At 44.7% G+C, this 57,671-nt stretch carries 54 protein-coding genes, 1 other RNA gene and 2 other annotated features (1 of these 57 running past the window's edge); of the genes, 10 read left to right on the forward strand and 45 right to left on the reverse strand.

Annotated features, from left to right (window positions below; genetic code table 11):
• Positions 1-128: 128 nt before the first annotated feature.
• From CES81_RS07320 to ezrA, 26 genes are all read right to left on the reverse strand, one after another.
• Positions 129-2,186, reverse strand: a complete 2,058-nt coding sequence (locus CES81_RS07320; protein WP_089089309.1) for an LTA synthase family protein — start codon at positions 2,184-2,186, stop codon at positions 129-131.
• Positions 2,187-2,489: 303 nt separating this feature from the next.
• Positions 2,490-2,726: a YkuJ family protein gene (locus tag CES81_RS07325; protein WP_089089308.1), complete on the reverse strand. Its 237-nt coding sequence runs from the start codon at positions 2,724-2,726 to the stop codon at positions 2,490-2,492.
• A gap of 160 nt (positions 2,727-2,886) precedes the next feature.
• A complete protein-coding gene (mutL, locus tag CES81_RS07330; protein ID WP_089121266.1) occupies positions 2,887-4,884 on the reverse strand; it encodes a DNA mismatch repair endonuclease MutL in 1,998 nt (665 codons plus the stop codon).
• A gap of 12 nt (positions 4,885-4,896) precedes the next feature.
• A complete protein-coding gene (gene mutS, locus CES81_RS07335; RefSeq protein WP_089121302.1) occupies positions 4,897-7,518 on the reverse strand; it encodes a DNA mismatch repair protein MutS in 2,622 nt (873 codons plus the stop codon).
• Positions 7,519-7,572: 54 nt separating this feature from the next.
• Positions 7,573-8,376: a TIGR00282 family metallophosphoesterase gene (locus CES81_RS07340; RefSeq protein WP_089121267.1), complete on the reverse strand. Its 804-nt coding sequence runs from the start codon at positions 8,374-8,376 to the stop codon at positions 7,573-7,575.
• Between the two features lie 125 nt (positions 8,377-8,501).
• Positions 8,502-10,061, reverse strand: a complete 1,560-nt coding sequence (rny, locus tag CES81_RS07345) for a ribonuclease Y (protein ID WP_089121268.1) — start codon at positions 10,059-10,061, stop codon at positions 8,502-8,504.
• Positions 10,062-10,317: 256 nt separating this feature from the next.
• A complete protein-coding gene (recA, locus tag CES81_RS07350; protein ID WP_089121269.1) occupies positions 10,318-11,433 on the reverse strand; it encodes a recombinase RecA in 1,116 nt (371 codons plus the stop codon).
• Positions 11,434-11,521: 88 nt separating this feature from the next.
• On the reverse strand, positions 11,522-12,754 hold the full coding sequence (locus CES81_RS07355; protein WP_089121270.1) for a competence/damage-inducible protein A: 1,233 nt from the start codon (positions 12,752-12,754) through the stop codon (positions 11,522-11,524).
• 76 nt (positions 12,755-12,830) lie between these two features.
• Positions 12,831-13,412: a CDP-diacylglycerol--glycerol-3-phosphate 3-phosphatidyltransferase gene (gene pgsA, locus CES81_RS07360; protein ID WP_089089302.1), complete on the reverse strand. Its 582-nt coding sequence runs from the start codon at positions 13,410-13,412 to the stop codon at positions 12,831-12,833.
• Between the two features lie 63 nt (positions 13,413-13,475).
• Positions 13,476-14,432, reverse strand: a complete 957-nt coding sequence (locus CES81_RS07365) for a helix-turn-helix domain-containing protein (RefSeq protein WP_089121271.1) — start codon at positions 14,430-14,432, stop codon at positions 13,476-13,478.
• Between the two features lie 113 nt (positions 14,433-14,545).
• Positions 14,546-15,832 (reverse strand): EF-P 5-aminopentanol modification-associated protein YfmH, encoded by a 1,287-nt coding sequence (gene yfmH, locus CES81_RS07370; protein ID WP_089121272.1) that lies wholly within the window; start codon positions 15,830-15,832, stop codon positions 14,546-14,548.
• A complete protein-coding gene (gene yfmF, locus CES81_RS07375) occupies positions 15,829-17,088 on the reverse strand; it encodes an EF-P 5-aminopentanol modification-associated protein YfmF (RefSeq protein WP_180949756.1) in 1,260 nt (419 codons plus the stop codon). Before yfmF ends, yfmH begins: the two co-directional genes overlap by 4 nt.
• Positions 17,089-17,351: 263 nt before the next feature.
• A complete protein-coding gene (locus CES81_RS07380; RefSeq protein ID WP_089089298.1) occupies positions 17,352-18,212 on the reverse strand; it encodes an amino acid ABC transporter substrate-binding protein in 861 nt (286 codons plus the stop codon).
• Positions 18,213-18,228: 16 nt separating this feature from the next.
• A complete protein-coding gene (locus tag CES81_RS07385; protein ID WP_089089297.1) occupies positions 18,229-18,867 on the reverse strand; it encodes an amino acid ABC transporter ATP-binding protein in 639 nt (212 codons plus the stop codon).
• 20 nt (positions 18,868-18,887) lie between these two features.
• Positions 18,888-19,532, reverse strand: a complete 645-nt coding sequence (locus CES81_RS07390; protein ID WP_089121274.1) for an amino acid ABC transporter permease — start codon at positions 19,530-19,532, stop codon at positions 18,888-18,890.
• Positions 19,533-19,690: 158 nt separating this feature from the next.
• Positions 19,691-19,921 (reverse strand) — a binding site (T-box leader).
• 64 nt (positions 19,922-19,985) lie between these two features.
• Positions 19,986-20,789 carry a septum site-determining protein MinD gene (gene minD, locus CES81_RS07395; RefSeq protein ID WP_089121275.1) on the reverse strand — a complete coding sequence of 268 codons (804 nt, stop codon included), beginning with the start codon at positions 20,787-20,789 and terminating at the stop codon, positions 19,986-19,988.
• Positions 20,790-20,794: 5 nt separating this feature from the next.
• Positions 20,795-21,457: a septum site-determining protein MinC gene (locus CES81_RS07400; protein ID WP_089121276.1), complete on the reverse strand. Its 663-nt coding sequence runs from the start codon at positions 21,455-21,457 to the stop codon at positions 20,795-20,797.
• Positions 21,458-21,472: 15 nt separating this feature from the next.
• Positions 21,473-21,997 carry a rod shape-determining protein MreD gene (mreD, locus tag CES81_RS07405; RefSeq protein ID WP_089089293.1) on the reverse strand — a complete coding sequence of 175 codons (525 nt, stop codon included), beginning with the start codon at positions 21,995-21,997 and terminating at the stop codon, positions 21,473-21,475.
• 10 nt (positions 21,998-22,007) lie between these two features.
• Positions 22,008-22,871, reverse strand: a complete 864-nt coding sequence (gene mreC, locus CES81_RS07410; protein ID WP_089089292.1) for a rod shape-determining protein MreC — start codon at positions 22,869-22,871, stop codon at positions 22,008-22,010.
• 238 nt (positions 22,872-23,109) lie between these two features.
• Positions 23,110-24,114 carry a rod shape-determining protein gene (locus CES81_RS07415; RefSeq protein WP_089089291.1) on the reverse strand — a complete coding sequence of 335 codons (1,005 nt, stop codon included), beginning with the start codon at positions 24,112-24,114 and terminating at the stop codon, positions 23,110-23,112.
• A 192-nt stretch (positions 24,115-24,306) separates the two neighbouring features.
• Complete coding sequence (locus CES81_RS07420) at positions 24,307-25,617, reverse strand: bifunctional folylpolyglutamate synthase/dihydrofolate synthase (protein WP_089121277.1); 1,311 nt, start codon at positions 25,615-25,617, stop codon at positions 24,307-24,309.
• A gap of 96 nt (positions 25,618-25,713) precedes the next feature.
• Positions 25,714-28,380 carry a valine--tRNA ligase gene (locus CES81_RS07425; protein WP_089121278.1) on the reverse strand — a complete coding sequence of 889 codons (2,667 nt, stop codon included), beginning with the start codon at positions 28,378-28,380 and terminating at the stop codon, positions 25,714-25,716.
• 59 nt (positions 28,381-28,439) lie between these two features.
• Positions 28,440-28,656 (reverse strand) — a binding site (T-box leader).
• A gap of 23 nt (positions 28,657-28,679) precedes the next feature.
• Positions 28,680-29,189: a thiol peroxidase gene (gene tpx, locus CES81_RS07430; protein ID WP_089089288.1), complete on the reverse strand. Its 510-nt coding sequence runs from the start codon at positions 29,187-29,189 to the stop codon at positions 28,680-28,682.
• A 192-nt stretch (positions 29,190-29,381) separates the two neighbouring features.
• A complete protein-coding gene (thiI, locus tag CES81_RS07435; RefSeq protein WP_089121279.1) occupies positions 29,382-30,599 on the reverse strand; it encodes a tRNA uracil 4-sulfurtransferase ThiI in 1,218 nt (405 codons plus the stop codon).
• Positions 30,600-30,623: 24 nt separating this feature from the next.
• On the reverse strand, positions 30,624-31,772 hold the full coding sequence (locus CES81_RS07440) for a cysteine desulfurase family protein (protein ID WP_089121280.1): 1,149 nt from the start codon (positions 31,770-31,772) through the stop codon (positions 30,624-30,626).
• A 225-nt stretch (positions 31,773-31,997) separates the two neighbouring features.
• Positions 31,998-33,737 carry a septation ring formation regulator EzrA gene (gene ezrA / locus CES81_RS07450; protein ID WP_089121282.1) on the reverse strand — a complete coding sequence of 580 codons (1,740 nt, stop codon included), beginning with the start codon at positions 33,735-33,737 and terminating at the stop codon, positions 31,998-32,000.
• A gap of 174 nt (positions 33,738-33,911) precedes the next feature.
• Here ezrA and msrC point away from each other — a divergent pair, with 174 nt between their 5' ends.
• Together msrC and rpsD are read left to right on the forward strand one after the other, a co-directional pair.
• On the forward strand, positions 33,912-34,385 hold the full coding sequence (msrC, locus tag CES81_RS07455) for a free L-methionine (R)-S-oxide reductase MsrC (protein WP_089121283.1): 474 nt from the start codon (positions 33,912-33,914) through the stop codon (positions 34,383-34,385).
• Positions 34,386-34,579: 194 nt separating this feature from the next.
• Complete coding sequence (gene rpsD / locus CES81_RS07460) at positions 34,580-35,185, forward strand: 30S ribosomal protein S4 (RefSeq protein ID WP_089089282.1); 606 nt, start codon at positions 34,580-34,582, stop codon at positions 35,183-35,185.
• Between the two features lie 87 nt (positions 35,186-35,272).
• On the opposite strand, the gene CES81_RS07465 is transcribed toward rpsD, so the two are convergent.
• The gene (locus CES81_RS07465; RefSeq protein ID WP_180949757.1) at positions 35,273-35,869 is read right to left on the reverse strand and encodes a DUF1054 family protein; all 597 of its coding nucleotides are present in this window, start codon (positions 35,867-35,869) and stop codon (positions 35,273-35,275) included.
• 85 nt (positions 35,870-35,954) lie between these two features.
• Between CES81_RS07465 and CES81_RS07470 the strand changes: the two genes are divergently transcribed.
• The 5 genes from CES81_RS07470 to CES81_RS07490 all read left to right on the forward strand — a co-directional run bounded on the left by CES81_RS07470 (position 35,955) and on the right by CES81_RS07490 (position 38,918).
• The gene (locus CES81_RS07470) at positions 35,955-36,422 is read left to right on the forward strand and encodes a YueI family protein (protein WP_089121285.1); all 468 of its coding nucleotides are present in this window, start codon (positions 35,955-35,957) and stop codon (positions 36,420-36,422) included.
• Between the two features lie 23 nt (positions 36,423-36,445).
• Positions 36,446-37,723 (forward strand): replication-associated recombination protein A, encoded by a 1,278-nt coding sequence (locus CES81_RS07475; protein WP_089121286.1) that lies wholly within the window; start codon positions 36,446-36,448, stop codon positions 37,721-37,723.
• Between the two features lie 53 nt (positions 37,724-37,776).
• Positions 37,777-37,966, forward strand: a non-coding RNA gene (ssrS, locus tag CES81_RS07480) — 6S RNA.
• Between the two features lie 91 nt (positions 37,967-38,057).
• Positions 38,058-38,348 (forward strand): hypothetical protein, encoded by a 291-nt coding sequence (locus CES81_RS07485; RefSeq protein WP_089121287.1) that lies wholly within the window; start codon positions 38,058-38,060, stop codon positions 38,346-38,348.
• 78 nt (positions 38,349-38,426) lie between these two features.
• Positions 38,427-38,918 carry a universal stress protein gene (locus CES81_RS07490; RefSeq protein WP_089089277.1) on the forward strand — a complete coding sequence of 164 codons (492 nt, stop codon included), beginning with the start codon at positions 38,427-38,429 and terminating at the stop codon, positions 38,916-38,918.
• A gap of 184 nt (positions 38,919-39,102) precedes the next feature.
• Here the strand turns inward: CES81_RS07490 and CES81_RS07495 are convergent, their stop codons facing one another.
• The 13 genes from CES81_RS07495 to CES81_RS07555 form a co-directional block, all read right to left on the reverse strand.
• Positions 39,103-39,675, reverse strand: coding sequence for a DNA-3-methyladenine glycosylase I (locus CES81_RS07495; protein WP_089089276.1), 573 nt, complete (start codon positions 39,673-39,675; stop codon positions 39,103-39,105).
• A 34-nt stretch (positions 39,676-39,709) separates the two neighbouring features.
• Complete coding sequence (locus CES81_RS07500; RefSeq protein WP_089121288.1) at positions 39,710-41,368, reverse strand: glycerophosphodiester phosphodiesterase; 1,659 nt, start codon at positions 41,366-41,368, stop codon at positions 39,710-39,712.
• A gap of 10 nt (positions 41,369-41,378) precedes the next feature.
• Positions 41,379-42,362 carry a DUF2785 domain-containing protein gene (locus CES81_RS07505; protein WP_089089274.1) on the reverse strand — a complete coding sequence of 328 codons (984 nt, stop codon included), beginning with the start codon at positions 42,360-42,362 and terminating at the stop codon, positions 41,379-41,381.
• 221 nt (positions 42,363-42,583) lie between these two features.
• Complete coding sequence (locus CES81_RS07510) at positions 42,584-43,417, reverse strand: MetQ/NlpA family ABC transporter substrate-binding protein (RefSeq protein WP_089089273.1); 834 nt, start codon at positions 43,415-43,417, stop codon at positions 42,584-42,586.
• A 50-nt stretch (positions 43,418-43,467) separates the two neighbouring features.
• A complete protein-coding gene (locus CES81_RS07515; RefSeq protein WP_089089310.1) occupies positions 43,468-44,103 on the reverse strand; it encodes a methionine ABC transporter permease in 636 nt (211 codons plus the stop codon).
• A gap of 40 nt (positions 44,104-44,143) precedes the next feature.
• Positions 44,144-45,178 carry a methionine ABC transporter ATP-binding protein gene (locus tag CES81_RS07520; protein WP_089089272.1) on the reverse strand — a complete coding sequence of 345 codons (1,035 nt, stop codon included), beginning with the start codon at positions 45,176-45,178 and terminating at the stop codon, positions 44,144-44,146.
• Between the two features lie 386 nt (positions 45,179-45,564).
• Positions 45,565-45,867 (reverse strand): glycine cleavage system H family protein, encoded by a 303-nt coding sequence (locus tag CES81_RS07525; protein WP_089089271.1) that lies wholly within the window; start codon positions 45,865-45,867, stop codon positions 45,565-45,567.
• A gap of 29 nt (positions 45,868-45,896) precedes the next feature.
• Positions 45,897-47,093 (reverse strand): FtsW/RodA/SpoVE family cell cycle protein, encoded by a 1,197-nt coding sequence (locus CES81_RS07530; RefSeq protein WP_089089270.1) that lies wholly within the window; start codon positions 47,091-47,093, stop codon positions 45,897-45,899.
• A gap of 115 nt (positions 47,094-47,208) precedes the next feature.
• Positions 47,209-47,430, reverse strand: coding sequence for a DUF2969 domain-containing protein (locus tag CES81_RS07535; RefSeq protein ID WP_089089269.1), 222 nt, complete (start codon positions 47,428-47,430; stop codon positions 47,209-47,211).
• Between the two features lie 20 nt (positions 47,431-47,450).
• Positions 47,451-47,711: a membrane protein insertion efficiency factor YidD gene (yidD, locus tag CES81_RS07540; RefSeq protein WP_439951283.1), complete on the reverse strand. Its 261-nt coding sequence runs from the start codon at positions 47,709-47,711 to the stop codon at positions 47,451-47,453.
• Between the two features lie 23 nt (positions 47,712-47,734).
• Complete coding sequence (locus tag CES81_RS07545; RefSeq protein WP_089089267.1) at positions 47,735-48,742, reverse strand: rod shape-determining protein; 1,008 nt, start codon at positions 48,740-48,742, stop codon at positions 47,735-47,737.
• A gap of 117 nt (positions 48,743-48,859) precedes the next feature.
• The gene (gene murA, locus CES81_RS07550) at positions 48,860-50,164 is read right to left on the reverse strand and encodes a UDP-N-acetylglucosamine 1-carboxyvinyltransferase (RefSeq protein WP_089121289.1); all 1,305 of its coding nucleotides are present in this window, start codon (positions 50,162-50,164) and stop codon (positions 48,860-48,862) included.
• 23 nt (positions 50,165-50,187) lie between these two features.
• A complete protein-coding gene (locus CES81_RS07555; RefSeq protein WP_089089265.1) occupies positions 50,188-50,418 on the reverse strand; it encodes a DUF1146 family protein in 231 nt (76 codons plus the stop codon).
• A gap of 468 nt (positions 50,419-50,886) precedes the next feature.
• Here CES81_RS07555 and CES81_RS07560 point away from each other — a divergent pair, with 468 nt between their 5' ends.
• The 3 genes from CES81_RS07560 to lplA are packed head-to-tail and all read left to right on the forward strand — an operon-like array spanning position 50,887 to position 53,022.
• Entirely contained in the window at positions 50,887-51,123 is a 237-nt protein-coding gene (locus CES81_RS07560) for a lipoyl domain-containing protein (RefSeq protein WP_089089264.1), read from the forward strand.
• A gap of 22 nt (positions 51,124-51,145) precedes the next feature.
• A complete protein-coding gene (gene lipA, locus CES81_RS07565) occupies positions 51,146-52,042 on the forward strand; it encodes a lipoyl synthase (protein WP_089089263.1) in 897 nt (298 codons plus the stop codon).
• On the forward strand, positions 52,039-53,022 hold the full coding sequence (gene lplA, locus CES81_RS07570) for a lipoate--protein ligase (RefSeq protein WP_089121290.1): 984 nt from the start codon (positions 52,039-52,041) through the stop codon (positions 53,020-53,022). The genes lipA and lplA overlap by 4 nt, the downstream gene beginning before the upstream one ends.
• A 270-nt stretch (positions 53,023-53,292) precedes the next feature.
• On the opposite strand, the gene CES81_RS07575 is transcribed toward lplA, so the two are convergent.
• The 5 genes in view from CES81_RS07575 to atpH are tightly spaced (at most 30 nt apart) and all read right to left on the reverse strand, a layout consistent with a single transcriptional unit that may run on beyond the window.
• Entirely contained in the window at positions 53,293-53,721 is a 429-nt protein-coding gene (locus CES81_RS07575) for a F0F1 ATP synthase subunit epsilon (protein ID WP_089121291.1), read from the reverse strand.
• 13 nt (positions 53,722-53,734) lie between these two features.
• Complete coding sequence (gene atpD / locus CES81_RS07580) at positions 53,735-55,147, reverse strand: F0F1 ATP synthase subunit beta (RefSeq protein WP_089121292.1); 1,413 nt, start codon at positions 55,145-55,147, stop codon at positions 53,735-53,737.
• 22 nt (positions 55,148-55,169) lie between these two features.
• Complete coding sequence (locus CES81_RS07585) at positions 55,170-56,063, reverse strand: F0F1 ATP synthase subunit gamma (protein ID WP_089088988.1); 894 nt, start codon at positions 56,061-56,063, stop codon at positions 55,170-55,172.
• A gap of 25 nt (positions 56,064-56,088) precedes the next feature.
• The gene (gene atpA / locus CES81_RS07590; protein WP_089121293.1) at positions 56,089-57,627 is read right to left on the reverse strand and encodes a F0F1 ATP synthase subunit alpha; all 1,539 of its coding nucleotides are present in this window, start codon (positions 57,625-57,627) and stop codon (positions 56,089-56,091) included.
• Between the two features lie 30 nt (positions 57,628-57,657).
• A protein-coding gene (gene atpH / locus CES81_RS07595) for an ATP synthase F1 subunit delta (RefSeq protein WP_089088990.1) crosses the window boundary here: on the reverse strand, positions 57,658-57,671 show its 3' portion. The gene runs 529 nt beyond the window's last position; only the last 14 of its 543 coding nucleotides appear in the window; its start codon lies beyond the right edge, outside the window; the stop codon is at positions 57,658-57,660.

The raw sequence follows: 57,671 nt of genomic DNA on the forward strand, positions 1-57,671 counted from the left end.
TCCCTGTTAAATATGCTTTAATAGCTATAATTTTAGTATCCCAGGAAATTTTAGTCATAGAAATACCCCCAAAGTTGTTTCCAACTTTGGGGGTACACGTCACAAATGCATTGCTCTTTTTATCATTCTTATTTAAGTTCTGGTGCATCCGTTTTGTAGCTAGCAGTCACTTTACCATGGTTTTTCGCCATTAAACTGGTTGGTTCTGATTTCTGTGCATCTTTTAGCTGCTGCATGCCATTAGAATACTTGTAATTATACTTCGTCTTATTGACCGACTTAAAGTTCTTTAACTGATAGAACCTTAGTAGATCCCCTTGAATAACCCGGTCGGAAAGAGAAAGCTCGGACGTCACGTGGTTTTGCTCTCGTGCAAGAATCTTCCTTTGACTGGCGTTGGGTTTAACCTCCGCCCCAGTCTTAGTGTTATAGATAGTACTGCCCATCTTCACGAATTGCGGCGTGACAAAATCACCATCTCTAAAGGCAACGGTCTGACTACGGTTCTTAGCCAGCAGGTCATTGCCAAACTGAATCGTATGATTATCCCTGACACCCAGTAAGTCCATTAGCGTCGGTAAAACATCGATTTCACCACCATACGTATGGTTAATACCGCCCTTCATACCATCCGCATGAATCATCAACGGTACCTTCTGGAACTGTGCTAAGTCATAGCTCGTCACTTTTTTCTTGCCCAGCAATTGGGCAATGGCGGGACGGTGATTATTCGAGATTCCATAATGATCCCCATATAAAACAATCACGCTGTGTTTATACAGACCCGACTGCTTCATATACGTTAAAAACTCACCAAAAGCTTGATCCAAATAATGAGCAGTTTGGACGTATGGATCCACCGTCTTATCCCCCGTCTTAGTTGCGGGGAAGTCGGTGTTTTGCTTGTCCAATTCATATGGATAATGATTGGTCAACGTGATCAATTTAGTGTAGAACGGCTGCGGCAACTGTTGTAAGTACTTCGCCGAATCACGTAGGAAAATCTTATCCTTTAACCCATAACCAACTGAATAGTCAGGCTTTTGCTTATAGTACTGGGAACTAAAGAAATAATCGTATCCCCATGACTTATAAGTATTGTCCCGATTCCAAAAACTTGGCACGTCACCATGAAAGGCAGCCGTGGTATAACCCTTCTGATCAAGCATCGCCGGTGCCGCCTGGAACGTATTTTGAGTCCCATATTCGGTCATTGCTGATCCCTGAGGCAGCCCAAACAATGAATTTTCAAGCATCATCTCGGCATCAGAAGTTTTCCCTTGTGCAACTTGATTATAGAAGTTATCAAAACTCATGGTGTGCTGGTTCTTATAGAACTTATTTAAATTAGGCGTGACCTCTTTACCGTCCACCTTGTAGTTGATCAAAAATTGCTGAAAACTTTCCAAGTGAATGATAATGACGTTTTTACCCTTTTCGGTGCCAAAATAAGCGGGATTATCCCCCACCCGATTGTGCTTCAAATACTTCTCCACACTCTGCAGATCACCGGCGTTGGCATGGGCTCGCGTTGAGCTTTGCTTTTGTGTCTGGTAAACACTGAAAGCAGCATACTCGTTTAAGCCAAGATACTTAACCAAATAATTATTATCAAACGTTCTGGTCAGTAAACCTGAACGGTTAGCGTTAGCCATCCCGTATTCAGCACCCATAAGCGAGAACGCTAAAATCGACATCGTTAAAGCATAGCGCCGCTTAAACGGCCGGCTATCAACGCGAATAATGTGAGTCATCAACAGGATAATCAGTAAAATAACATCCAAATAGACAAGAAAGTCCGTTGGGTGAATAATTTGACCGATACTCTTACCCAGATTGTTTTGAACGTTACCGGATCCTTTGATGACACCAAACGATAGAAAATCAGAAAATTCTCGGTAGTAAAGAATGTTGGCAAAGATCCAAGATGTCTGAATCAGATCTATCAGGATCATTAGCCAGTAGACTAAGCGTCCACGAAAGTATAGTGCAATACCAAACAGCAACAGTGCGGCCGGAATTGGATTAACAGCAAGCAAAAATTGCTGCACACCACCCTTGACCCCTAAACTAAACTCCGTTTGATACGCGATATACGTCTTAATACAAAATAAAACAACTACTAGCATAAAGAAACCGAAAACGGTATTAAACTTAGCAGTCGTCCGTTTTACAAAATCCGACATAACATCGTGCCTCCAGGTTAAACTTAACAAATGCCATTATATCGAATCTCTATAAAATAGCAATCTTATCTAAATTACTTTGAAAAAACTTCAAACTTAAAGTCATATAACCTACCCATTACTCAAGAAGCTTACTTCTTGTATCATCCTTACCTGCCACAGCCCTTTTACTTAGCACACCTATCTCACTGTCCCAAATGTGTTGGCTTATCACGACCTTACAAGACGTGCTTGATTGCCATTAAGGCTGTCAGGCATTAACGATAACTAAAATAAAAACTATGGTTCCCCATAGTTTTTATTTTAGTTATCAGTAAGTAATTCAAACAATTCAATCGCGATCAAATCAATGTTATCAAACTCGAAATGTTCCTTAGCTTGATACTCATCCAAACTATAAGTTTGCGTCTCTGGGTGATAGACAACTTGAGCCAGTTCAACGCCTTCTTTTTCAAAACGACGTGGTTGTGGCTCGTCTCCGGCATCTTCTTGCATTGCTTTAAGTCGGTTAATAATGCCGATTAATTGTGATTCCTCCATGAGAATCCCCTTTCCGAATTCAAATTTAACAGTCTAATTCTACCAAATCCTGTTGCAGTAAGCACTAGTTTTTGTAAATATCCTGCTGAATTTTTAATTCGCCCACCTGAGCGGGCATAAAAGAAGGTTAATACCAGTACCGGCATTAACCTTCTTTTGCTTAAGCCTCTGATCTTAACGAATGGTGGGATTCCTGAATTCGCTTAAACATTTTTTCCATATCCGTATCCGTAAAATGAATCAGTACCGGCCGGCCATGCGGGCAGTTAAACGGGTTTTCCGCCGTTTTCAAGTGTTCGATCAGCGCCTTAGCCTGTTGATCGTCCAGGTGATGATTCGCTTTGATTGCTCGCTTACAGCTCATCATGATCGCCGCTTTTTCGCGGAATTGGGCCACGGTTAACCGACCATCCCGTAATACCCAGTCAACCATTTCTTTGACCGTATCTGCTTCTTGTCCCGCCTTAAACCAGGTGGGATGCTGCCGCAAAATAAAGCTGTTTGGCCCAAATTGTTCTAAGTGCAGACCAACTGCCGCTAACGTATCCAGTTTATCAGTAATTTTTAGCATGTCACTGGTACTGTAATCAAGCACAATAGGCACCAGTAAGCGCTGCTGATCCTCGCTCACTTCACCGATTGCTTGACGGTAATACTCATAATTGACCCGTTCCTGCGCAGCGTGCTGATCAAGGATATATAACCCATCATCCGCTTGCGCTAACAGATACGTGCCGTGAAACTGCCCAATGTAGATCAGGTTAGGAAAACGGTCCTGCTGATCCAGCAGTTCCGTTTCCTGCGGCTTTGGTTTGGCCTTATCTTCCGGGCTAGCAGCCCCTGGCACCGGTTCATTGAACGGCGTTGAAGGCTGCTGATACTTCTCCTCAAAAACTGATACCGCTGCCGAGTTCAAATCATCCTTTGAGCGAATGACAATGGGGTTTTCTGAACCGTCAGAGGGTTTTTGATCAAACAGCGCCCCACTAGTTGGTGCCTGCTCCCGTTGAGTTGACTGTACTGGTTCTGGGTGAACGGTATTCGGCTTGCTAGTAGCCTTTGAACTAATCCCCTGATGAGAACCGCGGGTGGCCGAAACCGCAGCCAGGTCTTGAGCCACTTGCTTAGGATCCACCTGCCCCCTGCGCAAATTAGTCAAACCATCCGGAATTAAATTCTGCTCGCTTAGTTTTGCCCGGATGGTTGCGGTAACGATTTCACTTAATTCGGATTCCTTACTGATCCGTACTTCCTGCTTAGTTGGGTGAACGTTAACGTCCACCAGCAGCGGATCCATCTCAAGGTTGACCACCGCCACCGGGTAACGGCCCACCATCAGTTTTGACCCGTAGCCCTCAATAATTGCTTTGGTCAATTGATAATTCTTGATGTAACGACCGTTTAGCAGGAGCGTCATGTAATTGCGACTGGCACGGGTCAGCTCCGGCAGTGAAACGTAACCGCTGATTTTAAAATCAGCATCTGCATTGTTAATTGGGAGCATTTTTCCCGCTTTATTCATGCCGTAAATACTGCCAATGACCTGCAGTAAGTCACCACGGCCCGCCGTCCGCATCAGTTCACGGTTATTATGCGTTAAAGAGATTTGAATCTGCGGGTGTCCCAGCGCCAGTCGATTGACGATATCCACAATTTTAGACAGTTCAGTGTTCAACGATTTCATATACTTTAAGCGGGCCGGCACGTTATAGAACAAATCTTTCACCGCGATATCCGTTCCTCGTCGCGCCTCCGCTGGTTTTTGCGAGAGCACTTTTCCACCGGCAATATGAATTGCCTGGCCTTCACCCCCCGTTGACGTGACCATGACCACGTCAGCAATTGAAGCAATACTTGGCAGCGCCTCACCACGGAAGCCTAAAGAACGCACTTTAAATAAATCTTTACGATCATCGATCTTACTGGTGGCATGGCGATGAAAGGCCAACTCCAGCTGATCGCCTTCAATACCGCTGCCGTCATCGATCACTTCAATTAACTTCAAACCGGCCTCATCAACAATAATGTCGATTTCGTGGCTGCCGGCATCAATTGCGTTTTCCACCAGTTCTTTAACGACGGAGGCCGGCCGTTCGATCACTTCACCAGCCGCTATTTGATTAGACAACACTGCTGAAAGTTCATGGATTGCTGCCATTATCTCACCCCGTTACCGTTTTTTCTTTAACTGCTCTAACTGCTGCTGCCATTTATAGACTTGATTCATGACGTCCATGGGGGTCATGCCCATTAGGTTCAGTGACTTAACTTCTGACGCAACCTTATCAGCCTTGGTTAACTTCTTTTCCGGTTCGCCAAATAGGGATAACTGCGTATCTTCTTCATCATCGATCACTTCTGGCGATGACGCTGCCGGTTGAGGCTCAGGCTTGACCGTTCGATCTTCAGTCGCCACTTGGACCGTTGCGTGTTGGTCCTGCGTTTTCTCTAAATGCGTTAGGATCGTATCCGCCCGTTTCAATAGTGAATCTGGTAAGCCCGCTAGCTTAGCCACGTGAATCCCATACGACTTATCGGCCGGACCAGCCTGCATTTGATGCAAGAAGACCAGCTCGCCGTTCTTTTCAACGGCCCCGACATGCACGTTTTTCAAATGGGTTAAGCTTTTGTCTAACACCGTCAGCTCATGGTAGTGAGTTGAAAATAACGTTTTAGCGTGCACGCGGTCGTGGACAAACTCAATGATTGCTTGAGCCAAAGCCATGCCATCATAAGTTGCGGTCCCACGGCCAATTTCATCAAATAAAATCAGTGAGTTAGCCGTCGCGTGAGACAGCGCTTCGTTAGCTTCCTTCATTTCCACCATAAACGTACTTTCACCGGAAATTAAATCATCCGCCGCACCGATACGCGTGAAAATTTGGTCAAAGATCGGCATTTTAGCCGACTTCGCCGGTACAAAACAGCCCATTTGTGCCAGTATAACGGTTAATGCCAGCTGCCGCATGTAAGTACTCTTACCAGACATATTTGGCCCGGTAATCAGCAAAATGGAGGTGTCTTCCGGCATTTTAACATCGTTTGGCACGTAGGTCTGGCGTCCCAGTACTTTTTCCACCACTGGGTGACGGCCCTCCACGATCTCCAAATCGTGCCCAGTCTTAGTAAACGTTGGTGCTACAAAGCGGTATTTCTCGCTGACATCCGCAAAGCTCTGCAGAACGTCCAGTTCAGAAACCGCGTGCGCCAGATTTTGAATCCGTTGAATGTTGGCTTTCACCAGTTCCCGGACTTTAACAAATAATTTGTACTCCAAGTCGGTCGACTTTTCTTCCGCCTCCAAGATCAAACGCTCTTTTTCCTTCAGTTCTGGTGTAGTAAACCGCTCTGAGTTAGTTAAAGTCTGTTTCCGTTCGTAACGGCCCTCCGGCAACTTATCCAAGTTGACCTTAGTGACGTCGATGTAGTACCCGAAGACCCGGTTATACCCTATTTTTAAGTTGTTGATGCCGGTAATTTTCCGCTCCGATGCTTCCAGCTCGGCCATCCACTGTTTGCCATTATGCATAGCTTCACGATAGGAATCCAACGTTTTATCATAGCCGTCCTTAATCACCCCGCCATCCGTTACGGATAACGGCGGCTCATCGACGATTGCAGACTCAATTGCCTCGGTGACGTTTTCGATTGGATCCAACCGCTGATAAATATCACTGAAGGCCGTTTCCGGCAGTTCATTAAGAATGTGTTGAAGCTTCGGAATTTGCTGCAGAGAAGTTTTCAACTGGATCAAATCACGCCCGTTGACACTGCCAAAAGCAACTCGTCCCGCTAACCGTTCCAGATCGTACACCCGGGTCAGTTCTTCTTGAAGACTGTTGCGTTCAAAATACTGGTCGACTAACACGCTGACCTTTTTTTGCCGGCTTAAAATATCCTTCCGGTTCACCAACGGCCGGTCCAGCCACTGCTTCAGCAGCCGACCGCCCATAGCCGTTTTAGTTTCGTCTAGAAGCCATAGCAACGTGCCGCTCTTCTTGCCGGTGCGCATATTCTGAGCCAGCTCCAAATTGCGCTGTGAATAGTGGTCCATCTTCAAAAAGTAGGTCGGTTCATAAATCACTGCTCGCTGCAAGTGAGCCAGACTCCGTTTTTGAGTGGTCACAATGTAGGTTAAAAGGTGCTGCAAAACGGTTAATTGTTCCGCTGCTTCTACGTCCTGAGTCAGGTAACTGAGCTCAGACTTCACCGAAGCTTCATCTTGATGGGAAATTAGAATACCCACCGTCTTCAGCTGTTCCAAAACGTCATCAGTTACTGACTGATCAACAACGGTTTCCTTAGTTTGTAAACTCATCACTTCGTTTAACACAGCATCAAAGCTGTCTAAGGAGGTGACTTTCAGTTCACCGGTAGATAAATCAGCATACGCAAAGCCAAATTTATTACCAGCCTGAGTGAGTGCCGTCAAGTAATTGTTTTCTTTAGCATTCCCAGCACCAGTATCCGTTTGCGTTCCGGGTGTCACCAGCTGGATCACCTCGCGCTTAACCATCCCCTTGGCAAGCTTAGGATCTTCCATCTGTTCGCAGATAGCCACCTTATAGCCCTTATCCACTAAGATATCAATGTAGTTTTGAACCGCATGATGGGGTACCCCGCACATGGGGATGGGGTTTTTAGAGCTGTGGTTGCGAGTCGTCAACGTTAATTCCAGCAGTTGCGCACCCTTGATAGCGTCATCGTTAAACATTTCATAGAAGTCACCCAAACGGTAAAACAAAAACGCATCTGGGTACTGATCTTTAATTTTTTGATACTGAACCATCATCGGCGTTTGATTTACCTTCGCCAATCTCTCCACCTCTACTTTACTTCTTGCAATTTATCGATCATATGGATGATCATGATCAATTAAAACTGGTTTAATTTTCGTTGCGTGTCCGGTGTCATCGTTAATATCGATTACACAGCCAGACATAATTCCTGGCTCACTCGTCTCAACTTCGTAACGAGCCGGCCGCTGATTGAGAAATCGGGAAATAACACTGGCAGGCTGCATCCCTAAGACACCAGCAGCAGGCCCTGTCATCCCGGCATCGGTCATAAACGCGGTTTGATGATCAATGACGTGAGCATCACTTGTTTGCACGTGCGTATGGGTCCCAACAACTGCCGAGACACGCCCCTTTAAATACAGCGCAATCGCCCGCTTTTCGCTGGTCACTTCCCCGTGAAAATCAACGAAGATCACCGGCGTTTCTTTTCTGATTGCTGTCACCAACTTATCCGCAGCAGCGAACGGATCATCCAGCGGCGGTAAGAAGACCCGTCCCTGTAAATTAATCACTGCTAAGGTCGCCTGATTGACTTTTAATTTCGTCCAGCCCCGGCCTGGCACATCCTTACCTGGATAGTTAGCTGGTCGGACCAACTTAGTCGTATCATCGATGAAATCGTAAATTTCCTTATTATCCCACGTATGATTGCCCATGGTGACAACGTCAGCACCGCTTGCCAGCAGCTCTTTATAAATTTTTTGACTGATGCCGCGGCCGACTGGCGTGGAATTTTCGCCGTTCACAATCGTCGCCTGGGGTTTTAAATCCCGTTTTAACTGTGGTAAATATGTTTGAATCATTTGGACGCCACGATCACCGACAACGTCTCCGATAAATAATATCCGCATGTTGATCCTCTAATCTAATTTAGTCTATTGCAACACGTTTTAGTTTAACACATTCAAGGTATAAAAAAGTACCCTCAAGCGCTGTTGCCAGTTCTTGAGGGTACCCTTAGTTTTGTGCTAAAAAGTTATTTAGCATACGCTACTGACCGAACTTCACGAATAACGGAAACCTTGACGTGGCCTGGATAATCCATGTCACTTTCAATCTTTTCCTTAACATCATGAGCCAGTGTAACAGCGTCTAAATCTGAAATTTTATCTGGTTTAACGATTACGCGAACTTCGCGCCCTGCTTGAATGGCAAATGACTTCTTAACACCGTCAAATTCATCTGCGATCGTTTCTAGCTTTTCTAACCGGTGAATGTAGCTTTCAAGTGAATCGCTGCGTGCACCTGGTCTGGAAGCCGAGATCGTATTAGCAGCCACCACAATTTCAGAAATTACATAGTGGGGTGCTGCCGTTGACTCGTGCGCCGCGATTGAATCAATCACAACCGGGCTTTCTTTATACTTCTTGGCTAGATCAATCCCAATTTGAACATGAGACTCTTCAACGTCATTTTCAACCGCTTTACCAATGTCGTGTAATAATCCTGCGCGTTTTGCTAGTGTGACATCCTCACCTAGCTCAGCGGCAAAAATTCCTGATAATTTAGCAACTTCAATTGCGTGCGTTAAAACATTTTGACCATAAGAAATCCGGTAATTCATCTGACCTACCAGCTTAATCAAAGCTGGATGCATTGAATGAATCCCCAGGTCAAATACGGTTTGTTCGCCAAGGTCTTGAATCTTTTCATCCAATTCTTTACGCGCCTTCTCAACCATCTCTTCAATGCGAGCTGGATGAATACGGCCATCTTGAATGAGTTTCTCCAATGCAATCTTGGCAACTTCCCGCCGAATTGGATCAAAACCACTTAAAACAACGGCTTCCGGTGTATCATCAATAATCAGATCGATCCCCGTTAACGTTTCCAGGGTTCTGATATTGCGGCCTTCACGACCAATGATGCGACCTTTCATGTCGTCGTTAGGAAGGGTAACAACCGATACTGTCGTGTCTGATACCATATCGGCGCCACTTCGTTGAATCGCTTGAACGATTAATTCCTTCGCCTTCGAGTCCGCTTCTTTAGCGGCCTTTTCATTGGATTCTTTAATCATCTTAGCGCGTTCAGAGCTTAACGCTTGCTTTGCTTCATTAATAATCAGGGACTGTGCTTCCTCTTTAGAAAGCGCAGCTGCTTCTTCCACAGCTGCTTGCCGTTTTTCAACAAGTGAATCCGCCTGTTGCTGTAATTTAGCTAGTTTTTGCTGTTCAGAACTCAATTTATTTTCCTTGCGTTCTAAAACATCTTCCCGCTTTTGAAAAGCGTTATCTTTACGATCAAGTGCTTCTTCTCGCTGTAAAACCCGGTCTTCTTGCTTTTGAACTTCTCCGCGTTGCCGCTTCAAATCCTTTTCAACATCGGCCCGGTAGCGATGACCTTCCTCTTTGGCTTCAAGCAAAGCCTCTTTAGTATCAGTCTCAGCCTGCTTTTTCGCATCAGCTAAAATGCCTTGTGCTGTTTCGTGTGCTGCGTCCAAATTGCGTTCAACAATTGATTTATGGACAAAGTATCCGATGACGGCACCTACAACGATAGCGATGATTGCGAGGATTATTTCAGGAATACCCATGATTCCACCTCCGCATCATCAAAATTTTTGATTGCTAAATCAGTAAATTTTTAGATGTAATTTGATTATTGACACAACTAATATTCTAATGTTAAGTCGCAACGCTGTCAATAAAAGAGTGGCGAACAGCAGTGAAGAAATTAATTTCTTAAAATATAATGACAAAATAAGCCAACTAAATTCTGTGCTATATTTTCTGACCTGTTTACAATCAAAAAAGCCCAAGAAGTAATACCTCTTGGACTTTCGCTTTAAATTATGATTTTGCAGGTTTCGTTTTAGTCGTTTTGGCGTCTTTTGGATTTTTTGAATCCTTGGGCTCCAAATCTAACGTCTCAACACTTTTTTCGTCCGCTGATTGATCCTGTTCCTCCTCAGCAGTACCATCCATGTTATAGGCTTTTCGAACCTTAGTCCTAATCTCATCCATAACGTCAGAATGATCAGCAAGGTACGCCTTGGCGTTTTCTCGTCCCTGACCGATCCTATCATCGCCATATGAGTACCATGAACCAGACTTATTAATAATGTCTTTATCAACGGCCATATCCACTAACTCACCGGTCTGTGAGATACCAGCCCCGTACATGATATCAACCTCTGCACGTTTAAATGGCGGTGCAACCTTGTTTTTAACCACTTTGATCCGTACGCGGTTACCAATAATGTCGGTGCCCTCTTTAATTTGTTCCGCGCGACGAACTTCCAAACGAATCGTTGCGTAAAACTTCAGCGCCCGGCCACCAGGGGTAGTTTCAGGATTACCAAACATGACACCAACTTTTTCACGAATCTGGTTGATAAAAATGGCAATCGTCTTGGTCTTATTGATCGATCCCGATAATTTACGTAGCGCTTGTGACATTAACCGCGCTTGTAACCCAACGTGGGCGTCTCCCATCTCACCATCGATTTCGGCTCGAGGAACCAGTGCAGCCACAGAATCGACTACAATCATGTCAACAGCGCCACTGGCAACCAATGCGTCCGCAATCTCCAAGCCCTGTTCACCTGTATCTGGCTGAGAGAGCAGTAAATCATCGATATTAACTCCTAGATGCGTTGCATAAGCTGGATCCAACGCGTTTTCAGCATCAATATAGGCAGCAGTCCCGCCATTTTTTTGAACTTCAGCAACCGCGTGCAAGGCAACGGTCGTCTTCCCAGAACTTTCTGGACCGTATACTTCCACGATTCTGCCTCGAGGATACCCACCAACACCCAACGCATTGTCTAGTGCTAATGAGCCACTGGAAATCGTTGAGATTTGAGTATCGGCTTTATCACCCATTCGCATGATAGAACCCTTACCGAAGTTTTTTTCAATTTTCTTTAATGCAGCATCTAACGCTGCTTGCCGTTCGTCAGCCATGTAGTTCCTCCTTAGTAGCCATTTGCAAAATAAACTATACCTTTCTTAACGCAAAATTGCAAGCAAAAACGAACAAAAGTTCGCATCACTAGTTGGTTGCTAATCTTTGACGAATAAGATCCAGACCAGTTAATACTGAGCGTGCCCGAATTTGCTGACGGCCGTTAGTGAAGTGGTACAAATAAGCTTGGGGGTCTTCATCCCGGTAGGCAATGCCAATCCAAACAGTACCGGCAGGCTGGTCCTCTAACTCATCGGGGCCCGCCACACCAGTAAAGGAAACCGCAATATCCGTTTTCATCTTTAACTTGGCTTGCTTGGCCATCCAGATCGCCGTCGCTTCACTAACCACCCCATGCGAAGCAATCACTTCCGCTGGAATCTCAAGTAACCGTTGCTTGGCTTCGTTGGCATACGTGACAAAGCCGCCAGGAAATACGGCGGAAACCCCAGGAACGTTGCCAATAGTACTCTGAAATTCACCCGCAGTTAAACTTTCGGCCGCTGTCACTGAAAGCTGACGGTCAATGAGCTGATTGACCACGACTTTGGCTAAAGAATTATCATCACCGTACCCGTAAAAATACCGACCATCCCGCGCAAGGATCTTATCCACCGTCTTCTGGATCAGTGCGTCAGCAGCAGCTTCATCCGCAGCAGAGGCCGTCACTCGAAGCGTTACCTCCGCTAATTTGGCGTACGGTGCGATAGTGGGGTTATCCTGATGGTCAATCAAATCGGCAATATCCGTTACCAATTGAGATTCACCAATACCAGCAAACCTGAGCACCCTAGATTTAAATACGTGGTTTTGATTGCCCAGTTTTTTTAACTGCGGCATTAATTCCCGGTCGATCATCATCAAACACTCGGATGGCGGTCCAGGTAACAAGACGTAACTCGTCCCGTGCTGGTTCAAATAAAGATCACCAACGGCAAACCCATTGTGATTGGTCAAGCTGATGGCATTTTGAATTTTTAGTGCTTGCTTAAGATTGTTTGATAGTTTGGCACCGTACTGATCTATTTTAGCTTTGGCATCGTTATCGATTACCAATGGTTCTCCCAAATGGTGCGCTACGATTTGCTTCGTCAAATCATCTTCCGTGGGACCAAGGCCCCCAATGGTTAAGATCAAATCGCTGCGTTTCTCTGCCGTTTTTAAGACGTTTTCAAGGCGGTCTGGGTTATCCCCGACCACGGTCTGGTAATAGACGTTAACGCCAATCTCAGCCAGTTTCTGTGCCAAATAAGCTCCGTTCGTGTTAGCTATCTGACCCAATAACAGTTCCGTCCCCACAGCAACAATTTCTGCGTTCATCAAACTTCCTCCTATCCTTATCCTCTAATTCTAGCAAAAAAGGGTTGTCCTCGTTTCAAGAACATACCCCTTTCTTTTAATCGTTAAACGAATCCGCAAAAACACTTCGGTTCTTAACGAAGTAATCAATTCCTGAGTAAATCGTAAAGAACAGGCAAATGTAAAGCAAGATGGTGCCCAATGGAAAGTTAGCAAACAAAACATTGTTAAGCAGCAATAAAATGATACTAAACATCTGTGAAGTCGTTTTAATTTTACCCGGCCAAGCTGCAGCCATTACCGTACCGTTATTTTCAACAATGATCAACCGTAACCCAGTCACTGCTAATTCACGGCAAACAATAATTGCAACGACCCAAGCTGGTGCCAAACCCATGTGAACGAGCAGAATGAAGGCGGTCATCACGATCATCTTATCTGCTAACGGGTCGGCAAACTTACCAAAGTTAGTGACCAAATGCCGTCGGCGGGCAATCTGACCATCCAAAAAATCGGTAATCGAAGCAATCGCAAAGACAATTGCAGCTACAATTTGAGTAACCGGAATTTTAGTTGATAACCAAACTACTGAGCCCCAGTCCATCGGTACAGCCAGAATAATGAGAAATATCGGAATTAGAATAATCCGGCCAATCGTTAATTTATTAGGTAAATTCACAGTGTTCCCTCCAGATACGTATGTCTCAAGAAAAGGCAAGCCCTTCAGCTTACCTTCTTTTGATTATTTAAATTGGACAGTAATATTTTGAACCTGAGATGTGGTGTTTGTGGACGATGCGGAACTGGCAGTACCAGCCGCTGAACCACTCGTTGTGGAGGCACTCGTTGAAGAAGTGCTGGCTGCCGAACTCGTTGATTTGGCGATTGGTAATGATTTCCCGCCAATGGTGACCTTCGTCGCCGGTGCATTACCCAAGTTCAGCGTTACCGATGTGGCGTTAGCATTCAGCTTAACGGTGCGTGCGCTGCCAGAGGTCACAGTCCCTTGAAAGGCGGAATTCCCAGCTGAGTTAACCGACACCCAAGCATTATTAGACGTCTTGATTTTAATCGTTTTCGTCTTTGGCGCGTTCTTCATGGTATAAGTCGTTGAAGAACCGGAAGCCGAAACCTTGCTAAAGCTAGATTTTGAAACCTTCTTAGATGAAGCAGCCGGCTTCTTGCTTGAGGCTTTAGCCGAAGAACTGGATTTTGCTGAACTGCCAGAAACTGATACCGAACTGCTATCCACGTTTTGTGCCTTATTACTTGATTGAGAACTCCTGGTTGTTGCCAGCCAGATACCAATTAAGACTGCCACAACAACGATAACCGCAGCAATAATCGGTACTTGCCGCTTGATCTTAGCTGTTCGATCGTCAACTTTACGTTGAGCCGACCGTGTGGAAGGATTCTCTTCATTGACCCGATCCACATATTCCTGTGTTTTGGTGCTTGGCAACTGGTCACTATACTGATCAAGTAGATCGTTACCATCTAAACCAACAGTCTGAGCGTACTGCTTAATAAAAGCACGCACGTAAAAATCACCGGGTAAGTCTGAAAACTTGCCGTCTTCAATTGCAATCAAATACCGCTTTTGAATTTTTGTTGTCTGCTGAAGGTCATCAAGGGTAAAACCCTTAGCGATCCGGGCGTCACGTAACGTTTCGCCAATTGACTTAGTATTTTCACTCATAAATTTTTCTCCACCTATTAACCTATAAAGTCTTGTTATTTCAGTATTAGTATAGCATACGTCAAGCCATGATTTAATGATGAATTCTTGTCTGACAACTTTTTAAGGCTTTCTTAATGACCAGGCACAATTTCTTGAAGACTAATACCAGCTGAACTGATAAATTGCTGCATGGTCTGTATGATATCAGTCATCGTCAAGGCTTTGACAACCCCAACCTCGTCAAATAAGCTTGCTTCACCATACAACCGGTCATCAAATTGATTAGCGATGGCCTCCAAGGAGTTAAACGATGCCAACGTGCTGCCAATCGCTTCACGTTGAACAGCCTCAAACCGGTCGCTAGCCGCTGCCAGCTTATCAGTTGCATGCTGCAGAATGCTGATTATGGCGTTTTCAAAGGCTTCTGGATCTTCAGCCTCTCCCGCCATGATGACGTGGTGGGCACCGCGTTGCAATTCAATATTATAGCCAAAGCTGTCGTCAATAATCCCCTTATCGTACAATGACAAAAAGTCCGGGGCCGTTTCTCCCAGCAAAAGTGTGAAGCCCAACGACAATGCGTCCTCATACTTTAACCGGTCAATACCAGTTGGTAATTCATCCATCCCACGAATACCGATTGTTGCTTTTGGTCGTTCTACCGGCATTTCCAGCCGCTTGTGTTCAATCACTCTTGGTGATGCTAGCGGTAAGATTCGCTTGATGGGCGCCGGCTTTGCAAATTGCTTTGCTGACTGATTAGCTTTAATCCAAGCCAGTGTTTCGGCCGGTTCCAGCCGGCCAACCACAAACAGGCTCATATTGCTGGGATGATAAAACGTCTGGTGAGCAAGGTAAAGGTCATCCGGCTTAATCTTATCGATCGACTCAAGCGATCCCGCAATATCGTCCGCTAATGGCTGGTTGGGGTAAAGGTTAGCAATGGTCCCAAAGTAAGCCCGAGAATTAGGATCATCTTGATACATTTGAATTTCCTGACCGATAATCCCCTTTTCCTTGTTGACCGTTTGCTCAGTAAAATAAGGGTCCTGCACAAAATCCAGCAGCGTTTCTAAGTTTTCCTGCAAATGATGAGTGGCGGAAAACAGGTAACTGGTATGCGTAAAACTGGTAAACGCATTAGAACTGCCGCCAAAGTGAGCGAACGTATCAAATGCATCATGGTCGGCTTTCTCAAACATTTTGTGCTCCAGGAAGTGTGCAATCCCAGCCGGCTGGGTAACTGGCGCCGTCCCGTTCAACGGCACAAAAGACTGGTCGATCGAACCGTAATCCGTCGTCATCACAGCGTAGGTTTTATGAAAGCCAGCTTTAGGCAATAAATAAACACGTAAACCATTACTAAGCGTTTCTGAATAGAGCGTTTCGCCTAAATCTGAATAGTGCTGTTGTTTCATTTGGCGTCTTCTCCCTTCAAAAAGTAGACTGCTTGCAGCGAAACTTTTTTCGCAATGGCTGCAACATCTTCTCGTGTCACCCGTTTGATCTGTTTGACCCAATCGGGTGCGCTGACACTACTATGAAGCAGCTGATCAAGCATGGCTTGGTTGACCAGTGCCCGTTGAGAATCCAAACGCGACTCCCTGCCATTAATCAAACTCGCAACCACCTGATTTAAAAGTTCGTCGCTAAATTCACCCTTAGCAATGGCATCCAACTGTTCCGCAATAATGGCTTTCACGGCTGCTTCGTTGGCTTGGTCGATTCCCGTTTGGACAAGCAGCGTACCCGTAAAGCCGTCAAAGCGGCTGGAAGCATAGTAGGCTAGACTATTCTTTTCCCGGACGTTTTTAAACAGCATGGAAATCGGCGTACCGCCAAACAAACCGTTAAATACTAACGCTTTATAAAAATCGGCCTCCCTATAATAAACGGGTAGCTTATAAGCAATGTTAAGTTTTGACTGCTGTAAAGGCTGCCCCTCAGTTTTTGACACCAGCTCGTCTTGCGGACGCCGATAGATCAGCTCAGAATCATGAACCTGGCGATCCTTCAACTGCCACTCTTCTAATGCGTTAACTAAATCAGCTTCAGCAACATCACCGGCCACCGTAATTTGAATCTGATTGGTTGAAAGCAGTTCCTGATAAGTCGAATAGAGTGTCTTAGCACTAATGGCACCGATCGTTTGTGCATCACCATACAAACTAGTAGCGAAAAACGGTTCGTTCTTAAAATAAAGCTGGCTTAACTGCTGTTCAGCGTAATACTGTTTGTCATCGTTCAGCGATTTCAAATAAGCCAGCAAGTTTTGCTTTTGGCGACCAAACGTAACCGCCTCAAAAGCATCATCGGTAACTAGCGGTCGGTAAATCACGCTGTATAAGAATTTCACCATTTCGCTTAGCAGTGATTCGCTGCCAATAAAACGGTCGTTAATAATGGTACTTGAAAAACGCAAGCCCTCCTGCAAGCCATACCGAAAAACGTTGACGCCATAGCTGGCGCCATACATCATCGAAAGCTTGCGTGCTAGTGACGTCTGCGTCGGGTAGTCAGCACTACTGGTCTCCAGCAGCTGTGCTAATAAAATTCGGTTGGATAACTCCTGAACGTTGCCAGGTGCGATAAAATCAACCGTCATACTGATCGTTTTGAACTGGGTCGTTGGAATGACGTTTAACCACACGCCCTTTGCTAATTGCTTTGGCAAATTTAGCCCTCCTTTGGACATTACCAAACCATATTAGATGATTTATCGCTAAAACGCCACCCTTTTGGATTGAAAAAATAAAAATATTTGCGCACCGTTTTGACTAAAAAGGTCGTACCTTAAGTCGGTATTGATCAGTCTTTCAACCAGCTCCAACCATTTAACCAAAACAGTGCCTGTCCCGACAAAGTTCGCCGGAACAGACACTATTTTAGTTAAATCCTGAGAGCTACCAAGTTTTATCACGCACTTTCGATTTAAAACTACTGATTATTCTTTAACAACGGTGAATCAGCACTGTTACCAAACCACTTGTGATTAATTTTAGCTAACGTCCCATTTTTAGCTAAGACCTTTAACCCGCGATTGATCTTGTAACGCATGGTTTTATCGGTCTTACGCATACCAACGCCAAACTGTTCTTTCGGAAACGAGCCGTTAGTAATCTGGTAGTCTTTAGGATTACTTTCATGGTTAATGTAGTAACCAGCATAGGTTGAATCAATGACCATCCCTTGGATCCGGCCAGCGTTTAAATCAATAAATGCATTAGTAAACGAATCATACAACACGGGTGATTTTCCTTTAATCCGGTTTTTCAGCATGTTGGGATACTGACTGATATCCTGCGCACCAGATGAACCTGCTTGCGCACCTAACGTCTTTCCCTGCATGTCTGCAAAGGAATTAATGTGATTCTTTCTTAACGAGACCAGTGTCTGATCATTTTGCAGGTAAGTATCACTGAAGGCCACCTTCTTTTCACGTTGAGGGGTCTTCGAGTAGCCGTTCCAAATGAGGTCAATCGTACCGTTATTCAGCTCAGTCGCGTTCATTGACCAGTCGATTGATTGGAAGCTGACTTTGATCCCGTATAGTCGAAACAACGCTCTAGCTAAATCAACATCGTAGCCAACCAGTTTGCCGCTCTTTTGACGAAAGCCCATCGGTACGAAAGTATCATCTAAACCAACGGTAACGTAACCCCGTTTTTGGATTCGGTTCCAGTTGTCAACGTGGTTCGCCCGCTTACCAACACTGATACCGCTGCAGCCAGACAGTAGTGAGACGGTGCAGACCAGCATGATCAGACAAAGCCAAATTTTCTTCACGCTTTTTTTCATGCTTTTTTCCTCCCCACTAAGCTTTAATTGGTTCAACACGAACAATTTGATCAGCAATGTTTTTAGCAAACTCCATATCGTGAGTCACCACGATTTGGGTCATATTGTCCTTTTTCAAACCAAGAATAATATTTTCCACCGTGTGCCGTAAATCTGGATCCAACGCACTGGTTGGCTCATCATAGCACAGAATCTTGGGGTTCATTGCTAACGCCCGTACAATGGCCACTCGCTGCTTTTGGCCGCCAGACAGCTCGTAGGGGTATAAACTTTCTTTACCCGTCAAATTCAACTGGTCGATCAGCTTTTGAGCCTGCTTTTCAGATTCTTTCTTCGACTGCTTGAGTACTAATTGCGGTGCCAAAGTAATATTGTCTAAAACGGTTAAATTAGGGAAGAGTTGGAAGTCTTGAAAAACAACCCCGATAACGTTGTCATTGTCCCGGTTATTAGCCGGATCGAAGGACTTGCCATCCAAAATGAACGACCCTGAATTCGTTTTTTCCAAACCGCTAATACAACGTAATAGGGTCGTTTTACCAGCGCCTGATGGGCCGACAATCGTGGTGATTTGGTTGTCTGGTACCTGCATATTGAAATTATCCAAAATCGTGCGACCGCTAAACTGCTTTTTAATATTTTTAAGTTCTAGCATATGCGTTTCCCCTCTCTAACTTATCGCCATGCCCGGTAGTGCTGCTCAACCTTACGAAGAACAAAGGTGGCAACAGCGGTCATCAGCAGGTAGATGATTCCAACTAAGACTAGCGGCAATAATGTAACGTCTCTAGCAGTAGCCACGTTGCCGGCACGCAGCAGATCACCCAAGCCGATAACGTAAACTAACGATGAATCCTTGATCAAATTGATCGTTTCGTTACCAATTGATGGCACAACGATCTTGACCACTTGCGGAATCACAATTTTTATAAGTGTCTGACCGCGGGTTAACCGAAGCACCCGTGCGCTTTCAAACTGACCTGGGTCAATGGCTTGAAAACCGCCACGGAAGATTTCGGCAAAATAGGCTGTATAATTCAGAATAAATGCAAACAACGCAGCGTCATAACGTTGGAAAATAATACCAACAATCGGCAGCCCGTAAAAGACAAAAATCAATTGCAGTAACAGCGGCGTTCCTCGCATCAGCCACACGTAGAACTTCAAAATCCAGCGAAGTGGGGCAATTTTTGACGTTAACCCTAAACTCCCCAGAATACCGAGCGGAATCGAAGCAATCAGCGTCCAGAAGAATATATTGATGGTCATCCAGGCACCACTCAATAGTGACGGTAATATTTCAGATACATAATGTAACATAATGTCTCCCCCTTCTTAATGAAAAAAGCCCTCTTGAACTGATTAACAGCTCAAGAGGGCGACAATATCGCGGTTCCACCTCTAATTCGACTACTGCTTACGCAGCAATCCTCACAAAGTTTATTAATGAAATTAAAAAGTCCTCTTAGCAATTAAGCCAAGAGGACGATAATTTCGCGGTTCCACCTCTGATTCGCTGACTGCTCACACAGCCAACCTCAGTAAGTTTATATAATAAACTTCAGCGATAACGAGCTTACCGGAGCTTTCCTACTTCGTTCAGAAAGTCAACTCCCAGATGTGATTCATCAAGCTTAAATACCCGGTTCTCATCTGCGCGGGTTCTCTGATTAACTAAACTTAACTACTAGTCTGATCAACGTTTGTTTTATTAGATTAATTCTCATTATATCTTAAATAAGTTCCTTGTCAACTCTCATTCGGAAATTACTGTTAGCCGCGAGAAAACCAGTGCGTAATTTTGGACCAAAGACCGGTTTTTGGCTGCTGAATTTTCATTAACGGCACTGTCTCGCCTTCCAAACGACGGGCAATGTCGCGATAACAGCGGCCTGCTGGGTTCTCAGACTCCAAAACAATGGGTTCCCCACGATTAGAAGTAGCAATCACTTCGTCATCATCCAAAACGATGCCTAGCAGCGGCAAGCCAAGGTGATGCGTAATCTCATCTACATCCATGGCCTCACCGTCAGCCATCATATGTCCGCGAATTCGGTTAATAATCAGGTGTGATTCTTCTTTGAGCGGATTCTTCTCTAATAAGCCGACTACCCGATCAGCATCACGAACTGCCGATATTTCCGGCGTAGTTACAATAATGGCAGCATCGGCACCCGCAACCGCATTAAGAAAGCCCTGTTCAATTCCGGCTGGACAATCAATTAAAACGTAGTCGAATTCTTCTTTCAGTTCATCTACGATGGCTTTAGCTTGGTCTTCAGTAAGCGCTGTTTTATCCGTGTTCTGTGCGGCTGGCAGCAAGTATAGCTGATCATCGAACCGCTTATCCTTAACCAAGGCCTGTGCCAATTTGGCACGGCCTTCCACGACGTCAACAATGTCAAAGATAATTCGGTTATCTAAGCCAAGGATAACGTCCAGGTTTCTAAGGCCAATATCTAAATCGACCAAGCAGACCCGCTTGCCCATTAACGCCAGGGCGGTTCCAATATTGGCACTTGAAGTTGTCTTGCCGACCCCTCCCTTACCAGAGGTGATTACAATTGATTTTCCCATCTTTGTTAGCCTCCCATTTGGTGATAAATCCTCGGATTAATCGTTTTTAAATCACTTAATTGACCATATTCCAATACGTGCAGGTCGTTAACGTATGCAACTGTCTGACTGCCTTCAACCGGCTGATCAGCTTCCACAATACTAATTTGTTCACCAATCCGAACTTGTTGTGCGTGCTGCAGATCACCAATCACAACTTTATCTTCACCACTTGGATAGCCAGCTTGCAGAATGCCAAACACCGACCCCAAGACGTAAATATTGCCGGTAGTTAATAGGCGGCCGCCTTCGTTGATCAGTCCCAGGTACAAAACATCACCCTTTAACTCCAGCGTCTGTCCGTTACGAATCGTCTGGGTTGCGAGATGAACATTGTCCTGCTCCTTTAAATGAATGGCATCTTTAATGGTAATCACATCTGGAATCACCTTATGAATCTGAAAATGATCATAATCACTAAAAATCTGTTCCAATTGTTTATTCTGCTCAGCAGTCAATAACCGGCGATTACTGAGCACATCAAAACTGATCTGACTAGTGGCATTGGAATCGGCCGCTAAGTTATCCAGAAGCTCCCTAAGCGCCTCCTGGATTTCTTTAAAACTTGCCGCTTGATCCAATACAAGTTGATACCCATCCTGATTACCGCGTAACACTACAGCTTGCATACTCCCGACCCCTTTTTAATTCTTCAAACGATTGAACAGCCATTGCACTGGAAAGTACAGTATCACGTAAGCTGCCAAATTATAGGCTAGCGTTGGTGCTAACGAATCAACCATCATATCCGTGAATGATGCGCTGGTCATATGAACGACCAAATTACCGAAGTAGCTCAGGGTGCAAATGACCGTAATATCAATGAAATAAACCAGCAAACCACTTAAAAAGTTGATTGGAAAAGCCTTATAACAAGCCTTTGTCAGTGCAATCACAATTGGAAAAACAAACACAAAGATACCCCAAATACCCGTGTAATAAACATCAAATAGGCCACCTGCAATAGCCGCCCAGATACCAAGCGGAATCTGAAGATTATCCTCAAAGAAAACGGCAAAGACCAGCCATAAAACAACCAAATAGCTGCTCATAGCATACGGTACGCTAAAAAGCTGCCGTGGGAATGCTGCTCCCAAGACGCCATCGAAGTAAAAGAACAGGAACAACCCAATTGGAAAGCCGTAACGTAATTTAGTTACTCGTAACATAATTGCCTCCTTAATTGGTTGTTTGAGCTTGTCGAATAGCAACGGTCACGGCACTCAATTCAGATAAGTTCGTGGCTGGTTTGATTGAAATTTTAGACGCTAACCCGTAATTATCGGTCCCAGTGCTTACCACGGTACCAACGAAGAGCCCGGCTGGCATAACGCCACCCAAGCCACTAGTTGAAACTTTGTCACCCTTCTCAATCTTTGTCTTCGAGGTGACGTTACCCATTTCGATAAGATTCTTATCACGGTTATAGCCTGAGACAATTCCGTGAACATTCTGACCAGCTTTATTCGCAATTGTCACGGCAAACCGGTTAGCCGATTCACTGCTGTTTGAAAGCAGTTCAACTTTACTATTAGTCCGATTGACCTCAGAAATTCGGCCAACGATTCCTGAACCCGATAGTACCGGCATATTCTTCTTGATTCCGGCTGCACTACCCTTATCGATGATCACTTGATTCTGCCAAGCAGAAGGTGTACGCGCAATGACGGTAGCGTTGACCGGTGAATAGTCGGTCAGAGAATGGGCCAGCTTAAGCTCTTTCTTTAATTTTTTATTTTCTTGATTAACGGCTTGATCATGAACTTTAGTCTGTGCCAGTTCTTGGACTTGGCCTTTAAGCCGCTGATTTTCCTGATAGGTATTCATTAAATCGGAAAAACCAGTAACCGATCCCTTCAGGCCACTAACAGGCCAGGCAACGACACGGTTAACTAAACCAACAACATCGTTACCAAACTGTTGAATCATAGGCGGTGTCGAACGTTTGTTGCGGATGGCAACAGAGACACTCATTAACCCAAAACTGACAATTAGACAAACAATCACAATCACTAATCGTCGGTTTGAAAAGAATTTATTCATGATCGTCCTCCAGTGATTGGAGAGTGGGCCGACCAAATCGACCCGTTCTCTTTCTACATTATGCATACATTAAAAAGCGCGACATTTTTCCAGATTGCCTGTAAGTAAATAATTCCGTATGTTCTGAAAATGAACATACGGAATTATTTGCTTACACGGCTGGAGGTGTTCTAAGTGGTTAAACACGAAAGTACCGCATTCAACAAATTTCCCAGAACTAATGCCCCACTCCCGAATGCTATTTCTTTTTCATTACGTCGATGGATTTAAGTGACTCGCCAGTCCCAATAGCAACACAGTCAAGTGGATCGTTAGCAATAAAGACTGGTACCTTAGTCGCATCCGCAATAACGTCTGGTAAATTATGCAATAAAGCACCGCCACCAGTCAAAACAATCCCGTGGTCAATCACATCAGCTGCAATTTCAGGGGAAGTTTCTTCAAGTGTTTCTTTAACTGCACCAATAATTTCTTCAACTGATTCGTGAATGGCTTCTGCAATATCTGCGGCTGAAACATCAATCGTCTTAGGCAGACCTGTAATAAGATCCCGACCTCTGATTGAAGCACCGTCATCTTCTTTAACGGCTTCCTTTGAAGCGGAACCAATATCCCACTTCAACTGTTCAGCCGTCCGTTCACCGATCAATAAATTAAAGTGCTGGCGAACGTAGGCAACAATCGCTTCGTCCAGCTTGTCGCCGGCCATCCGAATTGAACGGCTCGAAACGATCCCACCCAGTGAAATGGTAGCAACGTCAGTAGTTCCGCCACCAATATCAACAACCATGCTACCAGTTGGATCCATAACGGGAAGGCCCGCACCAATGGCTGCAGCAAACGGTTCCTCAAGTACGTATGCGTCACGGGCTCCCGCAACACGGGTAGCGTCAATAACCGCACGCTTTTCAACTTCCGTAACACCGCTAGGCACACAAACCATGACGTAAGGCTTACCATTAGAGGTTCCCAACGTCTTTTGAATATAATACTTCATCATTGCAACGGTCGTATCATAATCGGCAATCACGCCATCTTTCATTGGCCGAATGGCAACGATACTTGCTGGTGTCCGACCAATCATTGCTCTTGCATCTTCACCGACTGAGACAATTTCGCCGGTTTTCGAATTCTTGGCGACCACTGATGGTTCACGTAAAACAATACCCTTACCGTCCACGTAAACAATTGTGTTGGCCGTACCAAGATCGATACCAATGTTTTTAGTTCCTAATCCGAACAATCTGTTTCATCCCTTCATTTAGCCACAACCACTCGTTCGATTGCTTGTTAATTTGCTAGGTGTTATTATACCATACCTCGAAAATTTAATAACTACTCGCCGATTAAAAGCATAACTAATTATAGGGTGGTCTGGCAAGTATTAATTTATGATTTAAAAGAAATTAAATATTACGTATCCAGCAACGGTGAATCAAGGCTCTTTAAAGAAGGCCCGAACGTCGGAAATAAAGTATAAGGACCCCGTGATCAAAAACAGATCTTCAGCTGACATCCGCTGCAAGACGGTCCCAATCGCCAATTGCCAGTTATCGATCACTTCAATGCGCTGATCATCTCGGTACTGATTGGCTAGTTCTTTCGGATCAGTGACTGCACGGGTCCCCGGTCCTTGAAAAGTGGTTAAAATCACGTGCAGATTAGGTACTGTCCGCAAAGTTGAAAGCATTTTATCGTGCTGTTTATCGGCCAGGACCCCGAACAAAATGTAGATTTCATTGTCACTGAAACGCTGCTTTAAAAGTGCCGTTAACTCTTCGATGGCGGGCTCGTTATGGGCGCCGTCGATCACGATCAGGGGGTCCTGATTAAGGGGTTCAAAGCGGCCGGCCCAAGTGGTCTTTGCCAAGGAACGCGCAACCTCCGACTGATTAACCTTTTGGTGGTGCTGTTTTTGATACAGGATAAATGCGGTTAACGCACAGCTGGCATTATCTACTTGATAATCGCCGAGCATGCTGATCTTTAATCCTTTAAATAATTGATCGTTAAACTGGTAGTCGAATTTTTCCTGCCAGCCGGTCTCTGATTTAATGCGAGTCGTTACCTCGTGACCCAATCGATACAAAGCGCTCTGGTTTGAGTCAGCCGTCCTTTCAACCACCTGCATTGCCGAGTCCGGTAACCGGCCCGCCACAACTGGCACCGCTGGCTTAATTATACCGGCTTTTTGAGCAGCAATTTCCGGTAACGTATTCCCCAATATTTTCATGTGGTCGAACCCAATCGTTGTGATGACAGAAACGGCTGGTGTAAACACGTTGGTTGAATCCAACAAGCCGCCAATTCCAACCTCAACCACGGCCACATCAACTCTAGTCTTAAAGTACAAGAACATCATTGCGGTTATAATCTCAAACTCGGTGGGTCCGCCTTCCGGGTAATTAGCATCCAGGTCGGCCACAGTGGGTTGCACCCGGTTAACTAATTTGACCAGTTCTGAATCGGAAATCGGCTTGCCGTCAACCGATATCCGTTCGTTAAACCGAACTAAAAACGGTGACGTAAACGTCCCAACTGTGTAGCCTTGAGCCATTAGCAAGTCTCTCAAATAAGCAACCGTGGACCCTTTTCCGTTCGTCCCCGCAACGTGAATTGCCGAAATTTCTCGCTGCGGATCACCGAGCAGCTCCAAGAATTTCTGCATTCGGTTTAAATGTTTGCTTTTCTTAAACTTCGTTCGACCGTGAATAAAATTTAACGCCTCATCATAACTCTCCACCATTCCTATCAATCTCCACTCTTCTCATTTAAAGAGGGGCGGAATCAATATTGATCCCGCCCCCCTTGATTCTGAAATTTATTATAACATGCAGAACAACTACTGTTCAGCTCTTAACGCCGCTAAACGATCCTGCGTTGCTTTTAGCTTAGCTTCATTGTCCGCTTGCTTTTGACGTTCGCCTTCAACCACTTCATCGGGTGCATTGGCAACGAAGCGTTCGTTGCTTAGCTTCTTCTTTGCCCGATCAACTTCGGCTTCAAACTTCTTGATTTCCTTGTTCAGCCGTGCTGCTTCTTCGTTCAAATCAACTAACTCGGCCAGCGGCACATAGACTTCGGCATCGGTAATAATACCGGTCATGGCAAGTTTAGGTGCCTTAACGTCTGCCCCGATCTTCAATTCCTTTGGGCGAACAAACCGGTCAATGTAGTCCCGGTTAGTTTCAAACACGTGAGCTAATTCTTGATTGTCCGTCTTGATCAGCACGTCAATTTCTGAAGACATCGGTGCATTCGCTTCAGCCCGAATATTCCGAACGGCCTTGATCAGTTCAATCAAATTAGCCATTTGGGATTCTGCCTGAGCATCGTCAAATTCATCGTGGACGACCGGGTATTTCGCCGTCACTAGTGATTTACCATCGTGCGGCATCGTCAGCCAAATCTTTTCGGTAACAAATGGCATGATTGGGTGCAGCAGACGCAGGGTCTGATCCAAAACGTAAGCCAAGATGTTTCGGGTATTAGCCTTGGCTTTTTCATCGTCACCAGTCAAGATTTCCTTACTCATCTCAATGTACCAGTCACAGAAATCATTCCAAATGAAATCATAGAGGGCACGACCAGCTTCACCAAAGTTAAACTTGTCGAACAGGTCAGTGACTTGGGATACCGTCTTATTCAAGCGGCTTAAGATCCAGCGGTCAGCTAAGTCCCATTCACTTTCATCAGGCAGTTTAGGCGTACTCATATCACCAAGGTTCATGATAACGTATCGACTAGCGTTCCAGATCTTATTAATAAAGTTCCAGGCCGCATCCATTTTAGTATAAGTAAACCGAATATCCTGCCCAGGTGTTGACCCGTTGGATAAGAACCAGCGCAGTGCATCGGCACCGTACTTATCAATGACATCCATCGGATCGATCCCGTTGCCCAGGGACTTGCTCATCTTACGGCCCTGTTCATCGCGAATCAAACCGTGCAGCAAGACGTGCTTGAAAGGCCGGCGACCCGTAAATTCAAGGGATTGGAAAATCATCCGTGAAACCCAGAAGAAGATGATATCGTATCCGGTTACCAGTGTATTGGTTGGGAAGTAGCGTTTATAATCCGGCGCATCCGTATCAGGCCAGCCCATGGTTGAAAATGGCCATAGTGCACTTGAGAACCAAGTATCCAAGACGTCCTTGTCTTGTTCCCAGTTTTCAATGTCCTTCGGTGGCTGTTCATCAACGTAGATCTCACCGGTCTTCTTGTTGTACCAGGCTGGAATCTGGTGACCCCACCAAAGTTGACGGGAAATCACCCAGTCATGAACGTTTTCCATCCAGCGCGTAAACGTTCCCTCAAACCGTTCTGGGACGAAGTCGACTTTATCATCGCCCGTTTGATTCTTTAACGCCTGTTCTGCTAACGGCTTCATCTTAACAAACCACTGGGTTGATAACCGGGCTTCAACCTGAACCCCGGTCCGTTCTGAATGACCAACGGAGTGGACGATTGGTTCGATTGAAATCATCAAGCCTTGATCCTGCAGATCTTTAACCATGGCTTTACGCGCCTCAAAGCGGTCCAGGCCTTCGTACTTACCAGCCTTTTCGTTCATCGTAGCGTCTTCATTCATGGTATTGATCCGTTCCAAGTTATGACGGTTCCCAACCAGGAAGTCATTTGGGTCATGGGCAGGGGTGATCTTAACGGCCCCGGTCCCAAAGGCTGGATCAGCATGCTGGTCGGTAATGATCGGAATTTCACGGTTAGCAAGCGGTAAAATAACCTTCTTGCCCACCACGTCCTTGTACCGTTCATCACTGGCATTAACGGCAATGGCAGTATCACCCATCATCGTTTCAGGACGGGTAGTGGCAATTTCGATGTAGTCCTTGCCGTTTAACTTGGTTTTACCGTCAGCAAATTTGTATTTAACGTGGTAAAAGGCGCCCTTATCGTCCTTATGGATCACCTCAATATCAGACAAAGCAGTCCGGGCTTGCGGATCCCAGTTAATGATGTATTCACCACGGTAGATCAACCCCTTACGATAAAGTTGCACGAACACTTTTTTAACGGCGTCTGACAACCCTTTATCCAAGGTGAACCGTTCACGGGAATAATCAAGCGAAAGACCAAGTTTGCCCCACTGTGTCTTAATCGTGCTGGCAAATTCATCTTTCCATTCCCAAACTTTATCGACAAACTTCTCCCGACCTAAGTCGTAACGGCTGATTCCCTGTTCCCGAAGTTTTGCTTCAACCTTTGCCTGAGTAGCAATACCAGCGTGATCCATGCCTGGCAGCCAAAGCGTGTCGTAGCCTTGCATCCGTTTTTGGCGAATCAGCATGTCTTGTAACGTCGTATCCCAGGCATGGCCTAAATGCAACTTACCAGTTACATTGGGCGGCGGAAGAACGATCGAATATGGCTTTGCTTTTTGATCCCCGCTAGGCTTGAAAAGCCCTTCTGATAGCCACTCATTGTAACGTCCCGCCTCAACAGCCTGCGGATCGTACTTGGGCGGCATTTCTGTTGTTTTATCTGTCATCTAATCTCTCCCCTTCTTATTTGATTGCTATGTAAGAAAAAAAGCACTTCATCCTAAAAATATAGGACGAAGTGCTTTTCGCGGTACCACCTAAATTGGGCTTTTAAACCCCTCTTAATAACAATCGTTAACGGATGTCACTCCGGTCAAACTTACTGTGCGTTCAGTCTGACAGCTCGCAAGCTACTGTTGAACAGCGGTTCGAAAAGCCTTTCAGCCAAGGGCTTTCTCTCTTTGCAATACCGGTTGATCAACTCTCTTGCTCATTGCTTATACTCGATATGATAGCCATTTTTAAGCTACTCGTCAACTCTTGATGTCAATTTTTCTAGTGCTTTTAGCGCGGCAACGTAGTCTGGTTCGTTAGCAACATCAGCAACGATCTCTTCGTAAGTGATCTTGCCATCAGCATCGGCTACCAAAATTGTACGGGTCAAAACCCCCATGTTGGGTAAGTACAAATTAGTAGCGTAACCAAACGATAACTCTTCGTCAGAAAGGACTTGCAGGTTAATCACACCTTCTGCACCGCACCAGTTCTTCTGCTGATCGATCGTATTGTTAGAAATCGTCACAAAAGTTGCATCCGGATAGTGGTCAGCCTGCTGGTTAAACTTGTGTGTTTGCGTGCTGCAGACAGGTGTTTGCAAATCAGGGACTACTGAAAGCAGCAGTGGCTTGCCAAGTAACTGTGCCAGCTTAACCTTCTCACCATTCTGATTGAACAACTTAAACTTCGGCAATTGATCGCCAACTTGAGGCGGATTGCCTTCCAATTCAACTTCTTCGCCGTTAAATTTAACCTTCATAAATTAAACACTCCTTTTGGGTGCAACTATAGCTTAAATCTACAGCGTCAGACTCAAAAAAGCAAGCGTATTCGGTGTTTACTTCACACTTTAGGACACCACTTATCCGGCTATCAAAACTCACAAAAGGTGCCCCCAACTCCCTTCAGAATTTTCTGAGGAAAGTGGGAGCACCTTTTTACCAAACAGCTTTTAAAGTAATTCAGCAAAGACATCTTCCTGCTGATTCAGGAAGCTTTCACCAGGATGAATGGCAGTGACTTTAATGCCGTCCAAGGCCTCTTGCATCAACCCATCAACATCGATCAGTTTTTCAAAGTTACGGGTTTTCTCTAAATCCGGCCGCGTCTTAGGTGCTGGCGGTGTAAAAATCGTACAGCAGTCTTCAAACGGCAGGATCGATAGATCATACGTGTCGATTTTTTCGGCAATCTTAATGATCTCGGTCTTGTCCATTGAAACTAAGGGCCGCAGCACTGGTAACGTCGTCACGTCATTAATGGCCATCATACTTTCAAGTGTTTGCGAAGCGACTTGACCAAGTGATTCGCCAGTAAAAACACCCTTGTCGCCACGGGACTTCGTAATAGCGGCAGCAAGCCGCAGCATCATCCGGCGCTGAATGGTCATTAAATAACCTTCAGGCACCTTTTCTTTAATCGTTTCCTGCACCTTAGTAAAGGGAACTTGAATAAAGTTGATGCTGCCGGCATAACCAGCAATTTTGGCTGTCAGTTCCTTAGCTTTAGCCAGGGCTTGTTCACTGGTATATGGCGGACTGAAGAAGTGAACCATATCCAGCTTGACGCCCCGCTTCATGCCAAGGTACGACGCAACCGGCGAATCAATCCCGCCAGAAAGCATCATGGTTGCCTTACCGCCGGTACCAACGGGTAGTCCACCGGCACCAGGAATAGTTTCACTGCTAAGAAAAATACCGTTCAAACGAACTTCCACCCGCAACGTGATATCGGGGTGCTTCATCTTAACTTTGATTCCCGGAATGTTGCGCAGAATGTGACCGCCTAATTTATCGTTGATCTGGTTGGTATCATATTCAAACTGGTGGTCTTGACGACGAGTATTGATCTTAAACGTCATCCCGGGTTTGTACTGCGCCTGGATCATTTCAAGGGCAGTTTGCTTAACGGCTTCAAAATCCTTTTCCAGTTTGATCACTGGCGAAAAGTTTTCGATGCCAAAGACACCCTTTAAACGTTCAATAACTGGCGCGGAATCATTACCGTTCAGTGCAACGTGCAAGCGGTCATACTGCGCACGAACGTCTAAACCCTCAAATTCATGCAGGCTATGACGCACGTTTCGGCCAAGTTGGCGGATAAAATCTTTACGGTTCTTTCCCTTAGTCGAAAGCTCCCCGTAACGCACCATAATTTCAGAATATTGCATTTAGGTCTCCTTTTTGATTAAATCTTACGCTGATAACAATTTGAATTTGTCGTAAAGCTGGTCAAAGACCTGGTTGAACTCGTCAGCTTCTGCCAACGTATTGTGGTCATCCAACGAAATCCGAATGGCACTGGTAGAGAGCGTTTCTGGAATGTGCATCGCTGTTAACGTGCTTGAAGCCACGTGCTTTTTTGAACTGCAGGCACTAGTAGTAGAAATGTAGATACCCTTCTCCTCAAAAGCGTGCACAATCGTTTCTCCACGAACGCCCTGAATCGCAAAGCACAAAATGTGCGGTGCAAACCCATCGTTGTCCTCAGAGAAAGTAGTGACAAGTGGAAATTGTTTAACGTGATTAAAGATCCGGCGTTTGATTTCTGCTTCTTTAGCGACCTTTTGCTTTTCATCCGTTAATAATAACCGTAAAGCCTTAGCCATGGCAGTAATCGCGGGCAAATTTTCAGTACCGCTTCGCAAATTCCGTTCCTGACCGCCGCCAGTGAGTAATGGCGCGATCTTACGGCCACGACGAGCATAGATAAAACCAATGCCTCGCGGTGCGTGGAACTTATGACCAGAAAAGGTCACAAAATCCACCCGATCATTCATGATCATCTCTTGAATCCCCTTACCGATACCTTGTACGGCATCAATATGAAAATGAATTTTAGGATAATCCTTCAAAACCTCAGCAGCTTCTTTTAACGGCTGAATCGTCCCGATTTCGTTGTTAACGGCCATGATTGAAACCAAGATCGTGGTTGGCCGAATGGCGGCTTTCAAATCATCGATTGAAATTCGGCCGTGTTCGTCAACCGGTAAATAGGTCACATCAAAACCCAGTTGCTCCAGCTGTTCCATTGAATTATGAATAGCTGGATGTTCAACCGCAGTAGTGATCAAATGATTACCGAACTGCCGCTTTTCAATGGCAGTCCCCTTCAAAACCCAGTTGTCACCCTCGGTTCCGCCACTTGTAAAGAGAATCTCACTTTGAGATGCACCGAGTAAGTCGGCAATCTGTTTGCGAGACTGTTCCAGTAAGTTGAAGGCTTCTTCACCAAACTGATGTAAACTGGAAGGATTTCCCCAAATCTTTTCACTGACTTTATCGTAAGTAGAAACGACTTCGGGATCAGCCTTCGTTGTTGCACTATTATCAAAATAAATCATGTATACTCTGCCTCTTTGTGTTTTAGATTGGTTCGACTCCAACCAAATAGACTGGGATTGATTATATCGGATATGGCGGGGGGAAGCAAGTGTAAGGAGTGGAAGCGGGCGTTTAGAGAGCGAAGTGTAATCAGTCCCTTACATGCAGCTCTCTGCCCGCTGAAGCCCAATTCAGCAACATAAAAAAGAGCACCGCATTTCTGCAGTACTCCCAATATTACAACCCTATTTCTCTGACACCTCATCAGTATCTTCTTTCGCTGCCGGCTGCTTGCTCTTGTAATAATGATCCTCTAACCGCTTATACGAACCAGGTTCAACTTCATCCAGTACAGTGGCAATCGTTTCCAGGCTCTTAGGGTAGTCATACTCTTCGTCAAAGAGGCGCTGAGCTTCTTGACTCGCCGCTGCTACCTCTTCATGCGTTAGACGGTACCGATTAGCATACTGAATTAACTGTTCTGCCAATTTGGCACTGTCGATAAGGTCGTTGGTCTTTTCGGTCAAAATATCCAAGTCCGATTGGATCATGATCAACTGCTTAGTAATATCTTCCATATTAATCTGGACTTGATTCATGTCATCCGTCAGCTTATCGATCTCATCGCTGACCACCTGATAGTAGTCCAAGTAACTTTTTGCAACCCCAGGAAGGTTCAAGTTTTCAACTTCCCGCCGGATACTATGCAGCTTAAATTCAAACTGCTGCAGATTTTGATTGGCTTGTTCCTCTTCCTTAGCTAAACCAGCAACCGAATCGTTGATTTCTTGCTGCTGCTTTTCAATCTGAGTTAAATCGTGGATCTGCCGGGTTTGACGCGCTTCAACTTCCGTGTAAATGGCATCATTACTATGGATGTTTTCCACGTCTTTTTGATAAGCCGTTTCGATGTTACGAATCTGTTCGGTAAATTCTCGGGTGGTTTCTAATTCTTGATGATCAAGTGTGTAGTTATGATTCAGGCGTTCCAGCTCACGCATCAGTAAACTATTCTGATTTTGAGCGTGGCTAATGAATTTAGACAGGTAATCCAAGTTTTTGGTCACCTTAGGTTTCGCTGCAATTTCCTTTTGCATTAAATCATAAAAGTGATCGATTTTAGTTGACAGGGCAGTGTCAGCTTGTTTAGCAGCGTCCACATCCAGCTTTGCCAGTAAGCTTTTACTCTTGCTGACTTCGGCGGGCAACGCCGCTATTTGATCCTTTAAATCAGCTACTGGAAATTGATAGCCCTGTTCTGACAGCTCGCTTTCGCCCTGCGTTAATTCCTTGATTTGAGTTGGAAATTCCGTTTCTAAGTTAGCAACCAGCGGCGGGATGGCCTTTAACATTTCGTCTAAATGGTCGGTATCCGCTTGAAGCCGCTCTAATAGTTTAGCCGCCTCTTCATGGTCCCCTTTACTGGTAACTTCGCGGAAATGATCGTTATCATCTTCCAACTGTCCCAGCTGAGTCTCTAAGCCATCAATAGCGTCACCATACATAAAGTTCTTTGCCAGTAAGGTTTTCCGTAACGATTGGTAGCGTGACTCCAGCGTTTTTACCGCCTGTTTGTGCTGCGCGTCAATTTGCTTAAGTTCCGCAACGTGATCTTGTACCTGTTTAATGGCCTGCTGCGCAACTTCCAGTGAGGCATTCGCCTTTTTAGCTTCCTGCTGTGCCGTCAGTACCCGGTATTGTTTAGCGCTATTAATCGCGTCATTAACTTGCTTTTTAAGTCTTGGCAGCCGGTTTTCTTTCAATTCACCAAAGTCTGTGGTGAGCTGTTCCACTTCTTCCAACGTTTTCCCCGTCAAACTCATGGCACGAACTTGATCGACTGAATTTCCCAGCTCATCGATTGTCAGTTCTTCTCGTTTTTGATCGATTCCCTTCAACCGCCTGATCAGATACTGCTGGTAGATTAATATACCGGCGTATATGACAATTGCCAGGATAATGACACCTATTAATACCCTAAACATCTAATCCCCATCCTTCGTTACCAAATACATAATTATATGTAATTAGATAGATTATGATTGATTTTTCATCAAATAGCCATTAAAATCTATACCAGTCTAAATTATAGCATACCTTGTGAAAAGGCTTCACCCGAATTTCAAGATTCATAAACTAAAACGTGAGAGGTAATCAAAATGACGCAAACAAAGACCACGGTTTCAATGATGAATCAGCAATTAGATGCACTTCTGTATAATGAAACTAATTTGATTGCCAACTTATCAAACGCTTCTGCTTTGTTAAACCAAAGCTTGCCAGACCTTAACTGGGCGGGGTTTTATCTGTACCAGCCAAAAGAAGATGAACTCTTGCTCGGCCCGTTCCAAGGAAACGTTGCCTGCATGCACATTAAGAACGGCGCGGGCGTTTGCGGTACCGCTTTGAAGACACAGCAGTCCCAGCTGGTAAAAGACGTTCACCAATTCCCAGGTCACATTGCCTGTGACTCCGCTAGTAACAGTGAGATCGTGATCCCGCTCACCAAAGACAGTGTCAAAATTGGTGTGATGGATCTGGATTCACCAACTGTTGGTCACTTCACTGAAGATGACCGCGCAGAACTGGAACAATTTGCTTCGATTCTATTGAAACATATTGACATTCAGTAGGGATTCGCAGTATACTGGCAATTGTGTAAAATAATGCAGCGGTGAGCGGTAAGCTCGTCAACAGATCACTGCCAAAAGGTGGTTGGGTAAGTAAACTGCGGCTGCACAGGGCGAAAACCGCAAAGGGATCTGCACGAATATCAAACTCACGTCAAATTATTTTACTCCAACTAAAATTTTTGGAGGAACTATCTATGTCTCGTTATACAGGACCAAGCTGGCGTGTTTCTCGTCGTCTTGGCGTTTCACTTTCAGGTACTGGTAAAGAATTAGCACGTCGTCCATTCGCACCCGGCGAACACGGCCAAGGCCGTCGTTCAAAGCTTTCCGAATACGGCACGCAATTACGTGAAAAGCAAAAGCTGCGTTTCACGTACGGTTTGACTGAACGTCAATTCCATAACTTATTCGTTCGCGCAGGTAAGATTCGCGAAGGTAAGCATGGTGTTAACTTCATGATCTTACTCGAACGTCGTTTAGACAACGTGGTTTACCGTTTAGGTTTGGCTACTACTCGTCGTCAAGCTCGTCAATTGGTTAACCATGGTCACATCACTGTTGATGGCAAGCGCCTTGACATCCCTTCATACGAAGTTAAGCCTGGTCAAGTGATCAGCGTTCGTGAGAAGTCAAAGGATATGCAAATCATCAAGGATGCCGTTGAAGCCGTTGTTGGTCGTCCTCAATACGTTGAGTTCGATGCTGACAAGCTTGAAGGTAAACTTGTTCGTTTGCCAGAACGTGAAGAACTGGATGCAGACCTCGACGAATCACTTATCGTTGAATACTACAACCGTTAATAAGCGTTGTTCAATTAAAGAAAAGCAATTTGCATGTGATATGCAAATTGCTTTTTTTGTGTCTTCCTTAAATTACAGGCTTCAGAATTACCGAATGAGCTGACTAAAAAATGGCCGAAGTTCTGAAACCGTGGTTAAAATGACTTGTTCAACCTGCTTGGGGTCATCAAAGAGCCGACCCCCGCGAAGCCACTGCCGGCCAACTAAGAAATCCGACTGTTTAACCTGTTTGTAATGGGTTAGCTGCTGAGTTAGCCCCGCTTTTGAAACCTGCTGCGATACCTTTGCCATGTGATTGGGACTGATATCATAAACGGGGCTGAGTTTAGCAAGCTCCGGCAGCATGCCTTCTAACCGGTAGGTCATTTGGGGACGTTCTTTTGCTTCTGCCAAACTGGCCAGCCAAATAAACAAACGATCATCCCAGAAACCGATCATGAGGTGCGGATTCATTTTATAACCGCGCTTATTAGTACTAAAGGCAACCCACGTATTCATTGGCGGATTCTTGTGCCGCCTTAAATGTTTAGCCACGTGTGCATAAATCGGTGTCTCATACCCTAGAGTTTCGATGACCAATGGTGCTAAGGCCTCAAATTTAGGATCAATCTCCGCTCGAATACCAGCCATTCGACCGGCTAAAGTTTGATCATCAAAAACTTGAAAATCAGAATCATTAAACAAAGTCACTCCCCCATTCTTCAAGGTATCTGTGTCGATATAGACATGTTACAATAGTCTTACTATTAATGAAAGCTGGTGTTACGCAATGCCTGACAAAGATCAACTGACGTCTCACTTGGATAACGCCATGTACGGGCCGCCAAAGCTGCATCCCGACGAACAGCGCAGATACCTGGGGACTTTCCGTGAACGGGTCTCGTTACTAATGTCGATTGAACAGCTTCAAAAGGGGGAATACCTGTCGGCTTTTCGAGCTGAACTAAACGCCCACCCGGATTACCAGGTGATCTTTAACGGGCATACGGGGATGTCAGCCCTGCAGCCGTACCTGCAAATTGCTGGCAGTCTGCAACGCGCCTTCACAATCGTCCAAGATGATTTTTATGGTGACAGTCCCACTGCTTCCGGTTTGGTGGTGATTGCCAAAACAGCAATCAATCAGTATCCCATTAAGGTTGAGGAAAAAGCTTTTGAGCAGCCTGCAGAACAGCATGCTGCTCAAAAAGACCAGTCAACGCTCTGGACTAAGATAAAAAAACACCTTGGTTTTTAAAATTATTTGAAAGAAGTTAAATTATGCCACAACCATTAGCTTACCGCATGCGACCGCAGCGGATCGAAGACGTGGTCGGGCAGCAACACCTAGTAGGCCCAGGGAAAATCATTTCCCGGATGGTAAAAGCAAAGATGCTGTCGTCAATGATCCTTTACGGCCCTCCTGGTACTGGTAAAACAAGCATTGCCAGTGCTATTGCCGGTTCTACCAAATACGCATTTCGAAAATTAAACGCCGCCACCGATTCTAAAAAGGACCTCCAAATTGTTGCTGAAGAGGCCAAAATGAGCGGCACGGTCATCCTCTTGCTAGACGAAATCCACCGTTTAGACAAAGCCAAGCAGGATTTTTTACTGCCCCACTTGGAGAATGGCCGCATCGTTTTGATCGGTGCCACCACTGAAAATCCTTACATCAGCATTAATCCCGCTATTCGAAGCCGGACCCAGATTTTTGAAGTCAAGCCTTTAATGCCCGATGACATCCGAACTGCAATTGACCGTGCCCTCACCGATAAAGAAAACGGTCTGGGCAACCAGAAGATTGAGCTGGCTTCGGAAGCCAAGAACTTACTAGCTACCGCGACCAATGGGGATCTCCGCAGTGCTTTAAACGGCCTAGAATTAGCAGCCAAGTCCACGGATCCCTCTAACGGTGTCATTCATCTCACCTTACCGATTATTGAGGAGTGCGTGCAAAAGAAGGCCTTTAGTCATGATAAAGATGGTGACGCGCATTACGACGTTATTTCGGCTTTCCAAAAATCAATTCGAGGCAGTGATACTGATGCGGCGCTGCACTACTTGGCCCGCTTAGTGACCGCCGGTGATCTGCCATCCATTGCTAGACGTTTGACCGTCATTGCCTATGAGGATATTGGCTTAGCTAATCCACCGGCTGCTGCCCGCGTTGTTGAGGCAGTGACTGCTGCGCAGCGCTTAGGTTTCCCTGAAGCTCGAATTCCACTGGCAGACGCGGTGATTGAATTATGCTTGTCGCCAAAATCGAATTCAGGAATCATGGCAATTGATGCTGCAATGACGGACATCAGCTCTGGTCACTATGGCGATATCCCGGCTCATTTGAAAGATTCACACTATAAGGGTGCCGCCGACTTGGGCCATGGCGTCGACTACAAATATCCTCACAGCTTTAAAAACGACTGGGTCAAACAGCAGTACCTGCCAGATGCCATTAAAGATGCTCAGTACTATCAACCCAAAACTAACGGTAAATTTGAAACCGCCCTCGCGCAGCAGTATGAACGTTTAAGAAAAGCGCAGCACACAAAGGGATGACCCCTTTTAATAGTCAAAATGGAAAAGTCAGCTGAAATATGCTAATATATAGTTAAGTTCTAGGGTGTGCGCGTTGTCCACATACGTGTTTGCCGAACAACTAATGTTACATTGGGACATGGGCTAACTCTTCCGGATTGCAGGCCTTTTACACTTGGTAGCATGAACGCAGATATACCCGTCCCACCTGCTTATCAGCGGGCCAAAACCTATCGGACAATTAACGGCACTATTAGATCTTCAAAGTGGCAACACTTTGGGGCTGGCTTGCACATTGTAAGTCAGCCTTTTTATTTGACGACAAAAAACGGCGTAAAGCCTTGGAGGTCTCCCTTTGGTTATTAATATTTTAATGATTGTTTACGTACTACTCACTTTCTTTATCGGCTGGTTCTTTCTCACCCACACTCACAAACCATTTTTAGTTTTCCATCCCGAAGAAAATCCCAACCTATCAGGAATCATCAAATTTGGCGGCTGGTCATTAGTCATTGTTGGTATCCTTGCTGCAATAGCAACGATCATGCAAAACGACGTGTTCATTTCCATAACCCTGCTGATCGGTGTTCTGGATATTCTGGCTGTTCAATTGATGCTCGTTCACTTCTTTCCGAAATTTAAATGAAAACGGTTTACATTTCTCTTTTTATTTGGCGTAAAATAACGTAAAATAGAATTAACAAGTAGAGAGAGGTGAGTCATCATGTTACAACAATATAAGCACATCTTAGTTCCAGTTGATGGTTCTTACGAAGCCGAATTAGCTTTCGAAAAAGCTGTGGCCGTTGCCAAACGAAACGATTCTGATTTGCACCTAGTTCACGTTGTGGATACCCGCGCATTCCAAAATATTTCCAGCTTTGACACAACTATGGTTGAAGAAGTAACCGATACTGCCAAGAAAACCTTGGACAAGTACATTCAACAAGCAAAGGATGCTGGCGTTAGCAGCGTTGACTACTCGATTGAATATGGTGCACCGAAGACCATTATCGCCCGTGACATGCCTAAGAAGCTGGGTATCGATTTGATTATGATCGGTGCTACCGGTTTAAACGCCGTAGAACGATTATTAATTGGTTCGGTTACTGAGTACGTTACCCGTACAGCAATCTGTGACGTCCTTGTTGTTCGGACGGATCTAGAAAACAAACCCGCAAAACAGCCTTCAAAAAAAGCTGTAAAAAAGCCCTAATAACTAAATCGAGTATCACACCCGGTTGGTTCCAAGCATTTAATGCAAACACAAATAAACGTCATTCCGAATTTTTTCGGGATGACGTTTATTTGTGTTAAATACTTGAAAGGCGTTTACCTTGAGGACTTTAAGGAGACGGCTCTCTATCAAAAATTTCCCTGCCCAAATCACCATTACTTAATTAATTGATTATTTGCGTAATTTCATCGTGACGGTAGCAAGTTGCTAGATGGTCGTTCACAATACCGGAAGCCTGCAATAGCGAATAACAAGTCTTGGGACCAACCCTTTTAAACCCGAGCTGGCGTAATGTCTGCGCTAATTCAGCCACGAACCAGTCGCTTGCTAGCGTCTCTTTGGGCTTCAAATGGTGATCCAGCGGTGAGCCATTGACCCGTTGCCACAGCGTATCACTTAACGTCCAGCCTAGTTCATGTAAACTGCTAAGTACCCGGGCATTTTCAATCACCGCATCAATTTTTTGCTGATTACGAATAATACGGTGATCATGGTGCAATGCTTGTAACTGAACTGGGGTTATTTGTGCCAGCCTCTCCGGGTCAAATTGTTCGAACGCTCCTCTTAAAGCTTCTCGATACTTTAATATCAAATGCCAGGTCAGTCCCGCCTGAAAGATCTCCAGCGACAAATTTTCAAACAGCTGTCTTTCGTCATGAACTGGGACACCCCATTCTAAATCATGGTAGATCAATAATTGCGGACTCTTTTCAGCCCATGAACATCTTGTCGTCATACTATCAGCTCCTTATAGAGCTAAATACGCGAAATCAGCAAAACTGGTTCACCACGTTTTCAACAATGGCCCAGTTAAACTGTTTGATTAGCTGACGGTTTACGCGCTGAAGCTGAGTCAACTGATTCGTAATTTGACCGTCCACACCCAGTACCCGCATACTCTGCATATCAGCCACCTTATCTGGTGTCCAAACGAAAACTGGGGCACCAACTGAGTGGGCCTGCCTGATCATCGTTGTGTTAAGCCCAATCGCCTGTAATGAATAAAAGTCAGCAGGTAAGTTTTTAATCGACATGATATTTAATGGTACGATGTACCCCACAATTAAATTAGGATCCAGTTGTTTTAATCTTAAAAGTGCCTGATAACTCATTGTATGGACAAAATCATGATTAGCAATTAATTGATCCGCATATTGACGACTAAATCGCTGAACCATATTGGGACTATCCTGAGGTGTCACCTTAATTTCCACAATTAGTCGCTGGTGTTCTTCTTTAGCCGCTTTTAAGTAGCTGGCCAGACTGACGATCTTAGTGGCCTTACCATCCTTTTCCAGGTGGTGGTGCTTGAGTTGATTGAGGGTTAACTTCTGAATATCAGCTACCTTTGCCCCCGCACTGGTCCTTAAGTTCACATCCTGGCCATGAGAAACCACAAACTGGCCATCCCTAGTTTCCTGAACGTCAACTTCCACAAAATTAGGCTGGTGTTTGACCGTCCGCTTAAATGCATCTAAGGAATTTGGCACACCGTTACTGCCAATCACACCGCGATGTGCAATCGTAATACTCGGTGAAGCTGCAATCGAACCAAAATGAAACGCTTGAAACCCAAACAAAATAACGAGTAAGAAAACTAGCCCTGCTGGAAACCAGGCCATACTGTGCAGGTGTTCTTCATCTTCAGAAAATTCCGGTTGGAAATCCGGTTGGGCGACCGATTCCCATACCATTGCCAGTAAAAAGACACTAAGACCAATCAGTGAAAAAACGACCAGTAAAACTAAGGTGACTAAACTCGTACCGCTCCCAACACCATTAGAAAGCTGACTGCTGAGTGCACGCAGGCCGTGTACTGCTAAATGGTCCATAACCGACATGGGTACCCAAACGGCAACCAACGGGCGGACAAACCACACCAAACGATGCCAACCGTTAATCGGCACCAGTTCAGGTTTAACCGTTACCCGCAAGTACCCAAGTAGTTTGAGGAAAACAAACAAGAGGAGAACATACAGGACAGCCAAAATGGCAACGACTATTCGCCGCTGCAGAACAACCGTATCAACCCACTTGATTGGCAGCATCACTAAATTAAGCACTGGCGCTGTAAAACCAGCATCCCCAAACGGCAGCCACAAAATAGCCAGCAATATCACGAGGCCGGTTAATTGCAACCACCGTTTAGATAGTCTTCGCCATGACGTGAGCATCAGCAGATCCGTTTGATTTAAAATGGTCTTATTTGTCGTAAATGCAGTTAAAATCAAATCCAATTCAAAAACTAACCCGAACAAAAAACCAATAATCAGGATAATTTTGACGGCAACCAAGCCTGGATTCAGCATTAAAATGTGCAGGGTCACTAAAACGGCCAGCAGCAATAGCCAGCCAAGGTTAACTGCTCGCACTTTTAATAGCTGATAACTAGTTTGAAATAAACGACGATAATAATTGATTGGTTTCACCCTTTCACCACTATGCTAAAAAGTCGATCACTGAACGCAGATACTGCATAATTGCATCACTAAAGTCATGACGCACGATCATTGATTCAATTAATCGACCACGATTATAGATTCGGTTCCAGCTTGACTCACTTTCCTGTTGCTGGACCACGACCAACTCTTGGCGCCAATGCTTAAGCTGTTTTAACAAATAATCAGCGTACAATTGATTTTTATTGGTCAACCGTGCCAGGTAGCTGGCTAATCGTTGAGGTTCACCAAAAATTAAGGGACCAGCTAACGTCTTGTAGCGTTCAATAATAATGGCCATCAAAAACAGTTTGTCTGCCCGTGTTAAGTACTCACGTTCTGATAATTCGTCCAGTAAATTACCAATATGGGTAAAGGCATGTGCCCAGCCGTTGGTTTTGATAAAGCCACGGGTGTCTGCTTCCAGCACCATATAAAGGGCTAACTGATTAACCACCTGGTTAACCAGCTCCTGATCCAAGAAGTGATAATCTGCTCGATCAGCGTACATGATCACTGAAAGTAAAAGCACTGCAAATGCACGTTGATAGACAGCGTCGTTTTCCGGCTCAAGAACGTGGGCAAACAGCACGGTATCACTGGTCAGGTAGCGAACAATCATAGTCATTTGCTGGTTGGAAAGTAAGTGCTGCTGGATCAAATCATTAAATAAAAAATAAATCCCCTTGTCGCGAATATTAGGATCAGGCGAACCAATATGCCGCACTAACTGGAGAACTTGCTGATCACTGACAGTATCTAGTGATTCATCTCTAAGCTGGTTATTAAGCTGGGTTAATAAGTCGCGAATACCGTCATTATCATCAGGTAGTTGCACAGCAGTGGCCGTGGTTTCACGCTTAACCGAAACCACCAAGGACTCAAGACGGCCACTGAGTGACTGAAACAGTTCTCCTGCATTAACCTGCTTGCGGGCTTCTATTAGCTGTTCGCGTATGTCATCTATCTGATTATTGGCTTCCACTTTTCTCGCTCCGATCTTTAATCATGTTCTTATTTTAGCACGTTTGTGTCCTGCTAGAAAATAGGTGAGGCGGATAAATCCCCCTAATTAGCTCGGAAACTCTGCCTGCTAACTAGCCTAAAACCGTGAATACGGCGAAACAAAAATAGCCCTACCATCCGAAAGTTCAGGCTGATAGGACTATTTCTCTTTTTCTGGGGGCTAAAAGTCCCTTTTAAACGCTATTTGTAACTCTTAGCTGGTAGCACGGCACCCTTGTAATGGTTGTAGATCCACTTTTGAGTACTCTTTGATTGCAATGCCTTCATCAACTTCTTGATAGCCGGCTTCTTTTGGTCACCTTTTCGAACGGCAACAATATTGACGTATGGTGATGATGACTTTTCGGTTGCAATAGCTTGCTTCAATGGGTTGAGGCCTGATTGAACAGCGTAGTTAGCGTTAATGAAGTCCACGTCACCTTCACCGTTCTTGTAGATACTTGGCATCAATTTTGGTTCGTAACTGTGCTTGAACTTTAAGTGACGAGGGTTAGAAGCAATGTCACCGAAGTTAGCTGTCGTAATGTCGATACCCTTCTTAACTTTAATCAAACCGGCATCCTGCAGAATCGTTAAGATACGGCCATAATCAGGGGTGTTCGAACTAGCTAAAATGGTTGAACCGTCCTTAACATCCTTTAAGTTCTTAACCTTTTTTGAATAAGCTGAGATGGGTTCCAAATGAACGCCACCGGCGCTAACTAAAGTACCGTGGTTAGCCTTGTTCCACTGGTTCAAGAATGGCGTGTGCTGAAAGTAGTTAGCATCCAGTTCCTTGCTAGCTAAGGCCTTGTTAGGCATTACGTAGTCTTGGAACACCTTGATCTTTAAGTTGACGCCTTCCTTTTTCAATTGAGGCTGAACATGCTTTAAGATTTGTGCATGTGGCACAGCTGAGGCACCCACGGTAATCGTGGTGGTCTTTGGTTTACTTGAACTATTACCACAAGCAGCTAGTAATACCGTTGTTGCGGCAATTCCTAAAATACCTAGAATCCGTTTTGAAGTCTTCATGAATAATTCCTCCCAAAAGGTAAAATAATAAAATATAAAATAAAAGATTTTTATAAAGTCCGCTTATCAATTCGGCGAACCAGGAAATCCCCAATAAATTGAAATGCAAAGACGATGATCACGATGATCACTGTCGCAACAAGTACGATGGTGTTGTTATTAGCCTGGAAACCATCAATGTAGGCCAAGTTACCTAAACCACCAGCGCCAATGGCACCAGCCATTGCGGTATAGCCAATCAGCGAAATGGTCGTTACCGTTGCTCCTGAAACTAATGCTGGCATACTTTCTGGCAGCAACACCTTGTAAACGATCTGCCAACCAGTTGCTCCCATTGATTCGGCTGCTTCGATGACGCCACGGTCAATTTCATGGAATGCTAATTCGACCATCCGTGCATAAAACGGCGCCGCGGAAACAATCAATGACGGTAGCGCTGCCGTTGGGCCGATGATCGTTCCAACAAGATTCTTGGTAATCGGCAACAACAGCATAATCAAAATAATAAACGGAATCGATCTAAACACGTTAACCAGGAAGGAAACAACCGCGTTCAGTACTTTGACCCAAATGTTTTCACTAGCCGTTGTTTCAAATAATAGCAAACCTAATAAAACACCTAAGATTGCAACGGCAATCATTGAAACAATTGTCATCCATATCGTTTCCCAAGTTGCGGCACTCATGTTAGCCCAATCAACCGTCTTGAATGCAAAGTACGATCCACTAGTCACGGTGAATCACCTCCGTTTCTACGCGCATTTTCTTCAGCAGATCCAAGGCACCGTCCATACTCTCTTTATTACCGGTAATCTGCAGGTAAAGTGAGCCAATGGAACCCTCTTGCGTTTGATGAATACTACCTTCAATAATGCTAACTTGCAGCTTTGGAAACTCATGAATCATTTCCGACACAATTGGTAATTTAGCCTGATCGCCATGAAAAACCAGTTGAACAATGGTGCCGTCCGGATAGCTCTTAATTAAGTCTTCCACGATCCTGTTAGTATCGGTCAGGGCCGGATCAACTTCTTCACTAACGAAGCGCTTAGTAATTTCTTGTTTCGGGTTACGAAAGACGTTGAAGACCGTTCCTTGTTCAACAACTTTACCATCATCCATCACGGCTACATGGTCGCAGATTTTACGGATGGCATGCATTTCATGGGTAATCAACACAATGCTCAAATTCATTTTCTTGTTAATTTCCAATAACAAGTCCAGGACCTCATCCGTTGTTTGCGGGTCCAAGGCACTGGTTGCTTCATCGGAAATTAGGATCTCCGGATCGTTAGCTAAAGCCCTTGCGATACCCACCCGCTGTTTCTGTCCGCCAGATAGCTCGGAGGGATAAGAATGCTCGCGGCCGGTCAAGCCGACCAGGTCAACTAAGTGCTGCGCTTTTTCTTGACGCGCCTTGCGTGACATGCCAGCAACTTCGAGCGGAAACATAATGTTTTGAATCACTGTCCGTGACCAAAGCAAATTAAAATGTTGAAAAATCATCCCGATCTTTTGACGCTTTTTTCTTAACTCTATTCCAGAAAGCGCCGTGATCTGATCTCCATTAATATCAATTTCACCGCTAGTCGGCGTTTCCAGCCCGTTTAGCATTCGTGTTAACGTACTTTTTCCAGCACCGGAATAACCAACAATGCCGTATATTTCGCCGTCATCGATGTTTAAATTGACATCCGAAACTGCGGTCAAATCACCATCCTTGCTGGTGAATGTTTTTGTCACGTCTTTAAACTCTATCACTGCGGTTACCTCCTTTTTCAAATAAAAAAGCTTCGTCCTAACTTAAATCACATGATTTAAGTAAGGGCGAAGCTTATCGCGTACCACCTTATTTTCGTTACTGTCTCGCAACAGTAACCTCAATGAGTCCGAGGACTCAACGGGATAGTGGCCGTTAACCAGCTACGGCTTGCTTAAAGTTCACCGTAACCCCTTTTATGCAAAACCATCTTCAGTGTATCGTGACGATCCCTTCTCACCAAGCGGGACTCTCTAAACGTTCACTCAACGCTTACTCATTCTGCCAATCTCTTATTAAATTAAGTCAATGACAAAAGTATAGCCATCTGAATAAGAGCTGTCAAGGAAAAATATCATCATATCCTCAGAATCTAATTGAACTGCAATTAGTTTTCTTTGATATCAACTAACCAAGCATCAGCCTCTTCTTCACTGTTTAAGCTGTCAAAATCGTTGTCTAACTGCGGATTAACAGCAACAACTTCACCGCTGACTGGACTATCAATATCCGAAACGGCTTTTTCAGCTTCAACACTAATCAGTGTCTTACCCTTTGAAACCTTGTCGCCAACACTTGGTAGGTGAGCAAATTTAATGGTGCCTAATTCATCTTGACCAGCTTTCGTTAAACCAAGACGTGTTTTGCCATCCATTACTTTTGTCCAGAAATAAGTTGCTTCTTCACTCATATTTTCACCTCAAACCAATTTATTGGACTTTATTCAAAGTCCTCGTTACGACTAAACATGTAACTCTTATTATGATAACGCATCGACATGATTAAGCCAATACCTATCATATTCCCAATCAGAGCTGATCCCCCTTGACTAACGAATGGTAAAGGAATACCAGTTAGTGGCAGTAAGCCAATACTCATCCCAATGTTTTCAAAGGTATGGAACAAGATCATCATGATAACACCAGTTGAAATATAAGCATAAAACACGTTTTTAGTATCAAAAGTGACCCGGATCATTTGGTAAATCAACATGAAATAGAGCAAAATCAATATTAAACTGCCAATAAACCCGAAGTTTTCACCAATCACCGAAAAAATCATATCCGATTCACGCACGGGTACGTAAACTTTAGACACGTTAAAGCCCGTTCCGAAAATACCACCGGAACCCACGGCCTTCATACTTTGCCAGAGTTGATACCCCTGGTTAGACGTGTTGCTAGCTGGATTTAACCAAGTATCGATCCGTGAAAATTGATACGATGCAAAACCTAGATGACTCAATATCATTCGGCCAGTACTGGTAGCAACTAAGGCTAACGCGCCACCGCCGACAGCTCCACCTGCGAGCGCTACTGGCACAATAATCTTCCAGGTTATTCCGGCGACCAAGGCAACACCTGCCACAATCGCAAAGAATACCAGCATCGTCCCAAAGTCGTTTTGTAGTTTTAATAAAACCACGATTGGCAATAACCAAGCCACCATTTTACCCAGCAACAACCAATCCGAGTGCTTCGTATGCTCATAATATTGGTGGTTATGGTCACTGGCAACGCGTGCCAGCATTAAGATAAACGCCGGTTTCATCACTTCAGACGGCTGGAAAGTCAACGGCCCGATTGCAAACCAGGATTTAGCACCCGTTGATGCCGCGTATGACCGACTGTAAAACACCAGAACGGCCGCCAGCAGGAATATCCCGAACCAATAGGCTAAGGGCGCCACTTTCCATAATTGTTCTGAATCAAATTGCATAATAATAATCACGGCAACTGTACCAATCACATACCAGGCAACCTGTGAGACCATTAACGACGTCACATTGGTTGCACTGGAATCATGAACGGCCGCCACGTAAATCGAAGCTAAGCCAATCAATGCCAGCATCAGTACACAAAAAATTATACCGTAGTCGATTCGCGATTCTGAATCTTCTTCGCGACGCTCATTCATTGCATCATATCCTCCCCTCACTTACGCGTTTATTATAGACGGCTTCTTAGTCGTCCTCATAAAAATCTGCGATCCTTAACCGTTTTTTTAGGTCTCGAATAACGTAGCGAGAAAATCAATGATGTAAATTATAGGCCTGAATCAAATACTCAATCGCCTCGTCTTGGGTCTTAACCTTGACCGGACGATCAGAACCAATCTGAGCGTTGAAAGAACCATTTTCCAGTGGCATTACCGTGCCGATAACTTCATCATTAATGGACAGCTGTAGACCGTCAACACCCTTGATCGTCACATCGTCGATGGCCACACCGACTGGTTGTTTCTTTTTTGACATGGGAAGCTCCTTTTACAATTTTATTTTAGATTCATCTCTTTTAGATAGGCCATTTCAGCTTTTTTATTTCGTTTCAAGCTGAAATGATCAGGTACGGGGTCGTAGCCGCCGTGAACAAACGGATTACACCGCAGTATCCGGGCTATGCCCATTAACGTCCCCTTAATCGCACCATGTTTTTGCAGTGCTTTTAACGTATAGGCTGAACAGGTTGGTGAATAGCGGCAAGTTGGCGGAAATAACGGTGATATGAAGCGCTGATAGCCGCGCACAAGCATCATCAATAACCTTTTCAAAGCGACTCCTATCCGCGACCGTGTTTTTTGGTCGTTGTTGCATTCATGTGTTCAAGCAAAATTCCGGCACCCTTAGCCACATTATCCAGCGGGTTCTCAGAAATCACAACAGGCACCTTCAACTGGTCAATCAAAAGTTTGTCAACCCCATGCAGTAAGGCGCCACCACCCGTAAGCATGATGCCGCGGTCAATAATATCAGCAGCCAGTTCAGGTGGCACAACCTCCAGTACGTCTTTTGCAGCCTTAACGATTTGATCCATAACGCTACTGATTGCAGGGTAGATATCCTTAGAGGTAATTTCGATTGAGCGTGGCATACCAGAAACCGAATCACGGCCACGAACTTCCAAAGATTCGTTGTGGTCATCGTCCGGATAAGCTGAACCAATCTTGATTTTAATTGATTCGGCAGTCCGTTCGCCCACTTGTAAATTATGCTGCGTCTTCAAAAAGTTAATGATGTTAGCGTTCAGCTCATCACCGGCGATTCGAATCGACTTGCTGGCCACAATATCGCCCAGTGACAAAACAGCGATGTCACTCGTCCCGCCACCAATATCGATGACCATATTGCCTTGGGGTTTGAAGATATCCATCCCCGCACCAACGGCGGCAACTTTCGGTTCTTCTTCCAAATAAACCTTACCGCCGCCAGACTTTTCGGCAGCTTGAATAATTGCTCGACGTTCGATTTCAGTAATATTCGTTGGTGCACAGATCATAATGTTAGGCTTTGCCATAAAGCCCTTCACACTTAATTTACTAATAAAATACGATAGCATGCTTTCAGTGACATCGAAATCAGAGATCACACCATCTTTCAATGGCCGAATCGCCCGAATGTTACTTGGCGTACGTCCCACCATCCGGTAGGCTTCGGAGCCTACTGCTAGTACTTGATTTGACTTTGTATCAACCGCCACAACTGAGGGTTCGTTTAAAACGATTCCCTTGCCAACCGCGTAGATTAAAACATTGGCGGTACCAAGGTCAATACCAATATCTTTTGCCATCCTATTGAATTCCTCCTGAACTTATTATCTCAACCGTTAATTATAGCATACCCATACTCAAATGGGGTAAGCAAAAAAGTTCGGAACAGACCCGCCGTTCCGAACTCTCACTTCACATTAGTCATTTGTTTTAGTCTTTAAAATAACCTCTTCTTGGTCTGGAACTTTGACACGCTCAATTTCCGCGCCCAACGCTCGCAGTTTCAAGTGGAAATTATAGTAACCCCGATCAAGATATTGCAGATTAGTGACCTGGGTATAACCATTTGCAACTAAACCGGCAAGTACTAAGGCAGCTGCAGCCCGTAGATCAGTTGCTGCAACTTCTGCGCCATTAAAGTTTGTTGGGCCATATAACGCAACGGTGCGGCCCTCAACCTTAAAATTGGCATTCATTCGGCGCAGCTCTTCCAAGTGCATGAACCGGTTTTCAAAAACCGTTTCGGTCAACGTACTGGTCCCATCTGCACAGAGCTGAAGAACGGTCATTTGCGGTTGCATATCAGTGGGAAAACCAGGGTGCGGCAAGGTCTTAACGTTCGTTGGTTTTAAGGATTTAGGTCCGATGACCCGCACACCGTCGTCTTCGATCAAAACGGTAACACCCATTTCCTCCAATTTGGAAATTAACGGTTTATTGTGCTCCGCAATGGCGTTTTTAACTAACACGTTCCCGTGAGTCAGGGCCGCAGCCACCATGAAAGTTCCGGCTTCAATGCGGTCTTGTACGACATAGTGGTCGGTCCCGTGCATACTGGCAACACCTTCCACCCGAATGGTTTCGGTTCCGGCACCGCGCACTTTAGCACCCATCTTATTCAAGACATTTGCAAGATCAACAATTTCTGGTTCGCGAGCAACGTTTTCAATTGTGGTGGTTCCTTCAGCTAAAGTCGCCGCCATCATAATATTTTGGGTTGCACCAACACTCGGAAAGTCAAGGTAGATGTTAGCCCCGACTAACCTATCTGCGGTAGCTTCAATGTAACCATCATGCTGGTCGATACTGGCACCAAGTGCTTCAAAGCCCTTAAGGTGCAGGTCAACGGGACGAGAACCAATGGCACAGCCACCGGGCATCGCAACTTTGGCATGACCGTAACGCGCCAATAACGGCCCCATCACGACGATCGATGCACGCATCTTCGAAACGTATTCAAACGGCGCTTGCGTTGATAGTTTTTTAGCAGCATTCAACCGCACCGTATTTGTTTCTTCATCAAAGTCGACGTCTACATTTAAAAATTTTAATACCTTATTCATGGTATGGACGTCGGAAAGAATCGGAACATTCGTTAAAACCATATCGTCGTGTTCTGCCAAGATCGACGCTGCTAAAATTGGCAAAACAGCGTTCTTTGCACCTTCAATATGTACAGTTCCCGATAGTTCGCGGCCGCCATGTACAATAATCTTTTCCAAAGAAATTCCCTCCACGAGTTACATTATTTAACAAGAAAAATTAAATTTCTAACATTATCTATAAAGTTCAAGAAAAATTCGCTGCAGGTATAGCCTACTGTTACCGACAGCAAGACGATCAGTACCCTTGCTTGGCTCGGATAAAGACGCATAACGTTTTCAATGTGCAGTTTTTGAATACTCCAAAAGGCCACAAAAATAAAAACAAAATGACTGATTAATGTCATCAGGGCCTGGGCACCGATAGTCTGCATAGTTCACTTTCCTTTCTGCATTACCCCTAAAATATAGCATACTTCATGCCTGCTGTCCCCTATTCTATTTCATTTGTAATATTACGTTTTACAAAGCAAACTTTATGTGAAAAAGTAAAAACAGCTTTTTTGCATTTTAACTTATAGTAATTATCATTAAATGCTAAACAAATATAAAATAAATGACTTGTTTTTCTCCACACTTAGTTAGTACATCTTTTCACATTTAATTGTACACAGCCAAATCATTTTTAGAATTTGTTAATATTCATTATGGAATATTTACTGATATACTATGCGATTATCAGACATATTCCTTGTGAAGTATCATTTTAAACGCTGTTTTCCTTGTTTAACGGTGTTTGCAAGCGCTAACTATTTGGAATATCCTTGCCATTTCACAATCTCATTAAATGATGGTAGTCTTTAGTCGTTCGATTAAATATTTCACTCACGGAGATGATTATTTTGATTAAAGAAGTTCATATGCCAAAGCTGAGTCCTAAATCTAACGAGTACTTTTTCGGCAAGTGGGATAAACAGCCTGGCGATAAAGTTAAAACGGGTGACGTTCTGTTTGAAGTAGAAACTGAAAAGGCGATTAGCCAAGTAGAAAGCCAGGAAGACGGCATCTTAAAAGCTCAAGAAGTCGCAACTGGTGATACCACAAAGGTTGGCGACCTAGTTGCAACTATTGAAGTCTGAAGTCGCTTAGGAGGAGATTATCATGAAAACTGATCATCAAACAGCAGCACCAACTGAAGCGCCAGCAAAACCAAGCTGGTTAAAGGTTACTTACGATCAAAAAAAAGTCGATAAAATGACACACTTGCTTTCCGGTTTGAAACTTAACACCGTCTGTGCAGAAGCTAACTGTCCTAATTTAGGCGAATGTTTTGGCAGCGGTTCAGCATCGTTCATTATCCTAGGGCCTAACTGTACCCGTGCCTGCCGCTTTTGCGACATTCCACACGGCCATCCCAAGGATGTTGATTTGCTGGAACCGTTACGGGTCGCACAAGCCACCAAAAAACTTGGCTTGACTCACGTGGTAGTCACTAGTGTTGACCGGGACGACTTACCTGATTTAGGTGCGGATCAATTTGTTAGAACGATTAAAGCAATCAAGGAACTGAACCCCAAGACTTCCATCGAAGTCCTTACACCTGATTTTCAAGGCCGCGAAGACTGTTTAGACAAAGTGATTGCTGCGGGACCTGACGTTTTTAACCACAACATGGAAACCGTTCGTCGGATCACGCCTAAAGTTCGTAATCGTGCGACTTATGACACCTCGCTTCACGTGTTAAAGTACGTGAAAGAACACGCCCCAAAGACCATGTACGTTAAGACGGGCATTATGCTTGGCCTAGGTGAAAAGGACGAAGAAGTTTACCAGTTGATGGATGATTTACGAGCCATTGACGTCGACTTTCTGACAATCGGCCAATACGTCCAACCGGGTCCCAAAAACTACACCTTGCGTGAATGGGTACCAATGAAACGTTACCAAGAATACTATAAACAAGCCATGAAGCGCGGTTTTAAATTTGTTGCCAGCTCACCGCTTGTCCGTAGCTCATACAAGGCTAAAGAAGAACTGGAAGCCGTGGAAAATAAATGATCTACTTACCCACCGACAGTCTGGACGTTCGTCACAACTTCGCTTTAGAGTATTACCTAATGACTGAAAAACGTCTTTTGGAGCCAGTTTTACTATTGTGGTCTACTACTCCGACCGTTATGTTAGGCAAGTATCAAACCGCTGAAAACGAGCTTAACCGCCCTTTTATTGAGGCTAACCACATTGCAGTTGTTAGACGGCTATCGGGTGGCGGGACTATTTATAATGATCAGGGCGGCTGTCAGTTTACGCTGATCACCCCTACTCAAGATAAGGCCATTGATTTTACTTCAGGTTTAAAGCTGGTCACCCGGGCCCTGAACCAGATCGGTATCAAAGCACAAACTGACAGTCGTAATGATCTGGTAGTTGACGGCCGTAAGGTGTCTGGTAGTGCACAGTATATGACTGACGGTTTTCGCCTGCACCATGGCAGCCTGTTGTTTAACGCCAACATGGACTGGATGTCACAGGCCCTGAAAGTTGATCCAGTAAAGCTGAAGGCCAAGCATATCAACTCCGTTCACCAGCGAACGGTAAACTTGATCGAACAGCAGCCCCATTGGACCGCAGCCGAATTTAAACAGCAGCTCGAAAAAGCACTGCTCAGCATGACCAACGCTAAAACCAGCCGATTAACACTCGCTGAAGAAAACCGGCTGCAAACAATTGCTGGTCAGCATTTCAGTGAAGCCGCGGTATGGCAGCGTGATCATCGTCAATTTGATCACGTCCATAAACGCTACTTAAAGGGTATCGGCGTGATTGCCATAGCCTTTAACCTGGACTCACAGCGGTGCTTTTCAGCCGTTAAGATTTCTGGTGACTTCTTCAGTAATATCAACCTGGAGCACTTCGAACAGTCACTGATTGGTAAAGCCTACCAGCAAGGCGCTGTCGCACCAGTTATTGAACGTCAGCTGCAGCAAGCCCCCATTAAGGGCCTTTACCCAGAACAGCTAACAGCACTATTATTTTAATATAATTGTGGAATATTTTTTTGAAAAATCAGTTGGTTACAATGCATCTCTAAAGATGCTGAACTATCACCCATTATTGAAAAAAGACGATAAAATTATTCCTAAAGCATTAATACAATCAATTAGATAATAGTTAAGGTATTTATTAGTTTCAAAAGCGGTTAGTCGATTGTTGATGAGATGACAGTCGACTAACCGCTTTTATACAAATGATCGACAACACAAAAAAGGACGCTATCCATTTGATGGATAGCGTCCTTGCTTGCAATTTTACTTGCCAGCAACGTTAATTCGATTGATCGCCCGCCGAAGTGCAACTTCTGCACGTGCAAGCTCATCCTTGTCGTGTGCATCTTGCGCTTTTTTGATCCGAGCTTCAGCCCGTTTCTTAGCGCTTTGAGCACGATCAACATCGATGTCAGCCTGCTTTTCCGCAGAGTCAGCGACAATGGTCGCAACATTGTCAGAAAATTCAATGAAGCCGCCATTAACGGCAATCTCATCCTTCTGATCACTGTTGGCAGATTGGATACGTGCTTCATCAAATGCTAACGAAGCAATCACAGGAACGTGGTTGGCCATAATACCGAGTTCACCAAGCTGCGTCTTTACGACTAACATCTTAACTTGCTCGTTATCATAGACGTTACCATCGGGGGTTACGATACTAACGGTTAAAACTGATTGATCATCAGCCAATTAGAACCCCTCCTTACTTGCTCAGGTTAGCCTGCATCTTCTTGGCGTTTTCAACAACGTCTTCAATTGGGCCACAGTTACGGAAAGCATCTTCTGGAAGATCATCATACTTACCTTCCAAGATTTCCTTAAACCCTTTAACGGTGTCGGAAACCGAAACATACTTCCCTGGTAACCCAGTAAATTGTTCAGCAACAGAGAAACTTTGTGACAAGAAGAATTGGATACGACGCGCACGACCAACAATGGTCTGTTCTTCGTCTGACAATTCATCCATCCCAAGAATTGAGATGATATCTTGAAGTTCACGGTAACGTTGCAAAACGTGTTGAACTTCTGTGGCTACTTCGTAATGTTCTTGACCAACAACTTGTGGGTCAAGGGCAGTTGAAGTTGAAGCCAACGGGTCAACGGCTGGGTAAATCCCTTGTTGCGTCAATGAACGTTCCAGGTTAGTGGTAGCGTCCAAATGGGCGAAAGTCGTTGCAGGTGCTGGATCGGTGTAATCATCGGCAGGAACGTAAACCGCTTGAATAGAAGTGATTGAACCCTTCTTAGTCGAAGTGATCCGTTCTTGCAATTGACCCATTTCAGTAGCCAACGTAGGTTGGTAACCAACGGCGGAAGGAATCCGGCCAAGTAAGGCTGAAACTTCCATCCCGGCTTGGGTAAACCGGAAGATGTTGTCAATAAATAACAGCACATCTTGACCCTTAACATCACGGAAGTATTCCGCAATCGTTAAGCCAGTCAAAGCAACCCGCATACGTGCACCAGGTGGCTCGTTCATTTGACCATAGACCATGGCCGTTTTTTCGAGAACACCTGAGCCCTTCATTTCGTAGTACATATCATTACCTTCACGGGTACGTTCGCCGACACCTGTGAAGACAGAAATACCATTATGACCCTGTGCAATGTTATGGATTAATTCTTGAATCAAAACGGTTTTACCAACACCGGCACCACCGAACAACCCAATTTTACCACCACGTACATAGGGTGCTAATAAGTCAATAACTTTGATCCCGGTTTCCAGAATTTCTGAAGTAGGGTTTAATTCATCATACTTAGGTGCGTCACGATGAATTGGCCGTCTCTCAGCATCTGGGCCGAATTCGGGACCGCCGTCAATTGGATCTCCGAGGACGTTAAATACTCGACCAAGTGTGTCATCGCCGACTGGAACAGTAATTGAAGAACCAGTGTTTTCAACTTCCATTCCCCGACGAAGACCATCAGTACCATCCATGGCAATTGTTCTCATCACACCATCACCTAATTCAAGGGTAACTTCGGTAACAAGAAAACTGCCATCATCTTTTTTGATGTGAAGTGCAGTATTGATATCTGGGAGTTTATCATCCAACGGGAATTCAACGTCGACAACTGGTCCGATAACTTGAACAACTTTACCAGAACTCATTATTCGTTAATTCCTCCCGTCATTAATTATTCAATGCCTCTTGCCCACCAGTAATTTCAGTAATTTCAGTCGTAATTGCTGCTTGGCGAGCACGATTATATCGCAATTCAAGGTCAGCAATGAGGTCGTCAGCATTATCAGAAGCCGACTTCATAGCATTAGAACTTGATGCGTGTTCAGACGTTTTAGCATCCAGAATTGCGCCGAAAACGAGGCTTTCTGAATACTGTGGTAGAACAACTTTCAATACTTCCTTTTCAGAAGGTTCCATATCGTAAGCCGCTGTTAATGTTTCTGCCTGAGTTTCCTCAGCAGCATCACCACTCAGTGTTTCACTGTCTACCGGCAACATCTTTTCGCCACGGAACCGTGAAATCAGTCGGTTGACGAAATGGTTGTAGCAAACATACAATTCGCTGAAAACGCCACTATCATACATTGAGGTTATGGTTTTTACAATTTCTCTAACTTCATCAAAAGTTGGCACATCGCTAACACCACGATATTCGTAGGCGACGTTTTCGCCACGCTTCTTATAGAAATCAGCACCAGTTCCGCCAACCGCGAGGATCAAGTGTTCATTGTCACCGCTATGGGTTTCAATGAATTCGTTAGTCTCACGAAGGACGTTGCTGTTGTAACTGCCAACCATACCCCGATCAGAAGTAATGACTAAGTATGCTATTTTGCCCGACTGCTTTGATTGCGAATCGCTCGAGGAATCATCCAATAGATGAGATTTTGCCAGATGCATCACAACAGCTTTTACTTTGCTGACGTAGTCTTGGTAACCTACAGCCGCTTTTTGAATCTGGTTCAGCTTAGAAGTCTGAACCATTTGCATTGCTGAAGTGATCTGACGCGTACTCTTTGTTGAAGCAATGCGGTGTTGAACAGCGCTTATTGATTCAGCCATCAGCTCTCACTATCCTTCCTCAAGTTTATTTGTTCGCTACAGTTTCATTGTCATCATCATTTGCTGGTTGGAATGTTTTGGCAAATTCACTAACGGCTTTTTCCATCTTATCGTTGTCTGGCAAATTACCGGTCTTAGCAATTGTTTCAAGCAGATCGGCATGTGAGGCATCGAAGAAATCGAAAAGACCGCTTTGGAATTTAGCAATATCATCCAACTCAACCTTGTCAAGATAACCATGAGTTAATGCATACAAAATCAAAACTTGTTTTTCAACTGGTAATGGAGAATGCAATGGTTGCTTCAAAACTTCAACAGTTCGAGCACCACGGTTCAGCTTAGCTTGGGTAGCTTCATCCAAATCAGAACCAAATTGCGCAAATGATTCCAATTCATGATATGAAGCAAGATCCAAACGAAGTGTCCCGGCAACTTTCTTCATCGCCTTGATTTGAGCATCACCACCAACCCGAGAAACGGAAGTCCCGGCATCAATAGCTGGCCGAACACCTGAATAGAATGAGTCGCTATCCAAGAAGATTTGCCCATCGGTGATGGAAATAACGTTGGTCGGAATGTAAGCTGAAATGTCTCCGGCTTTAGTTTCAACGATTGGCATAGCAGTCATTGAACCACCGCCAAGATCATCACTCAGCTTAGCAGCCCGTTCGAGTAACCGTGAGTGGGTATAGAAAATATCCCCAGGATAAGCTTCACGACCTGGTGGCCGACGAAGAATCAAAGAAAGTTCACGATAAGCGTCGGCTTGCTTTGAAAGATCATCATAGATAATCAAAACATGCTTGCCGTTAAACATGAATTCCTCACCCATCGCTGCACCAGCATATGGCGCAATATAGAGCAATGGAGCGGGTTCCGAAGGACCGGCAGTAACCACAATTGTGTAGTCCATCGCACCAAACTTACGTAAGGTTTCTACAGAACTACGAACAGTTGATTCCTTTTGACCGATCGCAACGTAAATACAAATCATATCTTGGTCTTTTTGGTTAATGATCGTATCAATACCCACTGTAGTCTTACCAGTTTTACGGTCACCAATGATCAATTCACGTTGACCACGACCAATTGGAACTAGGGAGTCAATGGCTTTCATACCAGTTTGAAGTGGCTGGAAAACTGACTTCCGTTGCATAACACCTGGTGCCTTACGTTCGATAGAACGGGTTTTATCAGTTTTGATTTCGCCCTTACCATCAACGGGTTGACCTAATGAGTTAACGACCCGACCGATCATAGCGTCCCCAACGGGAACTTCCATGATACGACCAGTACGCTTAACTGTATCGCCTTCAGTGATCTTTGTGAAATCACCAAGGACAACGATACCAACATCGTTACTTTCAAGGTTTTGGACCATGCCATAAACCCCGCTATCGAATTCGAGCAACTCACCAGCTAATGCGTTTTCAAGTCCGTGAGCTCTGGCGACACCATCACCAACATAGGTAACAGTACCTGTTTCTTCAACAGAGATCTCGTCTTTGTAGTTTGCTAATTGTTGTTTGATTAGAGCACTGATTTCCTCAGCTTTAATGCTCATATAGGTTTCACCCCTTTATAAAAAGATCTCTTATACTAATAATG

This window comes from Secundilactobacillus pentosiphilus (genome assembly GCF_002217985.1).
In the GTDB taxonomy this organism is placed as follows: Bacteria; Bacillota; Bacilli; order Lactobacillales; family Lactobacillaceae; genus Secundilactobacillus; species Secundilactobacillus pentosiphilus.

Bases quoted from the DNA above. Each gene is read 5' to 3' on its own strand.
- CES81_RS07320 (WP_089089309.1), bottom strand. From the start codon at position 2,186: ATGTCGGATTTTGTAAAACGGACGACTGCTAAGTTTAATACCGTTTTC.
- CES81_RS07325 (WP_089089308.1), bottom strand. From the start codon at position 2,726: ATGGAGGAATCACAATTAATCGGCATTATTAACCGACTTAAAGCAATG.
- mutL (WP_089121266.1), bottom strand. From the start codon at position 4,884: ATGGCAGCAATCCATGAACTTTCAGCAGTGTTGTCTAATCAAATAGCG.
- mutS (WP_089121302.1), bottom strand. From the start codon at position 7,518: ATGATGGTTCAGTATCAAAAAATTAAAGATCAGTACCCAGATGCGTTT.
- CES81_RS07340 (WP_089121267.1), bottom strand. From the start codon at position 8,376: ATGCGGATATTATTTATCGGAGACGTTGTCGGTGATCGTGGCGTCCAA.
- rny (WP_089121268.1), bottom strand. From the start codon at position 10,061: ATGGGTATTCCTGAAATAATCCTCGCAATCATCGCTATCGTTGTAGGT.
- recA (WP_089121269.1), bottom strand. From the start codon at position 11,433: ATGGCTGACGAACGGCAAGCAGCGTTAGATGCTGCATTAAAGAAAATT.
- CES81_RS07355 (WP_089121270.1), bottom strand. From the start codon at position 12,754: ATGAACGCAGAAATTGTTGCTGTGGGGACGGAACTGTTATTGGGTCAG.
- CES81_RS07365 (WP_089121271.1), bottom strand. From the start codon at position 14,432: ATGAGTGAAAATACTAAGTCAATTGGCGAAACGTTACGTGACGCCCGG.
- yfmH (WP_089121272.1), bottom strand. From the start codon at position 15,832: ATGAAACAACAGCACTATTCAGATTTAGGCGAAACGCTCTATTCAGAA.
- CES81_RS07380 (WP_089089298.1), bottom strand. From the start codon at position 18,212: ATGAAAAAAAGCGTGAAGAAAATTTGGCTTTGTCTGATCATGCTGGTC.
- CES81_RS07385 (WP_089089297.1), bottom strand. From the start codon at position 18,867: ATGCTAGAACTTAAAAATATTAAAAAGCAGTTTAGCGGTCGCACGATT.
- CES81_RS07390 (WP_089121274.1), bottom strand. From the start codon at position 19,532: ATGTTACATTATGTATCTGAAATATTACCGTCACTATTGAGTGGTGCC.
- minD (WP_089121275.1), bottom strand. From the start codon at position 20,789: ATGGGAAAATCAATTGTAATCACCTCTGGTAAGGGAGGGGTCGGCAAG.
- CES81_RS07400 (WP_089121276.1), bottom strand. From the start codon at position 21,457: ATGCAAGCTGTAGTGTTACGCGGTAATCAGGATGGGTATCAACTTGTA.
- mreD (WP_089089293.1), bottom strand. From the start codon at position 21,997: ATGTTACGAGTAACTAAATTACGTTACGGCTTTCCAATTGGGTTGTTC.
- mreC (WP_089089292.1), bottom strand. From the start codon at position 22,871: ATGAATAAATTCTTTTCAAACCGACGATTAGTGATTGTGATTGTTTGT.
- CES81_RS07420 (WP_089121277.1), bottom strand. From the start codon at position 25,617: ATGGTGGAGAGTTATGATGAGGCGTTAAATTTTATTCACGGTCGAACG.
- CES81_RS07425 (WP_089121278.1), bottom strand. From the start codon at position 28,380: ATGACAGATAAAACAACAGAAATGCCGCCCAAGTACGATCCGCAGGCT.
- tpx (WP_089089288.1), bottom strand. From the start codon at position 29,189: ATGAAGGTTAAATTTAACGGCGAAGAAGTTGAATTGGAAGGCAATCCG.
- thiI (WP_089121279.1), bottom strand. From the start codon at position 30,599: ATGCAATATTCTGAAATTATGGTGCGTTACGGGGAGCTTTCGACTAAG.
- CES81_RS07440 (WP_089121280.1), bottom strand. From the start codon at position 31,772: ATGATTTATTTTGATAATAGTGCAACAACGAAGGCTGATCCCGAAGTC.
- ezrA (WP_089121282.1), bottom strand. From the start codon at position 33,737: ATGTTTAGGGTATTAATAGGTGTCATTATCCTGGCAATTGTCATATAC.
- msrC (WP_089121283.1), top strand. From the start codon at position 33,912: ATGACGCAAACAAAGACCACGGTTTCAATGATGAATCAGCAATTAGAT.
- rpsD (WP_089089282.1), top strand. From the start codon at position 34,580: ATGTCTCGTTATACAGGACCAAGCTGGCGTGTTTCTCGTCGTCTTGGC.
- CES81_RS07470 (WP_089121285.1), top strand. From the start codon at position 35,955: ATGCCTGACAAAGATCAACTGACGTCTCACTTGGATAACGCCATGTAC.
- CES81_RS07475 (WP_089121286.1), top strand. From the start codon at position 36,446: ATGCCACAACCATTAGCTTACCGCATGCGACCGCAGCGGATCGAAGAC.
- CES81_RS07490 (WP_089089277.1), top strand. From the start codon at position 38,427: ATGTTACAACAATATAAGCACATCTTAGTTCCAGTTGATGGTTCTTAC.
- CES81_RS07495 (WP_089089276.1), bottom strand. From the start codon at position 39,675: ATGACGACAAGATGTTCATGGGCTGAAAAGAGTCCGCAATTATTGATC.
- CES81_RS07510 (WP_089089273.1), bottom strand. From the start codon at position 43,417: ATGAAGACTTCAAAACGGATTCTAGGTATTTTAGGAATTGCCGCAACA.
- CES81_RS07515 (WP_089089310.1), bottom strand. From the start codon at position 44,103: ATGAGTGCCGCAACTTGGGAAACGATATGGATGACAATTGTTTCAATG.
- CES81_RS07525 (WP_089089271.1), bottom strand. From the start codon at position 45,867: ATGAGTGAAGAAGCAACTTATTTCTGGACAAAAGTAATGGATGGCAAA.
- CES81_RS07530 (WP_089089270.1), bottom strand. From the start codon at position 47,093: ATGAATGAGCGTCGCGAAGAAGATTCAGAATCGCGAATCGACTACGGT.
- CES81_RS07535 (WP_089089269.1), bottom strand. From the start codon at position 47,430: ATGTCAAAAAAGAAACAACCAGTCGGTGTGGCCATCGACGATGTGACG.
- yidD (WP_439951283.1), bottom strand. From the start codon at position 47,711: ATGATGCTTGTGCGCGGCTATCAGCGCTTCATATCACCGTTATTTCCG.
- CES81_RS07545 (WP_089089267.1), bottom strand. From the start codon at position 48,742: ATGGCAAAAGATATTGGTATTGACCTTGGTACCGCCAATGTTTTAATC.
- CES81_RS07555 (WP_089089265.1), bottom strand. From the start codon at position 50,418: ATGCAGACTATCGGTGCCCAGGCCCTGATGACATTAATCAGTCATTTT.
- lipA (WP_089089263.1), top strand. From the start codon at position 51,146: ATGAAAACTGATCATCAAACAGCAGCACCAACTGAAGCGCCAGCAAAA.
- lplA (WP_089121290.1), top strand. From the start codon at position 52,039: ATGATCTACTTACCCACCGACAGTCTGGACGTTCGTCACAACTTCGCT.
- atpD (WP_089121292.1), bottom strand. From the start codon at position 55,147: ATGAGTTCTGGTAAAGTTGTTCAAGTTATCGGACCAGTTGTCGACGTT.
- CES81_RS07585 (WP_089088988.1), bottom strand. From the start codon at position 56,063: ATGGCTGAATCAATAAGCGCTGTTCAACACCGCATTGCTTCAACAAAG.
- atpA (WP_089121293.1), bottom strand. From the start codon at position 57,627: ATGAGCATTAAAGCTGAGGAAATCAGTGCTCTAATCAAACAACAATTA.